Here is a 42944-nt window from a genome sequence, read left to right as displayed (position 1 = left end):
GTGGTGAGTCCTACCGGGTCAAAAATGCGTTGATGAAATAGGCCAAACGCCAACATGGCAGGAAACCGGGCTCACGTGGCCTGATTCTTAGCGCTTTAATGGCCGACTTAAAGTTGACGAAACACACCAGGCCGGGGTCCTTCTTGGTGAGGGTCATGCGGCCCGCCCCGGGCTTGCGGACGCCCGGGAGCGCGGGGCGGTTCCGGCCTCCAGTTCGTTGACGCCTCGCTGGATGCGGGACAGGGCCACGCCCGAGGCGCGGCCCACCGCGGTGATCCCTCCGTGGCCCAGTGCGCGGGCCTCATCGCCCAGCAGTAGGCGCGTGACCCGTTCGTCGAGGTGGGGCAGGACGGTGTCGCACTTGGCGCGCAGTGTTTCAACGGTTTCACTGGAGATGAGCCAGGTATCTTTATTTCGCGTGAAGACCTATTTTTGCACTTACTTTATAGGTGAGTCCTTAGTGGAGGGTCTCCGCACTGTTCCGCGCTTAGAAGTCTGGATCGTCCGCCAAGGCCTCATGGTCGTACCCATCACTGGCTTCCTGCTCTTGCGTACTGCTCCATGGGGGAGTCGCGGGTGGATGCGGCGGCCTCACGTTCTTTGCTGCCCGGTGCCTGCACCGCTTTGACGGCTTTGTTGCGTCTGGTGAAGGTGTCCGCTAGTACATCTAAGCTCGCTAGTCCCTTGTTTTCTTGTTCCTGTCAGCACCGCAATGCAGGAAAGCCTCACGCGCCTGAGTGACGGTCAATGACTCAGCGTTTGGTGAGTTCTTTTCATCGCGCAGGGCATGTCCGGATGGCATCGAATAAAACCAGCGCCTGTATTACGAAGTCACCCTACCTGCCGGCAGGGTTGACTCCCAGATTGAGAACAATTGCCCGCCAAAGCTGGCCAGGCCAGCTTGGGACGGCTCTTGTTCCGTTGACGTACTGCTGGCCGGGGACAATGGGAAAACGTAGGCATAACGCGATCATTGGCACAATCACTATCGATGCTGATGATCCGAACCGGGAAGAGATTAGTAACGTGAATCAGGATTCTTCCCTCAGCCCTCTTCACACTACCCGTTGAGGTGTCGTAAGGTGGTCCCAATGGAGCGGTCCCACGTTAATTGGGGAATTTACTCGGGCCGCACAGAAAACACTTTTGGGGAAGTGGCTGGGTAGCCAATTATGAGACACCGTGGGGAAAAAGTACGTTCAGCTGATATGCAGCAGCAGGTCCAACCTCCTGCTAGTACATCACGACGCAGGATCTTGGTGACACCGCTTATTGCGGCTTTTGTCGCGGCTGGTGCATCGCCCGGGGTAGGGAAAACCCTGGATCGATCCGTTTCTGTTACTTCGATCAACGTTAGTACTGGCGAGATTCTAGCCGGCACGTCCACAGACACCGACATAGCTGCTCTCATTGCGGACCCGAAATCTCTATCCCGGACCGCAATATCCGCCGCGATATGCAAGTGGACACCCGAAGTGTTCACGGCTGGGGCGGGTGACCAAACAGCCGAATTGCAAGCATTCCTAAACTCGCTACCAGCTGGCCGGGACGCAGAGATTAGGGGAACTGCTGATTTCACTACACTGACGATCAACACCCCAAACATCAGATTGCGCCTAGCGCCGGGTGCGGTGCTGAACAAGACCCATGCAACGTCAGACGGTGTTGTGGTCAACGCGTCCAACGTCACTATTGAGGGCGGCAAAATAAAGGGCCTCGCGACATGGGACGGTACTAACGTTTCATGGACATACGCAATGATTCACGTCAAGGAATCTACGGGGAATAACACCACCATCCGTGGCGTCACCCTCGAGAATGTGCATAAAGTCGGCATCGGGGTTCGTGCGGATGCTGTAAACATCACCGACTGTCGAATTGTGGGTAACTACCCCGCATCGCGGTGGACAGGGGTGGAGGTAGCGCACTTCGGAATTACGCTTGACCCCACCGGCGCTGGCATGGGTGGTGCTGGCATCATCTCAAACAATCATATCCGAGCGTGCGTGCAGGGAATATCCCTCGCAAACTTCGGCGGTGCTGTCCCCGGGTACGGCTACAACATCACAGGAAACAGCTTTGAGGGGTGTCACAACCACGGCGTTTATGCCCAGCACGGTATCGGCAACGTCATCGACGGAAACACTTTCAATCGATGCCAAATACCCGTGGTGGTAACTGGTAAGGCCCACGTTGTTTCCAACAACACCATGTTCACATCCGGCACCGGGGCTAGGACAGATATGACCGGGATCAGTGTCCGCGAGCCTGACGGATGCATTATCGAAGGAAACACCATTTTTGGTGATTCCACCGCAACCAACATCGGCATCAGCGTGGACTCCTTAACATCCCGAGTCGTGAGAGACACCATCGTACGAGGAAATGTTGTCAAGCTGACCGGCCACGGTAACCATGGCATCCGGGTGGGCCAAGGCGCTGAGGTATGTAGCGGCAACATTATTGAAGGGAACGTTCTTATAGGCGGCGGTCTAAACGCCACCGGAACCCTTCTCGTCACCGCAAAGACCGGCTTCACGGGCATGGGGAATATCGTGCGAGGAAATCGAATAACCCAAACAGGTATCGGGCATGGGATTTCTATTCAGCGACAAAAAAACGCTCTTGTCACCAATAACCATGTGTCATTGCAACGCAACGCCACGGCTCGCGAAACAATTACCCAGCTATACCTGGATACGGTTACGGACTCGGTAATCGCCGGCAATCTACTGAGCAACCCACCGACCTCGGGGGCCAACGTTTCGCTGCGGGGCATCCAAGAAGACGCCGCATCTAACCGCAACGCCATCATTCAAAACACTGTCAAACACGACACCACTCTGCTCGTTAGATCGACTGCGATTTTCCAGATCGGCGGCGCGGCATCCATTCACGCAGGGACTGTGGGCGATTATGCGTCAGCTACTAGGCTCGGGACGCTATCTGGAAAGGTACCCTACTACGACCGGGCTGGTGTGCAGCGTGGCTTCATCCCGGTCTACACCAGCATCGCCTAACTGCCGGGACTGTTCACTCCACGAGCTTCCAGGTTGTAGATTAATCGTAGAACATGACGGTCGTATTCAATCGGCCTTCGGGGATACTTACCAACTTTAAATTAGGCAGAAAGATATATATTGATTAGTCTTTATAAGGCAATTTCTGAGAACGTTTCAAAAAAACGTCTCAATGTTCGACATTTCTAGAGTGGATGAACATTTCCTATATGATTCTATATTTGATGCGTGGTCCCGGATGTAACTATTTAAGTATTCACATTGCTCTTTGATTTTGTGAATTCAAAGCGTCGAGTTACGCAGTCCAACTCTCCAACCCCCTATCGGTTCCTAGAGTCCCAGGTCGCGGCCCGCGCGTGGGAGCTCCTGCAGCAGGTCAACGGCGCTGACCATGCCTTCGTGTGCCGCCAGGGCCCCCGCATGCGCGTGGATCAGCGCACCGGCAGCGGCAAGGTCAGTCAGTCGGTGGCTTTGTTCAACGACGTCGCTCGCGGTGGGTGTGGCCGGGAAGTTCGCGGCGGCCAGTAGCGTGCCCAGAATGCCGGTGAGTACGTCCCCGCTGCCGGCCGTGGCCAGATCCGGGGTGGAGGCATGCACAATCAGCGTGTAGCCGTCCGGGGCGGTGCAAATGGTCGCGGGGCCCTTGAGCAGGACGACGCAGTCGTAGGCGACGGCAGCCCAGCGGGCCCAGCGGATGGGGTCGGTGGAAATGTCCCGGGCGCTGACCCGCACTCCGGCCTTGGCCAGCAGGGCGTGGAGCTCCCCGGCATGCGGGGTGAGGATGCGCAACTGGTGGTGCTCGCCCGGTTCCAGCATGGCCAGGGCCCCGGCATCAATGACGCAGGGGTTGTTCGCCGCCAGGATCAGTGACAGGTGCTTGCGGGTGTCATCGGTGTCTTCCAGCCCGGGGCCGATGGCCCAGGCGCCAATGCGTGTGGCACCCTCGCGCCCGTTGCGGCGGTTGCGTGCCAGCAGGGCGGTGAGTTCGGGCGTGGCCAGTGGAACAGACTCGGGGACTTGGGTCGTCAGGGCGGTTGCCACGACATCCGGGACCAGGGTGCGCAACAAGCCCAGCCCGCTGGCCACCGCGGCCCGTGCGGTGAGTACCGCGGCACCTGGGTACTTCGCGGAGCCGGCAAGCAGCCCCAGCACACCGCGCTGGTACTTGTGTCGACCGGCAGCGCTCCAGTCCGCCTCGCGGTCCAGCAGCAGCCCGAGGTCGTCTCCCTGCACCACCCAGGCCTCGGGTTCGGGCAATGTCCCGGCGAGCCCCAGGTCCGTGACGTGGATGCTGCCGGAGACCAAGTGCCCCGATCCAACCACGAGGCCCGTCTTCAGTGCGCCGAAGCTCACCGTGCGATCGGCAGGGATGACGCTGGATGCAGCAGCGCCGGTGTCTGCGTCAACGCCGCTGGGCAAGTCGCAGGCGAGCACGGGGATGTACCGGGGGATTGCAGGCAGCTGGACCCCGGGACGCACGCCGGTGCCGTATGCAGCGTCGATGAGCAGGTCGCAATCCCCAAGCAATTCTCCGAGGTCCGCGGCAGCGGCGGTGCGCCCGCCTGCACGCGACAGGACTGCCAGTCCCTCCTGGTGGGCGTGGGGGCCAAGCAGTACCGCGGTGGCGTGGACCCCGCGCTTGGCCAGTGCGGTCAGGGCGAAGAGCCCGTCCCCGCCGTTGCTCCCCGGTCCGACCAGCGCCACGGCACGGGAACCGTAAAGCCGTCCGGTACGTTCCTTGAGCATCAACACCGCCTGGTGGGCCAGCGCGTCGGCGGCCAGGCGCATCAAGGTCAGATCGTTGGCATCGCTCAGCAGCGCTGTTTCGGCATCTCGAACGTGGGAACCTGCATAGACGGGGATCATGACTTCAGAATACCCAACTGGCGGTGGTAATTCTCGCAGGGTTGGACGCACGGCTTCATTGCCAAGGCGCCCGCCCGCGCACGGCGGGGGACAGCCTCGGTGGGCCGAACTAGCGTTCGGCGACAACCATGGCCGTGGCCAGATCCCCATCATGGCTCATGGACAGGTGCCAGTGCACCACTCCCTTTCTTGCTGCCGCCTCGGCGACCGAGCCGTCAAGCACCACATAGGGGTCGCCTGCGCCGTCCTTCTGAATCCAGCAGTGCTGCCAGTTCATGCCGGACGGGGCGCCGAGGGCCTTTGCGATGGCTTCCTTCGCGGCAAAGCGTGCGGCCAGGGAACGGACGTGCAACACGCGTTCCTCGGGCACGAAGAGGCGCTCGAGCAGCGCAGGCGTCCGCTCCAGCTGGGCCTTGAAACGAGACACCTGGACAACGTCAACACCAATTCCCACGATCATGCCTTTGAGTTTATCGGGCGCAGCGCCCGCTCCCCACCACGCCGGTGCCGGTGGCCGAGGGACCAGCCTGGCGCACCGCACCGGGTTTTGCGGGCGCCCCGCACTGTTCCGTGCACGTTCGCAGGCCGTAGGCTTCTAGACACCATGACAGGTGCGGGTGGATTCCGGGCGTAGGCCGTGAACACGAGCCGTCACGGAAGCAACGCGGAACCTTCCAAAATAACACAGTTGCGGGACGGCTTTGGCCGGTTATTGGAAGGCCTCGAGTTGATCCTGGAAGCGGTAGGGCCGCGGATGGTGCGCTTTCGGGCAAGCATCCATTCGAACTCCACGCCATGGCGTACCTGGCACCTGACCTGGATCCAGGACGATCGCTTCATGCACCTGGCCAGGGCGTTGGATGAGGAATCATCGCTTAAGAAATGTTGCGTCGCCCGGGACTGGGTGACCCACTTAAATCTTCCCAACCACCGGCTGGATCCCGGCTACGGGCACAACAACGAACAAGTCGCGGACTTCGGGATGCATGACGGCGAATACCTGCTTCCTTACCACCGGGACGTGCACGAACTAGCCTGGGCATTCCGGCAACGCTGCGCGAGGGCGACCTGACAACGACTATTGACCGGTCTTGGAAACTTGCCGGTCACGGCCGGAGTCAGGCTCGTCAGCTTTCTCGCTGAAACCACCAAGCTGGGGCAGGCGGAATTTCTGCGGGGAATCTACGTCGACCAAGCTGGCCGAGGAAGGATACTTCCCTCAAAACCAACGGTGCCGGTACTTCCCATTTTCGGGAAAGTACCGGCACCGCTGTGGTGGAACGTATCGAGGTCCAGGACCTACTCGACGGTGACCGACTTGGCCAGGTTGCGTGGCTGGTCCACGTCAAGGCCCTTGGCCGAGGCCAATTCACAGGCGAAGAGCTGCAGCGGCACGGTGGACAGCAGCGGCATCAGTAGCACCGGGGTCTCCGGGACGTAGAAGATGAACTCGGCGTAGTCGCGGACCGCCTCGTCGCCTTCCTCTGCGATGACCAGGGTCTTGGCGCCGCGGGCGCGCACTTCCTGGATGTTGGAAACGACCTTGGAGTGCAGCGAATCGCGGCCGCGCGGTGAGGGGACCACCACGAAGACCGGCTTGCCCTCATCGATCAGCGCGATCGGACCGTGCTTGAGCTCGCCGGCGGCAAAGCCCTCGGCGTGGATGTAGGCGATTTCCTTGAGCTTCAAGGCGCCTTCCATGGCGACCGGGTAGCCCACGTGGCGGCCCAGGAAGAGCACCGACTCGGTGTCCTGCATGGAGCGTGCCAGCGACTTGATTTCCTCGGCACGGTCCAGGATGTCCTGGATCTTGGCCGGGATCTTGCCCAGGTCGGCGAGGATGTCCTTGATCTGGCCACTGAACAGGTTGCCGCGCAGCTGGGCCAGGTAGAGGCCGAGCAGGTAGGTAGCGGTGATCTGAGCCAGGAATGCCTTGGTGGAGGCCACGGCGATTTCCGGCCCGGCGTGCGTGTAGAGCACGGCATCGGATTCACGCGGGATGGTGGAGCCGTTGGTGTTGCAGATGGCCAGCGTCTTGGCGCCCTGCTCCTTGGCGTAGCGCACGGCCATGAGCGTATCCATGGTTTCGCCCGACTGGGAGATGGAGACCACCAGGGTGTTGGCGTCAACGATCGGGTCGCGGTAGCGGAACTCGTGGCTCAGCTCGACCTCGACCGGGATTCGGCACCAGTTCTCGATCGCGTACTTGGCAACGGAACCCGCATAGGCGGAGGTTCCGCAGGCGAGCACGATGATCTTGGTGACGGCCGCGAGTTCCTCGGGGGAAATGCGCAGCTCGTCAAGGGTCAGACGGCCAAAGGCGTCCGAGCGGCCAAGCAGGGTGTCTGCCACCGCCGCAGGCTGGTCAAAGATTTCTTTCTCCATGAAGGAACCAAAGCCACCCTTTTCGGCGCTGGCGGCATCCCAATCAACATGGAATTCCTTGCCCTCGGCGGGGTTGCCCGAAAAATCGGTGATGCTGTGGGAATCGGGGGTGATCGTGACTATCTGGTCCTGGCCCAGCTCCACCGCCCGGCGGGTGAAGTCAATGAAGCCCGAAACATCCGAGCCCAGGAAGTTCTCGCCGTCGCCCAGGCCCAGGACCAGGGGGGAGTTGCGGCGGGCAGCCACGACAACGCCCGGGTGCTCGGCGTGCACTGCCAGCAGGGTGAAGGCACCCTCGAGCTGGCGGGCGGTGAGCTCCATCGAACGGGTGAGGTTCCCTTCGCCGGCACCGCGGTAGATCGAGCCCAGGAGGGCTGCGGCAACTTCGGTGTCGGTTTCGGAAAGGAATTCGACGCCCTCGGCGCGCAACTTGGCCTTCAGCTCGGCAAAGTTCTCGATGATGCCGTTGTGGATCAACGCCAAGTTGCCGTTATCGGCCAGGTGCGGGTGGGCATTGCCGTCGGTGGGGCCGCCATGGGTCGCCCAGCGGGTGTGACCGATACCGGTCAGCGAGGCAGGCAACGGATCTGCGTCCAAGGCCTCGACGAGGTTAATGAGCTTTCCCGACTTCTTGCGCGAGTCAATCCCCGCGTCAGTGACCACGGCCAGTCCGGCCGAGTCATAGCCGCGATACTCCAGGCGTCGAAGGCCCTCAAGAATCACATCGAGCGCCCCGTGATCGGCTGCGCGTCCAGCATTACCTACGTATCCAACGATTCCACACATGCCCAAAAGATTACCGTGCCGCACAAGGTACTGGGTACATTTGCCCCGTCGGATGGCGTAAAAGTCATGTGGCAATTCCCACGCGTCCAAACTATGGCCAAAAGGTGAAGTTTAGGAATACGGGTGGATTGTTGGCACAATTCAAGGCGTGAATGGACAGCGTGCGGTCGACTACAGTGCTACACCCTTCGTCGAATTGGACCGCCAAACCTGGGCAAGACTGTCCAACGAAATCAAGCAGCCCCTGGATGAAGCGGACCTGCGCCGCCTCAGCGGCCTGGGCGAAACGCTGAACCTCGCCGAGGTGCGCGAGGTCTATCTGCCGCTCTCGCGCCTGCTCAACCTCTATGTCCAGGGTTCGGCCTCGCTACACCAGGCCACCAACACCTTCCTTGGGGAGAGCACCCGGCGCACGCCCTTTGTCATTGGCGTGGCAGGATCGGTGGCGGTGGGCAAGTCGACGACCGCCCGTGTGCTGCAGGAACTGTTGCGTCGCTGGCCCGACACCCCCGATGTGCAATTGATCACCACCGACGGCTTCCTGTACCCGAACGTGGATCTGGAAAAACGCGGCATCATGCACCGCAAGGGATTCCCCGAATCCTATGACCGTCGTCGCTTGTTGCGTTTTGTCTCGGAGGTGAAGTCAGGGGCACCTGAGGTGCGCGCCCCCTGGTATTCGCACCTGAGTTACGACATCGTTCCGGGCAAGGAGGTCGTCGTTCGCTCCCCGCAGGTGTTGATCGTGGAAGGCCTGAACGTGTTGCAGCCTGCCCGGGCACGACTGGACGGCACCGCGGGCCTGGCCTTGAGCGATTTCTTTGACTTCTCCGTCTATGTCGACGCTCGAACGGCGGACATCGAGGAGTGGTACATCCGCCGATTCATGAAGCTGCGCTCCGGCGCGTTCTCGGATCCCGCATCCTATTTCCACCGCTACGCATCGCTAAGTGATGAGGAAGCCAGGGAAACCGCACACGGAATTTGGAAGCGAATCAATGAGCCGAACCTTCGGGAAAATGTCATTCCCACGCGTGGCCGCGCACAGCTGGTGTTAAGCAAATCGGCGGACCATTCGATCCGACGGATGCTGCTTCGCAAGATTTGAAATGCAGATCCTCCGCGTTAACGGCTCGCAAATTTTCCAAGAATTGCCGCGTCACCACCTGTTGACCACTGCAAGTCTGTGTAAGGCTGGGCACATGTTAAAGGGATTCAAGGATTTCATTATGCAGGGCAACGTTGTTGACCTTGCCGTTGCCGTTGTCATTGGTGCTGCTTTTGGCGCCGTGGTTAAGTCATTGGTTGAGAACATCATCATGCCTTTGATTGCAGCATTGGTGGGTTCGCCGAACTTCGACAATTTCCTCATTGTCACGATCGGCGACGGTGTTGCCATCAAGTTCGGTGTGTTCCTGACCGTGCTGGTGAACTTCATCCTCATTGCTGCCGCCATCTACTTCTTCGTCATCGTGCCGATGAAGAAGCTCGACGAAATGCACAAGGCCCGCCTTGGCATCGAAGAGCCAGAGCCGGAAACCGACCCGCAGGTAGCCCTGCTGGCCGAAATCCGCGACGAATTGCGCAGCCGAGCGCTCTAATTCGCTGCGGTCCCTTCCAATCCGCCAATAATGAAGCCCCGGCGGCCAGATCCCATGATCAGGGCCACCGGGGCTTCGTCGTACCCGGCGCAGCCCCGGGCCATGATCGCGGCGCAGGTGGCGCGCCCATGAATAAAGCACCACGGCGATAGTGGGATGATGGATTGGTGAGTTCACAATCAACCCAACAGACCGAAAAATCAACCCACACCCAGGATGCGACAACGACGTCGATCTGGGAACGGCGCGCCGTCATCGATCTGGCCAACGTCCGCGAAAACGTCAAGCGCGTGGCCGAGCTCGTGGCCCCGGCCGCGGTCATGGCAGTGGTCAAGGCGGACGGCTATGGACACGGTGCGGTGGCCGTGGGACGTGCGGCGGTGCAGGCCGGAGCCACCTGGCTGGGCTGCGCCCACGTCACCGAGGCCCTGAAACTGCGCGAAGCGGGGCTGGATGTTCCGCTGCTGGCATGGCTGCACACCGAGGGGACCCCCTTCGAAGCGGCGATTGCCGCGAACATTGATTTGGCGGTCTCGGGCTGGGAACTCGAGCATGTCGCCCGCGCAGCGCAGGCCGCTGCGCAGCCCGCTCGCGTGCACCTGAAAATCGACACCGGCCTGGGCCGCAATGGCTGTACGGCAGACCAATGGGAGCCCCTGTTGGGGCGGGCAGCAAGCTACCAGGACGAGGGCCTGATGCGCGTGGTGGGTGTCTTCTCCCACTTGGCGGTGGCCGACGAGCCCGAACGCCCGGAAACCGACGACCAGCTGACCGCCTTCAACCAGGCGGTGGCCCTGGCGGAGGACGCGGGTTTTGACCTTGAGGTGCGGCACATCGCCAACACCCCCGCAATCCTCACCCGCCCCGATGCCCACTACGACATGGTCCGTCTTGGACTGGGCCTGTATGGGCTGAGCCCCTTTGCCGGGGAAGACCCGTCGCGCTATGGATTGCGTCCCGCAATGACATTGATGAGCCGGATCGCGAACGTGAAGAAGGTCCCAGCCGGGCAGGGCGTGGGCTACGGATTGCGCTACCACACGGACAAGGAAACGTACCTGGGACTGGTCCCCATGGGCTACGCCGACGGCGTGCCGCGCGCGGCCTCGAACGCACCGGTGAGCATCAACGGCAAGACCTACCTGGTGCGTGGCACCATTGCCATGGACCAGTTCGTGGTGGACTTGGGCCCGGATATCGATGTAGCGGAATTCCTAGGTTCCGAGGTCATTCTTTTCGGTGAGGGAGGTCCGAGCGTGACCGACTGGGCCGACGCAGCTGGGACCATCAACTACGAAATCGTCACCCGCATCTCACCTCGCGTTCCGCGCCGGTTGGTGGAGGGAACTTGGGGAGAATCCGGTGAGTGAGGCCTCGATTGCCGCCGAGCTTGCGGTGGGCGATATCGCCGAAACCCGCGACTTTGCCCATCGGCTCGGAGGGATCCTTTGCGCCGGTGACCTGGTGATCCTGACCGGTGAGCTCGGTGCGGGAAAAACGACCTTCACCCAGGGACTTGGCCTGGGGATGGGTGTGCGCGAGGGCATCATCTCGCCCACGTTCGTGATTTCCCGCATCCACCCCGCGCTGGGCAACGGACCGGACCTGGTGCATGTTGATGCCTACCGGCTGGCCAGCGCAGGGGAACTCGACGACCTGGACCTGGAGGCGAGCATGGGCCAATCGGTCACGGTGGTGGAGTGGGGTGCCGGGAAGGTCGAACAGCTCAGCGACTCCAGGCTTGAAATCGTGCTGCTGCGCCCCGGTTCGGCCGAAATCCACGAGGACCTGGTCTTCGACTTCAACGAGGGCGAAGACGACGAGCCGCGCACCATCCGGATCGCGGCCTTTGGCCCGCGCTGGGAAAATGACCCCGGCCTGGCCGCGCTGCTGACTGACTTTGAGAAACAAAGCTAAAAGGGAATCGCATACATGCTTTTATTGGCCATTGACACCTCCGCCAACGCCTCGGCGGCCTTGCTGGAATCCGACGGCACAAGCGTCAACGTGCTTGGCTCCTTCACCTCAAGCGTTGGCAACGACCACTCCGAGGTCTTGGCCCCCGCCATCGAATCCCTGCTCGCGCAAGCCGGTGGCCGGACCCCGGATGCCATTGCGGTGGGTGTGGGGCCCGGTCCCTTCACCGGGTTGCGCGTGGGGCTGGCAACCGCCCGGACCCTGGGCTTTGTCTGGGGAATCCCGGTCCACGGGGTGATGAGTCTGGACGCCATCGCCCTTGACGCCGTGGCGCAGGAGCCGGCGGGGGACTTCACCGTTGCCATCGATGCTCGGCGCAAGGAACTCTACTGGGCCCGCTACGACAAGACCGGAGTGCTGAGTGGAGGCCCGCACGTCACCGTCGCCGAGGAACTGCCGGCCGGACCCGTGTACGGGGCCGGTGGTGGTCTTTATGCCGAACGTCTGGCAGCCGTGGGGGCCGAAGTGGTCCCCGGTTTTGAGCACACACACCCCGGAGCGGTGTCGCTGGGTACCCGTGCGGCCCGCGCCCTGGCCGCCGGGGAAGCATTGCTGGGGACCGAACCGCTCTACCTGCGCGAATCCGATGCCAAGGTTCCCGCGGTCATGAAGGGAAAGCTGCTGTGAACCCGGCAAAGGCCAACCCCGCCCTGGCGGGTTTGGAGACCCGTCCAATGGTCCACGCGGACGTGGCCGCGGTCTGGGAAATGGAAAAGGCGCTCTTCCCCACGGATGCCTGGCCCCAGGACATGTTCGTTGGTGAGCTGGACCAGAAAGAAACCCGGAATTACTGGGTGGTGCAGGATGCCGGAAAGATCGTTGCCTATTGCGGGCTCATGTGCGTGCTGCCGTTGGCTGACGTGCAGACCATTGCGGTGAACCCGGACTACGAGGGCCGGGGGATCGGGACGCACCTGTTGCGCCTGATGATCGACACCGCGATCGGCCGCAACGCCACGGACCTGTTGCTGGAGGTCCGCGCGGACAACCCCCGCGCCAGGGCACTGTATGAACGCCACGGCTTCGATGCCATCCACCGTCGGGCCCGATACTACCGCGACGGAGTCGATGCCGTGATCATGCGCAAGGTGCTGATCTTGGGCAATTGAGCGGGCCCGCTTGCCGGGTTTTGCCCACCCCAGGGGGCCCGCTTCGCCCAAAACGGGGTCAGCCACCTAAAATTGGTTCCATGTCCCTATCTGCACCGCTCGTTCTTGGCATTGAATCCTCCTGTGATGAAACCGGGGTGGGTATCGTGCGTGGAACCGAGCTCCTGGTCAACGCCGTGGCCTCCTCCATGGAAGAGCATGTGCGCTTCGGCGGTGTCATTCCCGAGATTGCCTCCCGGGCCCACCTGGATGCCTTTGTCCCGACTCTCGAGTCCGCGCTCAAGGACGCGGGGGTGACCCTGGCCGAGATCGACGCAATCGCGGTGACCAGCGGCCCCGGGCTCTCCGGCGCATTGATGGTGGGGGTCTCGGCGGCCAAGGCCCTGGCCCTGGCCACGGGCAAGCCCCTCTACGCGATCAACCACTTGGTCGCCCACGTGGGCGTGGGCATCCTCGAGGGGGGAGAGCTCCCCGAAAACCTCGCGGCATTGCTGGTCTCCGGCGGCCACACCGAAATCCTTCAGGTCAACTCGCTTACCTCGGATGTGCGCCTGATTGGCGCCACGATCGATGACGCGGCCGGCGAAGCCTACGACAAGGTCGCCCGGCTGCTGGGACTGGGTTACCCCGGCGGACCTGTCATTGACAGGATCGCCAAGGAAGGCGACCCGAAGGCCATCCGCTTCCCGCGAGGGCTGACGCTGCCCAAGTTCATTGGAACAAAAGAAAACCCGGGCAAGCACCGCCACGATTTTTCCTTCTCGGGGCTTAAGACAGCCGTGGCGCGCTGCGTCGAGCAATACCAGAAGCGCGGCGAGGAGGTGCCGGTGGCCGATATCGCCGCCAGCTTCCAGGAAGCGGTGGTCGACGTGATTACCTCCAAGGCGGTGCGTGCCTGCCAGGAGCACGGCTTGACGAACCTTTTGCTCGGCGGCGGGGTGGCTGCCAATTCGCGACTGCGCGAGCTGCTGGCGGCGCGCTGCGCCTCGGCCGGGATCACCCTGCGCGTGCCCCCGCGCAACCTGTGCACCGACAACGGCGCCATGGTCGCGGCCCTGGGTGCCCAGCTGGTGGCGGACAAGGTGCTTCCGACCGGGTTGAAGTTTTCCACCGACTCCGGACAGCCGGTGAGCCTGATTTCATTGGCCGTCTAAAAACGCCCAAGAATGCGAAAGGGTGGATGGGGATAATCCCATCCACCCTTTCGCGTAGGTGCCTTAAAACCTCGCCTTAGGCCAAGTGCATCCGGCGCACATTGTCCTTCACTACTTCACGCAGGTTGCCGTTGTTGGCCGAGGCAATCTTGTGCTGCCACTGATAGCCGGCACCGCCCTTGATGATGCGTTCCACGTCGGCGAGCTCGGCACTGCAGCCAAGCTTTTCGGCAACGGGGGCCAGACGAACGAGCTCCTGGAGCAGGTGCTCGGTGACAAGCATTTCATCCCCGGCGGCGTTGAGGATGATGATGGCCTCCATGCCGTAACGGGCGGCACGCCACTTGTTTTCGACCCGGAACCACGGCGGCATGACCGGGATGGTGCCACCGTTGTCGATCGTGGTGGACATGTCATCCACCAGACATTGGGTGAGGGCGGCTATGGCCCCGATGTCCTGCAACGAGGAGAGACCGTCGGAAATGCGCATTTCTACGGTCCCGAAGCGGGGGACCGGGCGCACGTCCCAGCGGATTTCAGAGATGTCGTCAATGACGCCGGTGTGCAGCATGTCGGCAACGTAAGACTCGTATTGTTCCCAGGTCGGGAAGTGGTACGGGATCCCGGCGGTGGGAAGCTGCTGGAACATCAACGCCCGGTGCGAGGCGTAGCCGGTGTCTTCCCCGCCCCAGAAGGGGCTGGAAGCCGAGAGAGCCTGGAAGTGTGCTTGGTAGTTGATCAGTCCGTCGACGATCGGCAGGGCCTTGGCCCGGGAATCCAAGCCGACATGCACATGAACCCCGTAGATCACCATTTGCTGGCCCCACCACTGGGTGCGGTCGATCATCTTGGCGTAGCGGTCCTTGTCGGTGACCGGCTGCAACTTGGGAGGTGCGAACGGGTGGGAGCCGGCGCAGTACAGGTCGACGTCCATGGGGTCCGTGACCTCGCGGACCGCCACCAGGTTCTCGTGCAGTTGGGCCTTGGCCTGGGCAACCGTTTCGCAAACACCGGTAACGATCTCCACGGTGTTCAGCAGCAGCTCCTGCTTCACATGGGGATGTTCCTCGTCGATGGCCAGTGAGCCGTGGCGGACATTCAATTCCGCCAGCACTTCCTCGGCGACCGAACGCAGGTCGGAAGTATGGCGATCCACCAATGCAATTTCCCATTCCACACCAAGTGTGGACTGGCGTGATGATGCGAAATCTATTTGCACCGAGCCTCCATGTCTTATGCGGCGAATCACGCCAATATGTTGTTCCTCCCAGTCTATCGAGCGAATTGGCGCGCTTGACGCCACCGTCGAGGTTCGGCGGTGTTTTTGTCGTTCAACAGGGTGTTCGTGCGCTCACACCACCTACACGGGCTCGACCTCGATGGCGTAGCGCTGTTCGCCAACCCGGGTGAGGATCAGGGTGGCCTTGTTCTTGGCGTCGCGCCCGGTACCCGCCAGCAGGATCTTGCGCAGTTCCTCCGGGGTGACATCCATGCCGCGTTTCTTGATGTCCAGCACCCCGATTTTTTCGGCCTTGACCCAGGCACGGAGATTTTTCACGTGGTAGGGACGGACGGCCAAGACCTTGTAGGCCTTGGCCAGTGGGGTTTCAACGGGCTCCGCCGTGCTGAAGTAGGCGATGCGCGGGTCGATCAGGTGCCCGCCGGTGGTCTTGAGCAGTTCGTCAATGAGACCTGCGCGGATCACGGCGCCATCGGGTTCGTAGATGTAGGAATCGATTTCGCCCACCGGCACGTCCCCGCGCAGCGCCGCGTCGGGGTCGAAGTCCACGGAACTGGTCAGCTCGGTGGCGCCGTGTGCGGCAATGACCAGGGCAGCACGGCGGATCCCGGGGCGCGCGAGCGGCCCGAACCAGAGTGCGGCCTCCGTGACGTCCCCGTTGATCGAAACCCATTGGACCTCACATCTGGCGGGTACCGCTTCATGGGGAAGTCCCGGGCCCATTTTCACGCCCACGGCCAGTCCGCGGTCAGCCAGGGACTCGACGAAGGACAGGGGAGGGCTGAAGGCCTCCGGGTCGAAGATCCGCGAGGTGCCGGAGGTGTCCGTGGTGCGGCGGGCAGGGTCGAGCCACACCCCGTCGAAGCCGGTCAGGTCGAACTCTGTGGCGTCCGCGTTGACGACGGTGGCAGTTGGCCACGGCATGAGGTTCAGGGTGGCTGCGGCCGCGGTGGTCTCGTCCATCTCAACGGCGGTGACCTCGATGTCGGCGCTGGCCAACGCAAGAGAATCGGCTCCAATGCCACAACCCAAGTCGGCAACCTTCTTGATCCCGGCACGGGTGAATCGCCGTGCGTGGAGCCCTGCGAGCTTGAGTCGCGTCGCCTGTTCCAATCCGGCCTGGGTGAAGACCATGCGGTCGGCAAAAGGGCCGAATTTGGTCCGGGCCTTGGAACGGAGTTGGGCCTGCTGGACCACCGCCGTCACCAATTCCACCGGGTGGCCGGCCTTGCGCAAGGACAGGTTGAGGTTCAGGGCCGCTTCCTTGGTTCCGGCGGCGGACGGGTCCACCGAGTTCAGCAGTTCCCACCCCTGGGGTGTCAACAGGATTGCCAGCTGGGATGCTGCGGCTTCGGAGCTTTGATTTGCCATGGGTTCAAGACTAGCTGTCTGAAGGGGAGATGCTTCGTATCGGCCGTGTTACCCGAGAAGCTAGTCTTCCGGGGGAGAAGAGGAATGCTTAGCAGCCCCATTTTCCGACTCGTAATATTTATGGTGTCCATCACGCGCCGCTGGCTGGGAATATATATACTGACCGGAGCAAAGTTTCGCGAAATGACAGGCAAATTACCGACCGGTCTTCCTGAATGCTTCATATATGGCGGAGCGATTCATCGATAATTGACTGGTCACGGAAATCCCTAATGCTTGCGTAAGGAGGACAAGATTTCTAAATCGGTGCTCAACGTTGATACTCTCAGCCTGTTCGCGGGAATCATTCTCTCGCGGACAAGGCTGATTTTTGGGCCGAGCAACTTTTTTCTGGGGGAAATAGATGGATTCTGAGTCAGCGCGCGCGACAGCTACAACTGTTTCGGAAGCGCCGCGGTGGAATCCGCCAAAGGCCAAGGGACCTTGGATTCGAAACCGTCACGTCACTATTGATCTATCCGCGTGGATCGTTGCACTTTGCCTTGCCACAATCTTCCGCTTTGAACTTAGCCTGACGGAATTCAACCTCGTACCAGTCCTATTTGTCGGACTTGGCGCAGCGGTCCTGCACCTTTTCCTAGGTTGGATTCTTGCGCTGTATAGCGGGCGCTTCACCTACGGAACATTTGAAGAAATTCGCGTCCTCGTTTACGCGGTTGCGCTGGGCGGTGCTGTCGTGAGCATGGCGCTATTCGCGTTCGGAACAGACTGGGGTGTGCCGCGCAGCATTGGGCTAATTGGTGCACCGATCGCACTCCTGTTCATGTGTGGTGTCCGATACGTACAGCGCGTAGCCAGCGAACGGCACCTCCGTCCTGGCGATACGGCATCACCGACCATTATCTATGGGGCCGGTTACTTGGGTGAGACACTTGTGCGGCGCATGCTGACGGACTCCAACACCATCTATCGCCCCGTTGCTTTGATCGATGACGACCCCGCCAAATCAAACCTCCAGGTTCGCGGCGTTCAGGTCATGGGAAGGCTAGATTCCTTGGCCGAAGTGGCGGCTAAGACAGGTGCGGTCGAACTGGTCGTTGCCATCAACTATGTGGATGCTGCACTAGTTCGTTTGATCTCAGACACAGCTGCTGAGGCTGGCCTGAATGTTATGGTCCTGCCGCCACTCAATGACGTGCTCGCCGGTAAGACCAAGCTCTCGGACTTGAGAGACCTTTCCATCGAGGATCTCATTGGTCGGCACCCGGTCGATACCGAAGTTGAGTCCATTGCCGGTTACCTTGCCGGCAAGCGAGTCCTCGTCACCGGAGCCGGCGGCTCCATCGGGTCCGAACTGTGTCTGCAGATCAGCAAGTTTGCTCCTTCGGAACTGATCATGCTGGATCGAGACGAGACAGGCCTTCAAGGTGCCCAACTTAGAACTGCTGGACACGGGCTCCTACATACGCGAGACGTCGTTCTTGCAGATATTCGCGATACCGAAGCACTGCAGAAGATCTTCGAGGAACGACGCCCGGATGTCGTATTCCATGCTGCCGCGTTGAAGCACCTACCAATGTTGGAACAGTACCCAGATGAAGCATGGAAGACCAACGTTCTTGGCACCCTAAATGTATTACGCGCTTCACAATCTACCGGCGTAGCGACCTTCGTAAACATCTCTACTGACAAGGCCGCCAACGCAAGCAGTGTTCTGGGTCATTCCAAGCGAGTCGCGGAAAAACTTACAGCATGGATGGCGAGTGCAACCGGCAAACCTTATCTTTCGGTCCGATTCGGGAACGTTATCGGCAGCAGGGGTTCCATGTTGCCCACTTTCCGTTCGCTTATCGCAGCAGGCGGACCTCTCACCGTGACGCATCCGGAGATCACTCGTTACTTCATGACGATCCCAGAGGCATGTCAGTTGGTAGTCCAGGCAGGCGGTATCGGACGGGCAGGAGAAGTCCTCATACTGGACATGGGAGAGCCAGTGAAGATTCTCGATGTGGCCCAACGCATGATTGAAATGTCGGGTAAGGAAATTGAGATCGTGTTCACTGGGCTGCGCGAGGGAGAAAAACTCCACGAGGAGCTCATTGGATATGGGGAATCGGACAGTCGTCCCTTCCACCCACAGATCTCTCATGCCGATGTCAATCCGATGTCTCCGACTTTACTAACCAAAGCAGTTTGGGAGACCCGTCTTCGTACGGACCGTTCCACATACATGCGAGACAAGATTGATGTCACCCGAAATTCTCCCTCCAAAGCTGAAGCAAGCGAGTAACCGGTAGTTACCCGCCATGTGGTGCTGGCAAATATTCGTGGAAAAGAAGGCTTGCGCCAGATTTTTGCCGAACGAAGGCAGGAGGTGATGATTCATGCTGCCGCTCGCAAACATCTTCCAAAGCTTGAGCAATACCCTCTGACACGACGCCAAACATCATGACGTTTCCTCTGGCCTGCAAGCTAGTTAGGCGGGCTGGCGGTAGCAGTAGTTTGGGAGAAGTGTTGATCATCGAAGTAGGTGAGCCGTTTCAGATTCTGGATGTTGCGCGGCGTATGATCGAGAAGTTCGGTAAAGACATTGAGATTGTCTTCACCGGGCTTCTCGAAGGCGAGAAATTGCATGAGGAACTTGTAGGATTTAAAGAGAACCTTGAATGTCGTTTTCGCCCCCAGATTTCGCACACTAGGGCTGATGCGAATTCACCCGACCGACTGGATTAAGCCGGTTGGAAGGCACGAATGTTGAATACTCAAAGTACTGATGAATCCGCGTGTGGTACGCGGCCGACCACGGAGCGCGTCTAACTGTGAACGAACGTATTTACATGTCTTCTCCCGATGTGGGGGAGCTGGAAGAAGAAGCCGTCCTGGCGGCCATGCGTAGTGGATGGATTGCACCACTAGGTCCCGATGTTGATGCTTTTGAAGCTGAACTGGCTGAACGTGTTGGTGTATCCCATGGCGTAGCTTTGAGTTCGGGGACCGCAGCACTGCACCTTGGTCTGTTAACTCTCGGCGTAAAACCAGGTGATGTTGTGGTCACTTCGACTATGACTTTTGCTGCAACAACAAATGCGATTATGTACACGGGAGCTGAACCGTACTTCATTGACTGCTTGCTCGAGACTGGCAATATGGATCCAGAACTGCTGCGGCGAGGGCTGATTCGTCTGACAGAAGAAGGCCGGAGGGTGGCCGCGATTCTGCCTGTGGATCTGTTGGGCAAGGCCGTTGACTACACGAGCATATTGGCAATTGCTAGAGAATTCGAAGTGCCAGTTCTTTCGGATGCTGCCGAGTCTCTTGGCGCAACGCACCAAGGGAGAGCTGCGGGTAGTTTCGGAGCAGCATCGGTGTTTTCCTTCAACGGAAACAAAATTATGACCACCTCTGGAGGCGGCATGCTGATGACTAATGACGAGGATTTCGCTAATCACGTCCGATATTTGGCAACGCAGGCCAGGCAGCCAGTGGTTCACTACGAACACGCCGATGTTGGTTACAACTACCGTATGAGCAACTTGCTTGCTGCGCTGGGACGTGCACAGCTCAGCCGGCTGGATGAAATGATTGCGAAACGTCGGACAGTACGGAACTTGTACAAGGAGCTGTTCTCAAAGATCGAAGGGGTTGAGATTTTCGGTTCCGTAGCCGACGAAAACGACAATGTGTGGTTAACGGCAGTGACAATTAATGATTCGATCGCAGGATTCAGCCCAGCCGATCTCTCCGCAGCGTTGAGCCAGCACAATATCGAAAGCCGCCCGCTATGGAAACCTATGCACTTACAACCCGTATTCTCCAAGTATCGTGGCGAATTTACTGGAGCAGCGGAACAGCTATTTAGGACTCATCTGACGTTACCCAGTGGTTCTGCCCTCAGTAGGGCACAATGCGAATCGGTTCTTGACAAGATTGTGGACTTCGTCGGGGAGCGTGTATGAGTACGCAACATGGACAGTACGATGTGGCTAAGCGCTGTATTGATATCCTCGGAGCGGCAGTTGGACTTGTGGTCCTTTCACCGGTCATCGCTGCAACAGCTGTAGTCGTGCGTGTAAAGCTCGGTTCGCCTGTGATGTTTGTACAAGAACGCCCTGGACGAAACGGCAAAGTCTTCGAGCTCTATAAGTTTCGGAGCATGCTGGATATTGATATATCCAAGGGACTAATCGCTGATGAGGACCGACTTACCTCTTTCGGTAAGATATTACGCTCAACAAGTCTTGATGAGTTGCCATCCCTGGTAAATGTGTTGAAAGGGGATATGAGCTTAGTTGGTCCTCGCCCCTTATTGGTTGAATACCTGGATCGTTATAGCTCGGAGCAATCACGCCGTCACGAGGTGAAACCCGGCGTCACTGGTTTAGCTCAAGTTCGAGGCCGCAATGCCATTGAGTGGGATGAGAAACTCGCACTCGATGTTGAATACGTTGTCTCGCGTTGTCTCCTACTTGACATCAAAATCCTATGGGAGACCGCGCGTGCCGTAGCGATTCGTGAAGGTATCACTCATGACGGACATGTGACGATGAATAAATTCGAGGGTAACACCTGTGCCAATTGATGCAGTACTTATCGGCGCGGGAGGCTTCGGTCGTGAAGTACTGGATGTAATCGAAGCCCATAATCGCGTACACGGAATCGACTCAGAAGAGCGTATCCGAATTCTTGGCGTTGTGGACGATGCACCGAGTGAGCTGAATCTTAAGCGACTTGATGACCGTGGCTATTTACATTTGGGAGGTATTTCAGAGCTTCTTAGAGAATACCCTTCTGGTAGATACCTGCTGGGTGTCGGAGATCCCAATACCAAACGTAAAATTGCTGAAGCGTTAGAGAAGAGTGGGTGGTCTCCAGTCACCGTTATTCATCCAAATGCTGTCATTGGATCTGTCCAGGGGATAGGACAAGGATCAATCATTTGCGGTGGTGTTCAACTCTCCACGAATACACTTCTGGGCCGCCATGTACATCTGAACCCAAGTGTGACTATCGGTCACGATGCTGTCTTGAATGATTATGTTTCGGTCAACCCCGGGGCCATTGTATCCGGCGAGGTTACTGTGGGGACCGGCACACTTATAGGCGCTGGAGCAACTATCCTGCAAGGGCTAAGTATCGGAGACCGGGCATTGGTTGGGGCGTGCGCATGCGTAACTCGAAAAGTAGATAACGAAATACTGGTTGTCGGCGTCCCCGCGCGTCCGCACTTGGAAGTGAGTGGTTCGTGAAGATTCTGATCGTTTCCCAGTACTACCCGCCTGAGGCAGTGCCGATTCCAGATGATCTGGCGCGAGGACTTGCGGATCGTGGCCATTCTGTCAGCGTCCTCACAGGATATCCGAATTATCCGCAGGGGAAGGTGTTTCCTGGGTACCGTCAGCGTTGGCGAGGGCATGAGCGGCATGGTGAAATCGTACTCATTCGGGTTCCGCTCTATGCAGATCATTCTCACAGTGCAGCAAAGCGCATGCTTAATTACATGTCGTTTGCGCTGAGCGCAGCCACGTCGCGATGTGTCGCGAGAGAAGCAGATGTCATTTACGTGTATGCGACACAAATGACCGCCGCGTTCGGCCCGTGGCTCTGGAGGGTCACAGGCGGCCGGCCGTATGTTCTGCACGTGCAAGATCTGTGGCCCGATTCGATCGTTGGGTCGTCTATGGTGTCGGGCAGTGGGTTGGGGCGTCTCGTGTCTGGAGTGCTCAGACCGTGGCTTCGGACCGCTTATCGGCGTGCCGCGGCTGTAATCGGTATAGCACCGACGATGGTGTCGACTCTGATCTCGCGAGGGGTGCCCATTGATCGCGCCCACCTCATCTACAACTGGGCTGATGCCGGTGGTGCGATCAACGCGCTGCTACCACCTGTGGACGGAACGCCGCGTGCCGAAGTGGTCTATGCGGGAAACGTAGGGGAAATGCAGGATCTCGATACCGCAGTACGGGCGGTCCATGCAGCGGCTGACGCTGGAGTTTCGCTGACCATTGTCGGAGACGGTGTTGCTCGCGAGGAGCTACGCGAACTGGTCACGGAACTTGGTGCCGCAAATGTGCGATTCAAAGATCCAGTGCCGCGCGAAAGGATGCCTGAAATCTACGCGAAAGCCGACTACGCGCTCGTTTCGTTAAAGAACATGCCGGTGTTCCACGGAACGATTCCGTCGAAGTTTCAAGCGGTTCTCGCAGCGGGCGTGCCCGTGATCACAACCGTACAAGGCGACGTGCGGGAAATCGTCGACGAGATGGGTGTTGGCTTCACAGCTGATGCCGAAAGCGTAAGCTCATTGGCGGCTACTTTTCGAGCTGCCGCCGCGCTCACTGCTAGGGAGCGCGAGGAGATGTCGCATCGTGGGCGAGATCTCTATGACACAAAGTTCTCCCGAGAATCGGGAATCTCAAGGATCGAAGAAGTGCTTGCCGAGGCAACGAAGGGAAAGTGAAGTGCACGATGAGTGATTCATACGGAGGAGCGCGAGTACTCGTAACTGGCGGAACCGGTTCATTCGGACATACCGTGGTAAAAAAACTGCTCGACCGGGATGTTGCTGAGATCCGCATCTTTAGCCGTGACGAGGCGAAGCAGGATTTCATGCGCCACGAGATCAACGACGATCGGTTGAGATTCTACGTGGGCGATGTCCGCGACTTCGACAGTGTCGATCGGGCGTCGCGGGATGTCGACTACATATTCCATGCTGCCGCACTAAAGCAAGTCCCATCTTGCGAGTTTTTCCCGATGGAGGCAGTGCGCACGAATGTAACGGGTAGCGAAAACGTCGTCCGGGCAGCCGACCACCATGGGGTAAAGAGTGTCGTGTGTCTCAGTACCGACAAGGCGGTGTACCCAGTGAACGCAATGGGCATGTCGAAAGCGCTCATGGAGAAGGTTGCCCAGTCGTACGGCTTGAACAACCCCAACACTGATACGACCGTCTCATGCGTTCGGTACGGGAACGTGATGTATTCTCGTGGATCTGTCATACCGCTGTTCATCCGACAAATCAAAAGCGGAAAGAACATCACGGTGACCAACCCCGAGATGACGCGCTTCATGATGTCCTTGGCCCACTCGGTTGACTTGGTCGAGTTTGCGTTCCGCAATGCGCAGCAGGGGGACCTCTTTGTCCGCAAGGCCAAGGCGTGCTCAATTGGGGACCTTGCGCAGGCGGTGTTGAATCTGTTCCGCTCGGATGCGAAGGTTGAAGTGATCGGAACTCGCCATGCCGAGAAACTGTCCGAGGCGCTCGCAACACGTGAGGAGCTCTCACGTGCCCGTGACATGGGAGACTACTTCCGCGTTGTTGCTGACAACCGCGACCTAAACTACAGCGTCTACTTCGAAGAGGGCGATGTGACCCAAAGTCACTTCGAGGACTACGACTCTCACACAGTGGATCAAATGTCTATCGTTGAGGTTGAGGAACTCCTGCTCACACTGCCAGAGGTACGGAAAGAACTGCAGCTTGCTGGCCTTCCCGCGGAGGTGGCGTCACAATCATGAGCCGATTTGCGGTCACAGGTTCACGGGGCTTTCTCGGGTGGCACCTCCGTGCGGGAATCCGGGAATCAGGTACGTCAGTCGACGGGATACCTGTCGGAGAAGCCTTCGATCTTGAGCAGGCAACCGGTGCGATCGATGGCAGCAGCCGCGCCATTCACATCGCCGGTGTGAATCGAGCATCGGATGAGGCAGTCGCCGAGGGCAACATCGGCTTTGCCGATCAGTTCGCGACCGCACTTCGGGCGGCTGACAATCCCCCTCCGATCGTGGTTTATGCTAACTCGACACAGGCGACGAACGGATCGGTATACGGTGAGGCCAAAGCTCGTGCGGGTGACATTGTTGCCGCCGCAGCTTCTTACGTGGGTGCGGAGTTTGTAGACCTGCGCCTGCCAAATCTGTTCGGTGAGCACGGACGTCCCTTCTACAATTCGGTTACTGCGACCTTCAGCCATCTCATTGCGAAGGGGGAAAGCCCGACGGTGGAGAACGACAAGATGCTTACGCTCCTTCACGCGCAGAACGCGGTAGACCTCCTTGCGGGTTTTGTGCCGATCGATGCGCTTTCGGCGCTCGAACAGCAGGAAACAGTCTCTGGCCTAGTGAGTCGGATGCAGGGATACGCGGACCTTTACCGTAACGGTGAGATCCCAGACGTCGCTGATGAATTTGATCGAGATCTTTTCAATACCTACCGCTCCTTCACATTCCCGAGCCATGCGCCGATCAGGCTGACCCGCCACGCTGATCCGCGCGGTTCCTTCTTCGAGATCATCCGATCGCATGGCGGGCCCGGCCAGTCTTCGTTCTCGACGACTGTGCCTGGAGTGACACGTGGCGATCACTTCCATCGGCGTAAGATCGAGCGCTTCACCGTGTTGCACGGGCGAGCAAGAATTTCGCTACGGCGATTGTTCACCGATGAGGTGATCTCGTTTGACGTCTCCGGAGACGTCCCGAACGCTGTCGACATGCCAACGATGTGGTCACACAACATCACCAACATCGGCGATGACTTGCTTTATACGTCCTTTTGGACAAACGAAATTTTTAATCCAGAAAACCCCGACACGATTGCCGAGGTAGTTTAATATGGCCGAAAAACTCAAGGTGATGACTGTTGTCGGCACCAGGCCGGAGATTATCCGTCTGTCCGCAACGATCAAGTTGCTCGATGAGCACACCGATCAGATACTCGTCCACACGGGACAGAACTACGATTACGAGCTTAATGAGGTCTTCTTCGAAGATCTCGGGCTGCGCAAACCTGATTACTTTCTCAACGCTGACACGTCATCGCTGGGCGCTGCGTTAGGGTCGATCCTCACTAAGACCGAGGGGGTGCTTCGCGAGGAGGCTCCGGATGCCTTCCTTGTGCTGGGCGACACCAACAGTTGCATCTCAGCGGTGATCGCGAAGCGAATGAAAATTCCTGTGTTCCACATGGAGGCGGGCAACCGTTCGTTCGACGAAAATGTTCCGGAAGAGACGAATCGTCGCCTCGTGGATCATGTTGCTGACTACAACCTCGTCTACACCGAGCACGCTCGGCGCAACTTGCTCGCCGAGGGATTGCATCCCTCAAAGATCCTCCTCACGGGTTCGCCGATGCGAGAGGTGCTCGAGCAGAACAGGCAGCAGATTGACGCGAGCGATGCTGTCCAACGGATGGGCCTGACCAAAGGAAACTATTTCCTCGTGAGTTTGCACCGCGAAGAGAACGTTGACAACCCCGCACGTCTGCGCTCAGCCATTGCTTCCCTCCAGGTCTTGCGAGAAAAGTACAAGGTACCGGTGCTCGTATCGACTCACCCGAGGACTCGTAATCGGATTGAAGAGCTCGAAGATGTTGAAGCTGTAAGGGGGATCACTTTCCATCCTCCGTTCGGCTTTCACGACTACAACAAGCTGCAACAGGACGCGAAACTGGTGCTCTCAGACAGTGGGACTATCAGTGAAGAATCAAGTCTCCTCGACTTCCCCGCCGTGACGGTGCGGGACTTCATCGAACGTCCCGAAGCCTTGGACGCTGGCGCGATCATTACTACTGGACTGACCCCGCAGGCCGTGCTTCAAGCCGTGGAAGTGCGATTGAGCGTATCGAATCTCGCCTCTTCACTTCCATCCGGTTACGAGATCGATGACACTGCCTGGCGTACTACGGCATTCCTTTTGTCGACGGCCCATTCACACCGAGCACGATTGGGACTCCATGACTGAAGAATTGAAGGTGGAGGACGCTGGATCCGACAGCCGTTCCGATGCACGAACAATTATGACGAGTGCATGGCGATTGTCAGTGCCAGACACCGTTTCTGAAGATTCGCCGTTGCTCGTGATTCCAACAGTGCACCCTCGCGGTGACCGGCGGATTGTTCGATGCGCGCAGGTCGCGCTGGACGCGGGCTTCCGCGTGCATTTCTTATGGCTCGGTAGAGGCGAATCGAGTCTCGATCCACTTGCCGGTGAAACCCTCTTTCCAGAGCCCCAGAACGCGACTGAGCGTATCCGCATGGTTCCTCGTATTGCGAGGCGTGCGGCCCAGCTCGGCGGACATATGTGGCATATCCACGACTTTTACTTTTTGGGTGAAGCGAAGCGATGGCGACGCAAGAGCGGTCGTGCAGTCTTGTACGATGTCCACGAGTACTACGGGCGGTACTACGCGGGTAAGGTGCCTGCGCCGACAATCGTCCAAAGGCTGATCGCAGGGGCAATCGAACGATATCAGGTTCGTTCGGCTAAGAAGCTCGGTGCTGCAAATGTAGTTACTGAAGAGATGGCGGTGTCTTTCCGAGCGTGGGGTGTGCCGGTTTCCGTATCTCCGAACTATCCGATGTTGTCACAGTTCGGTGATCTCCCATCGGTTACGTTCAGCGAGCGTCGGTGGCGAGTACTGCACATCGGGACGCTGAGTCGAGAGTATGGAACTGAGCTCTTGGTCCAGCTCGCGGCCCGATCACTGCAACGCGAACTCCCCTTTGACTTCACGGTGTTGGCGCGATTCCCTTCGCCTGGCCACGCGCAGGCTTTCGAGGAGCTCCTCGCCAGGGTAGGGGCACCTGTTAACCTGAAGCTTGTCCCCACTCGTCCTACCCATGAAATGCCTGGACTTCTGGCCAGCGCGGGTTTTGGTCTGTCTTTGTTAGCGCTCGACGGACAGAACGAGTCCGCAGTACCTAGCAAGAATTACGAGCACGTCATGGCCGGTATGGTGGATGTGGTGACTGACCGTGCTGCCCAGCGCCAGTTCGCCGAATCTTTTGCGGTGCATGTGAGTGGGCACGCTGACGATGCCGACGCGATGCTGGATCAAATGATCCGTCTAGCTGAGGACGCCAGCGGAACTGAAACCGAACTTACCGAGAAGGCGGGGAGCGCTCGTAATCACTTCACGTGGGAACGCGCCGTCGAGCCCGGTCTTCGAGCGATGCTGCTCCAGCTGTCTAGTAAAGGACCGGAATGATTTGGGGGAGCGCGAATGCTTCGTAACGACTCAAATGCGCGCTCTAAAGCTGGGTGCGGTCGATCATCGCTCCTGTTATCCGGCTCGACTCAATCAAACTTGAGAGATACTGCGCGGCTACCTGAGGGGCCGTCGAGTTCCGTCTTGTTACGGCAGCTCGTACGCGTGGCGCTGATTGTGTTTTCCTTGTTCGCGTATGTCTCGGTGCTTGAGTATTCCTATCGTGACATCGTCGCACCTCGGTTCGGATATCTAGGTTACATTTACCGCGAGCCTGATGGCTTTTGGCTCTCGTTGGGCTTTGGAATGATGGTGCTCACTGCTCTGCTCCTCCCTCGCCTACTCTCGCGTGGGTCACACGTCGTGGTGTGGATGCTGTTTGTAGTTGTGCTGGTTCCAATCGCGCAAATCCCATACTTTGGGAGCTCCCTGGCACCGGCCCATGTTTTCGGGTACTCAACGTTCGCGGCCATCCTGCTACTCGTCACTAGCCGTCTGAGTGGGACCGCCATGTTTCGCTCGATCGTGCCGTTGGCTTCGGGACGCAGCACAGCGTTCTGGCTCGTGTTGCTAGTGATTTCGGTGACCACTTACAGCTTCTCATTCGCGGTATTTGGATTTCGACTCGAAATTATGTCTGTATTCGATGTTGCGAGCACCAGACTCGAGTATCGAGATGAGGTGGCGCCCAATGTGCCGCTTCTCGGCTATCTTGTTTCCAACCAAGGAAACATTATTAACCCGCTGCTGATCAGTATTGGGGTAGCGCGTCGGCGCTGGTTGTTAGTCGCCGCAGGTACGTTCGGTCAGCTGTTGCTTTATTCGGTAACTGGGTATCGAACCGCGCTACTGTCTATCGTGGTCTGCCTGATGGTCAGTCTGATTCTTCGGAAGCGGAAGTCGATCTGGGGCGGTGCACTGCTCATGGGAACGATGATCCTCGCGTGGGGATCGGTTGTTATCGATCGATTCTTCGCGCTTGGGGCTGTCGACCTCATAGTGAACCGGATGCTCATCACTGCGGGGCACCTGACCCCCCACTATCTTGAAGTATATGCAGACAAACAGTGGCACTACTGGGCGTACTCCTTCCTAGGTTGGATAGTTGAGGATCCCCACGAACTTTCGCCAGGTTTCTACGTGAGTGTCATCGCGTTCGGTCGCCCGGACATCCAGTCGAACGCAAACTTGTTCGCCGACGGTTACGCGAACCTCGGATATGTTGGGGTAGCGATCGAAGCATCGTTCCTCGTGTTCGTCCTGCTCTTGATTAACAGCGCCTCGCGGGGACTGCCGATGCAGATCGTATTGCCGACGCTGATCCTACCTGCCTTTGCGTTGTCCAATGGCAGCCCCTTCACAGCGTTCCTGAGCTTTGGCTTCGCACTGGCGGTCGTCATGTTTGCTCTCATGCCAAGGGACGTAGCACTCGCTCCTAGAGGAGCGAGAAAGTCAGATGGTCGAGTCCGCATCGCCGATGAATCTGGCTTAGTGGAATCGACTGCGTTGAGCCAGCAGAAGGGGAAGTCGCGGTGATTTTCGCCTCGCGGCTCCATGCCTTCTTCGCCGGCAGGGAAGTGAGAGGTGCTTCGGCGCTCGCACTCAGTTCAATCGTCGCACAGGGAATAGCGCTCATGGTGACGCCGTTGTTGTCGAGGATTTACGCGCCCGAGGCATTCGGATACCTGACGCTTATCGTGTCGGTTACAGGAACGTTAACTCCAGCCGTTGCGCTTCGGTTGGAGTCGGCGCTCATGCTGCCTCGTAGAGACTCAATCGCGACGGCACTGCTTGTTCTCGGTCTCATCGCGGCGGCGCTGATTAGCGTGTTTGCCATAGTCGTGCTGGAAATCTGTTTCGCGATTGGATGGCTTACTCCGATGGCCAACCTGCCAGGGTTTGCCTTGTGGGTTGGCGGGATCACGTTTCTTTCGGGGGTGTTCATTCTCCTGGGTCAGTTCGCCCTCCGCGGTCGTCAATACGGCGCAGTTGCGGCACGTAACGTGACGCAGGGTACGACGACAGTGCTGGCGCAGCTTGGCTTTGCCTATACGTCGACTTCAGCGAGCGGGCTGGTCATCGGTTACTTCATCGGCCGAGTCGTAGGCGTAATACCACTGTTGAAATCCGTTCGTTCGCGGCTTCGTCGGTTCGATGGCTCGGATATTCGAAACGGGATTCGCCGTTACCGCTTGTTTCCCCTGTTGTTTGCACCTGCAGCATTGCTCAACGCCGGCGCGCTGGCTGCTCCGATCATAATTGCGGGACTTTGGTTTGAAGTCTCGGATGCCGGCCAATTTGGTATGGCTGAGCGGATCCTTGCTGTTCCATTAGTGATTGTGGCGGCGGGGCTCGGTCAAGTTGTTGAGGCCCGTCTCGCTCTTCACTATCGGGAAAGGCGCGCTGGAAGCGTTCGATACTACATGCGAGTTTCAGTATTTCTCGCAGGTTTTAGCGTGGTGGTGGGAATCGCTGTTTGGATTGGAGCTCCTGTATTGGTGCCGTTCGTGCTAGGTGTGGAGTGGCGCGAAACTGCGACGATCATGCAATTGCTCATCCCCATGTTGGTGACCCGTTTGATAGCGAGCCCGATGAGTAAGGCGATTGTCGTTATCGGGTGGGCGCGGAGAAATTTCGCACTCGACATTGTGCGAGCTCTGCTGATCGCCACGGTTCTGCTGGGGTGTTGGTGGTTCCGTGCGCCGCTCGAAACGATGGTCCTTTGGACATCTCTGGCATTTGCGTTAGTTTACACAGTCACGTGGTTCGTTGGGTTAGTAGGCGTGCGTCAGCTGGATGCGCGGACAGATGTGCCGTCTGGATAGGCGATGTTTATTCTGGCTTACCAACGAAATTCTTGACGAACTGAGCCGTGGAAGGAGGGTAAGCTACCTACCATGAAGATCCTCAGTGTCGTCGGTGCGCGCCCACAATTCGTCAAACTTGCCCCTATCCATAGTGCGACATTGGCTGCGGGCGTCGAGCACGTGATCGTGCACACGGGTCAGCACTATGATCCGATGCTGTCCGACATCTTTTTTGAAGATCTTGGAATCGGTGTCCCAGACGTTCACCTTGGTGTTGGGAGTGGTTCGCATGGTGTGCAGACTGGTGCCATGCTGGCAGCATTGGATGCCGTGTTTGATGAGCACCGCCCCGACTGGGTGCTTGTCTACGGTGACACGAATTCGACCGTTGCGGCAGCGCTCAGCGCAGTGAAGATGCATATTCCGGTCGCGCATCTTGAGGCTGGATTGCGTAGCTTCAACCGTCGGATGCCTGAAGAGCACAACCGGGTGATAACCGATCACGCCGCAGACCTCTTGCTCGCTCCGACCCAGGTTGCTGTTGAACACCTCGCGCATGAGGGGCTGGCCGAGCGCACGGTTCTCGTTGGTGACGTAATGACGGACGTGCTATACGTGACCCGTGACAAGGTTGCTGCGGCGCCGTCTCGGCTACTTGCCGAACTAGGACTCACTGCTGGTAGCTACTACTTGTCGACGATACACCGGGCAGAGAATACTGATGACCCTGCACGTCTCTTAGAGATTGTTAAGGGTCTGGCAGAACTCGACAAGCCAGTTGTTTTGCTGGCGCATCCGCGGGTCGTAGCGAAGGCCGCAACACATGGCATTGAACTAACGCAGGGTTCACTTATCGCTCACCCGCCGCTGGCGTACCCGGATCTCATCGCCGCTGCACTTGCGAGTGCGGGAATTGTAACCGACTCTGGGGGGCTTCAAAAGGAAGCCTTCCTGCTGAGGGTTCCATGCACCACTGTGCGAACTGAAACTGAGTGGGTTGAAACCGTCGAGCTGAAATGGAACGTGTTGGCGAACTCCGCGGAAGAGATCGCGACCGCTGTCACCCGCCCTCGTCCGCCGGAAACGCATGCCGCACCATACGGGGACGGTGACGCTGCGACGCGAGCCGTTCAAACACTGCTGAGCAAACGCGTCACTGGCTAACTCACTTTGGTAACACTTGAAATCTAAAGTTCCTGGCCAGCATTGATCTTGATAGAGTTCAAGTCATGCGTATTGCCGTCATTGCCTTGGGTAAAATCGGGCTTCCACTTGCTGTCCAGTTCGCCGACTCCGGTCATGACGTCGTCGGTGTGGATGTGAATCCCCAGACGGTCAATTTGGTGAATGAGGCCACGGAGCCGTTCCCGGGCGAGGCGTTGTTACAGGAAAAGCTATCTGCGCTAGTGCCCGCTGGGCGGCTGCGTGCGACGACGGACTATGCCGAAGCGATCCCCGATGCCGATGTGGTTGTTTTGGTGGTTCCACTATTTGTGAACGACACTACTTGGGAGCCAGATTTTGCGTGGATGGACGCGGCAACGGAATCGTTGGCCGCGCATCTGACGCCAGGGACACTTGTTTCATACGAGACGACGTTGCCGGTCGGGACCACGAGGGGTCGGTGGAAGCCGATGCTCGAAGCGGGTTCTGGATTAGAAGAAGGTAAAGACTTCCACCTAGTGTTCTCACCCGAGAGGGTACTCACCGGTCGGGTTTTCGAGGATCTGCGTAAGTACCCAAAGTTGATTGGTGCGCTTTCTGATGAGGGAGCTCGGCTGGCCCGCGACTTCTACGAAGCAGTGCTCCAGTTTGACGAGCGCCCTGATCTCGTCCGTCCTAACGGTGTTTGGGATCTTGGTTCAGCAGAGGCATCCGAGATGGCGAAACTTGCCGAGACGACTTACCGTGACGTGAATATCGGACTGGCGAATCAATTTGGGATCTTCGCAGCCGAGAACGGGATCGACGTGTATCAGGTGATTGAGGCGTGCAACTCGCAGCCGTTCAGCCATATTCACCGGCCAGGGATTGCTGTTGGCGGACACTGTATCCCTGTCTACCCGCGCTTGTATCTGTCGACCGACCCGGATGCTGACATTGTGCGCACCGCACGGTTGTTGAACGCCTCGATGCCGGAGCGACTGGTGAAGCAGGCCGAAGGGGTGCTCGGATCTTTGGAGGGGCAGCGGGCCGTCGTGCTGGGGGCCTCCTACCGCGGTGGAGTCAAGGAGACCGCCTTTTCCGGTGTCTTCCCGACGGTCGAGGCATTGCGCGAGCGCGGTGCGATAGTCAGCGTCCATGACCCGCTCTACAGTGATGACGAACTGCGTGGCCTTGGGTTCGAACCATACGTGCTTGGCGGCGAAGCTGATCTTGCGATTTTGCAGACCGACCACGAGCACTACCGAGACCTCACTCCAGCGCAGTTGCCAGGTGTGAAGCTCCTGGTCGACGGACGTAACGCCACGGATGCCTCCCAGTGGGCCGGCACACCTAGAATCGTCGTTGGAATGGCATCCGTTCGCGTCAGCACAGACGCTTAATCAAATGTAGCCAGACCTTTTCTTGATCGGAGTCAACCATCGTGACTAACCCTTCTTCTGTACGAATCGTTGATTCCGCTGATGTTTCTGCAGATGCGGTGATTGGTGCCGGCACGTCGGTGTGGCATCTGGCGCAAGTGCGTGAAGGCGCGAGGCTTGGCGCCAACTGTATCGTCGGGCGTGGCGCATATGTGGGCACAGGCGTTGTCATGGGTGATAACTGCAAGGTTCAGAATTATGCGCTCGTCTATGAGCCCGCGCGACTCGCTGACGGGGTGTTTATTGGTCCTGCGGTGGTGCTGACCAACGACACGTATCCGCGCGCAATCAATCCCGATGGCACGATTAAAAGTGCGCATGATTGGGAGCCGGTTGGGGTGACCATCGAGCGTGGTGCGTCGATTGGTGCACGCGCGACGTGTGTGGCCCCGGTGACCATTGGTGCGTGGGCGACGGTCGCCGCAGGTGCGGTCGTCGTGAAGGATGTACCCGCATATGCGCTGGTGGCCGGGGTTCCGGCACGGCGGTTGGGGTGGGTCGGCGAAGCCGGGCATCCCCTTGTCGCGGGCGAAACACCAGGGGACTGGGTATGCCCGGTTACTGGTAAGCGTTATACAGAGTCTGATGGAACTTTATTCAAGGAGAACGTGTGAGCGAGTTCATTCCCCCTGCGAAGCCAATTATTGGTGATGATGAACGGGCTGCGGTTGATCGGGTGATGCGATCTGGCATGGTCGCTCAGGGGCCAGAAGTAGCGGCTTTCGAGACCGAGTTCTCGGCCCACTTCGTCCCGGGCCGCCCATCGGTTGCGGTCAACTCGGGTACAGCCGGGTTGCACCTAGGCTTGCTTGCGGTCGGTCTCGGGCCAGGGGATGAGGTGATTGTGCCATCATTCACGTTCGCAGCGACGGGGAACTCGGTGGCGCTGACCGGTGCAACACCGGTTTTCGTGGATATTGAGCCAGACACATTCAGCCTTGACCCTGTAGCTGTTGAAGCGGCGATCACCTCGAAAACCCGTGGAATCATGCCGGTGCACCTATATGGGCACCCGGCACGAATGCATGAGCTTCAGGCAATTGCAACGAAGCACGGAGTCGCACTCTACGAAGATGCTGCCCAGGCGCACGGTGCGATGTTGGATGGTCGCCCGGTGGGATCGTTTGGTGCGTTCGCGATGTTCAGTCTGTATCCGACGAAGAACATGACCAGCGGCGAGGGCGGCATGGTCACCGCAGCCTCCGAGGAGATCGCTCGAAAAGTCCGGTTGTTGCGCAATCAGGGGATGGAACGGCAGTACGAGAACGAGATCATTGGTTTCAACGCCCGGATGACCGACATCCATGCGGCGATCGGCCGGGTTCAGCTGACCAAGGTTGATGCCTGGACGAAGACGCGGCAGGCCAATGCGGCGTTCCTGAATGCGAACCTGCAAGGCGTGACCGTGCCCCCGGTGGTTGATGGTGCGGTACATGTGTATCATCAGTACACGATCCGGGTTCCGGAGGGCCGGGACGGGTTCGTTGCTGCACTCAAGGCCGAACACAACGTGGGCGCGGGAGTATATTACCCGATCCCAAACCACCGCCTGCCGTCCCTTGCCCCGTACGCCCCCGGCTTGGACCTGCCGGAGACAGAGAAAGCGGCCCGCGAGGTCGTCTCCCTCCCAGTTCACCCGTCGCTCACCCAGGATGACCTGGAACGTATCGTAACCGCCGTAAACACTGTGGTAAAGGCAGGAGTCTGATGTCAGTGCTTCGCGCGGGTCTGCTCGGAATTGGCATGATGGGCCGCCACCATGCCCGGGTATTGCGGGAGATCGACGGAGTCGAACTAGTTGCGATTGCCGACCCAGGTGGCGACCCCCACGGGGTCGCCGGGGACCTGGACATCCTGCCCAATATTGACTCACTGATTGCAGCAGGCATTGATATCGCCGTGGTGGCGGTGCCGACCGCGTTCCACGAGGAAGCCGCGTTGAAGCTTGCCGCGGCTGGTGTGCATACGCTGGTTGAGAAGCCGATCGCGCATTCGCTGGAAGCGGGGCAACGCATGGTTGATGCGTTCCGTGATGCGGGCTTGGTTGGTGCGGTGGGGCATATTGAACGGTTTAACCCCGCGTTGCAGGAGTTGCGTCGGCGAATCGAATCGGGCGAGTTGGGTGCCCTGTATCAGGTGCAAACTCGCAGGCAAGGCCCGTTTCCAGCCAGAATTTCGGATGTTGGGGTTGCCAAAGACCTCGCGTCCCATGACGTTGACCTTACCGCCTGGGTGGTGCAATCCGAGTACGAATTCGTGTTCGCGCAGACCGCGTTCAAGAGCGGCCGTGAGCATGAAGACATGATCGCGATCACCGGCCGAACCCGCTCAGGTGTGATCGTGAACAACCTCGTGAACTGGCTCAGCCCGATGAAGGAACGCCTCACGGTCGTTACCGGTGAGAAGGGCGCCTTTGTCGCTGACACCGCCACCGGTGATCTCACGTTCTATGCCAACGGCACTATCCCGTTGGAATGGGATTCCGTGTCATCCTTCCGTGGTGTTTCCGAAGGCAACATCACCCGGTACGCGTTCGCTAAGCGCGAGCCACTGCGCGTCGAACACGAGAACTTCCGAGACGCCGTCCTTGGCTTGCCCTCCGACATCGTGACCATGGAACAAGGCCAACGCACCCTTCTCGTCGTCGAAACTGCACTCCAAGCGGCGCGCGAAAGTATTGTCACGAAACTCTAAGGATTCGCTGATTATTTAGCTGGTGTGTCGCCGGTTCGGGGGACTGATTCCAGTGCCCAATGACTGAGCATCAAGCGCATGCCAATGATGTAAAGCTGATCAGTGTTTGTCGTCCAGAAGGCGTTGGTGCGACCAGTCTCGAGTGGGCAATACTGCGACGACTTATCCGATCACTACTCGGCCGCGTGAAAGGACTCGAAGCTAACGATTAACCTGAGAGCGGGTAGCAGTTCCTCAACCATCCGCTCGTACACTGGATCGCTTTGACGATACGGATCAATGACATCAAGGTTTCCTTCCGACTTCGCTCGCGCCACGTGGCGCACCAGCTGGGCCTTGTTCAGCAATGCCGCCCAACGTGTATCCACGGTTGTCGAGTCCTTTCCCTTGGGCAGTGTGCTGTCTGGCAAGGCTGCCAACTCGCCCAGCACGGTAGCAAATTCTCGAACAGTGTATGTTCGCTTGAGCAGTCTTGGGCTCATTGCCACGATGTTGCTTCGGTGCTCATCGGTCAAGGCAAGTATTAGGTCGTTGCCGTTTGCAATGTCCTCATTTAGTTGCCTTGCGACGAATTCATCGCTTGCGACGCCGACTTCACGTAGCTTCATCGAGGAACGCTCATCCATTTGATGTCCGACCAACGCGTGAGCTCCGGCGCTTCGAATCGTGAATGACCCGGGAGAGACGCGATTTAGCTCGCTCTGAAGAAATAGCTCGGCATAAGGTGAACGGCAAATGTTGCCGGTGCAGACTGTGAGGATCCTGATCATGATTTGATCATAGTCAATCGGGCGAGTCTTTCCTCGAATGCAATGAGTGAGCCGTCCCAGCTATGCCATGCGGGTGTTCGGCTGCCGACCCTGAATGGATGAATTCACGGGTGCCTGACGCGATGATAATCTCGCGCCGTCAGGTGCCGAATGTCCAGAGTTTGCATCAATTCCAGCTAAGATTGAAATAAACTCATCAAAGTCTTTTCGACTGCGCACAACTTACTGGGAGCAATATCAGTGGAACAGCTTGAAGAAAATGTAGCGGACGGCCCGGACTTAAGGCAATATCTGCGAGTACTGCGCACATTTTGGCGGAGCATCTGCAGCATTGTCCTAGTTGCCGTCATCTGCGCATTTAGCTGGTCGCTTACGCAGCAACCGCTTTACGCGGCGTCAGCCTCCGGGTTAGTTGTCGCTAGCGGTGCAGACACCGCGGCACTGGCCCTCTCCGGCGACAGCTTGGCGAAGTCACGTGCCATCAGCTACCAGAGCATCGCGGCGACCCGCACAGTTGCCGAGCGAGTCCGAGATGAGTTGAAACTCGATGCAACTGCCGAGCAACTTCTCGGACAGCTCAGCGTTGAACTGCCTACCGGCACCGCCGAGGTGCGGTTGAGCATCACCAATGGCGACCCAGTTCTGGCGCAAAAGACCGCAAATGCATGGGTTGACTCTCTGGCCGAGCAAGTCAAGGAAATTGAGTCCGGCTTTGTCAACGGATCATCAAAAGCTGATTCCATCGTTCAATTCGTTCCACTCGTGGATGCCGAAGTTCCGACGTCGCCGGTATCTCCCAACACCAAGCTCGCCCTAGTTCTCGGAGCAATGCTTGGCCTCGCCATAGGAATTGGATGCGCAATGCTGCGGAATCACTTGGATCGCCGGGTTCGCTCCGTGGAGGATCTGGAGAAACTGGGCTCCTCGGTGATCGGCACAATTCCATTGGATCCGCGATTGGTGAACAACCGCGCGACCGTCGAAACCGGCGCCTTGGACCATGACGATCGTGCCTCGCACCCGTATGCCGAGGCTTTGCGTGAGCTTCGTACGAACCTTACCTACGTTGATGTGGACAAGCCCGCACGGGTCATCCTCGTAACGTCATCGGTCCCAGGCGAAGGAAAGTCTTCGGTTGCTGCAAACCTGGCGATCGCCATTGCCTCCACGGGGCGTCCTACGATACTTATTGATGCAGATTTGCGTCGTCCCGTAGTCACCGACGTCTTTGGTCTTCCTGGAGGCGCCGGACTCACTGATGTGCTCAGCCACCACGCAACGCTGGATGACGTCCTGCAGCCCTACGGACCCATTCCAACGTTGTCGATCCTTGCGGCCGGCCGGATCCCACCGAACCCGTCAGAGCTTCTGGGGTCCCAAGCCATGCTTTCCTTGCTTGAAGACATGAGCCGCGATGCATTGGTCCTTATCGATGCACCCCCGCTCCTACCTGTTACGGATGCCGCAGTATTGAGCAACTTTGTCGACGGCGTCCTGGTCGCAGTAAAGGCGGACTCGACATCCACGGATGAGGTCGCAAAATCGTTGAGCAACCTGCACAAGGTTGGTGCAAGGGTTCTGGGGTTCGTCCTGAACCAGGTCCCGACCAAGGGAGCGTCAGCTGCCAACTACGGCTACTACGGCCAGTACTACTACGCCGCCGAGGAACCCCAGACGGGTAAAGCGAAGAAGGCCAAGCCGAGTCGCCGACTGAAGAATGCGGTTCCGGTACAGGCGCCTATGCGCAGCCTAGAGCCCCAGACCGCGGCTTATAGCGACGCTGATGGCTATGCCTCAGAGGCTACGCTCATACCCATCGATGCGGAATTCGATGACGTGCTCACCACGCGATCTGGAATGCGCCACCTGAGGCGCTAATCCGCTCAACAAGAAACCACCCCTATCAGGTCCCAGTGGCCGGATAGGGGTGGTTTCTTGTTGTGTCAAAGGATATTTGCTTGATTCAGATGGTGAGCTGTTCCGAGCCCAATTTGACCGCGATCCCCAAGAGGGGAGTCGTGGACCCAAATCGTACGGCGGGTGGATCCGTGTCTCAGAGCTGGCGTACCACCGCCGGATAGTAACCGAAGAGGTACCCGCTGGTGGTGGGGTGGAGATTGAAGGGATCCACCAGATCTGCTTGGTTGAAGTAGATCCATGGCGTATCCGCGCCGAGGCCGTGGCTGTTAAAGGGCGACGTGACAGAGACGAACTTGGCATCGGTAAGCTGCGTGGCATCCTTGATGGACTGGTTGAGTGCGTCTCCCAGTTGATTCAGTTGCGTAGCGCGCGAAGCTGTGATGAGCGGCTGGTCGCCGTTGGTGGTGGTGAAGAGACGCGGGTAGCCCAGGACCAGGATCTTGCCGGGAGTGGCGGCGTCAAGCATGCTCAGGGTCTGGTGCGCTGAAGCCCCGACGTAGGGAACGGCCAGTGCCCCCTGCTGCAAGGCGAAATCGCAGGCCGCATCAGTTCCCAGCGTGCTGCAGGCCATGACGAGCCCCTTGATATCAAGGTCGTTGGCGCCCAGGGTGAGCGTCACCAATTCGGCCCCGGCCAGGTAGGGTGCCAGCAGCGGCAACGATGCGGCGATATCGGCTGTGGTGGCGCCGGCACAGGCGGCATTGATGGTGAGGTCGACCCGAGGCCGCGCATCCAACTTCGTGACGTGTGTTGGGCCGCTGCCCTGCAGGCACCCGGCCATCGGGCCGCTGGTCACGGTTCCGGAACCGAAGCCGGCGGAATAGGAGTCGCCCAGATTCACGTAGTCAATGACCTTCACGTGGGTCTTGGTCGTGGGGACAGTTGCGCTGGCCGGGGTGATGCCGGTGAATGTGAGGGCAAGCGCCGCAGCGCCTATGCCCAGGGTGGCGAGGAACCGAAATTGTCGTTTTCGAGCCATGAGGATTAAACCTGTCTCAAGATGGCGGTGCACCGTGGGACGCACCGGTCCAAGCCCGAATGCACGGGCGGCAAGTGGCGCACACTTAAATCCCCGTGCACGTCGGTGGCCTAACCCCAAGGTCCTGCCCCCCATCCGATACTCGCAAAGCGAGGAGCGGTTCAGCTGCCGGCGGGCCACATCAGCCTGGCTCGGGCGTACTGCCCATCCTAAGGCGCGCATTGGCCATAAGACAGCCTTGCGGGAAGGGAATTGGTGCATGGAGGGACGAGATGTTGGCATGTCCAATTGCCAGGTGCTGGCGGCGGCAGAGAGTGCAGGCCGCCCACACGCCAAACCAACGCCACGGGGGAGTGGGTCGGTCGGCGTGGGTGTTTAGCGCGGCAGCACCGAACGGATGGGCCAGTCCTGGCCCTCGAGGATGACCTGTGCGCAACTACCCGTGTCCGCATTGAACACCAGCGGGGCGAGCAGGTTGACGCTTGCTTGGTGGTCCGAGGTATTCACAATTACCAGGACTCCTCGGGAACCCGGCTGCGGGTCTCCGACCAGTGCCATTTGTTCGTTGGTGAAGACCGGCTTGTAGTCGGCAAGGTGCAGGGCGGCGTCCAGCACAAAAAGGCGCAACCCGGCAGCCTGCGGGGAGGCCACTGAGTACAACCCCAGCGCCCCCTCCACGGGTTCCAGGGACAACGTGGTGGCTCCGGGGAATCCGGGCAGGGCTGCTGCCGGTACCAATACCCGGCTCATCGCAGGAAGTCCATCAGCGAGGGCTGCAGGGTGCGGGAGGCAGCGGACAGGGCGGCCTGGTAGGCAACTTCCTGGGTCTTGAGTTCCAGGATGACCGAACCCAAATCGATGTCTTCGATGCCGCTACGCCGTGCCTCCAGGGAAACGGAGTCCGAGAGCAATGCGTCGTCGGCGGCCAACACGGACGCGTGGTTGGCGCCAATGGTTGCCTGGGCACCTAATACCGCCTGCAGCCGCTTGTCGACCTCGACGATCTGCGAGGCAACGTTGGTGCCGGCGCGAAGTTCCATGGCAATATCCCTCACGAGTTTAAAAACGCTGTCGTCGGCTGGTCCGAATACCTCGGCGCCGTTGGCGTCGACCCGAACGGTCGAATTCGGACCAATGCGGCGGTCCACGCCGCTGGTCCCGGAAAACTCATAGGCGCCACCCACTGCCTTCACCGCCTGGGAATCATTCGAGGTTCCGGCAAAAACCAGGCGTCCCATGAATTGGGTGTTCGCTGCGTTCAGCAGTGCGTCGTGCAGCTGGTCGAGTTCCAGCGCGATGGCTTCCTTGCCGTCCGGGCTCAGGGCTCCGTCGTTGGCTCCCTTGACGGTGAGGTCGCGAACCTGCTGGAGGAGATCCGTGGCCGTGGTCATGGCCGTATCCGTGGTGGAGAGCCAACCGTTGGCATCCTGGACATTGCGGCTGAACTGTTCGTTTTGGCGCTGCTGCGCGCGCAGGGCCATGACGTTGGCGGTCCCTGCCGGGTCGTCGCTGGGTCGGCCAATTTCCTTTTGCGTGCCGGCCTTGTTCTGAATGGTGGCTAGCCGAGTCATGGCCGCCTGCAAGTTGCGCTCGGTGTTGGTGGTCAACGATGAGGTGGTGATTCGAGTCATGAGCCTATTCCTTCCTAGCGTCCAACAAGCCCGGTGCGGTTGATGAGGGTATCGAGCATTTCATCGATTGCCGTCATGACCCGTGCAGCGCCCTGGAATGCATGCTGGTTGGCAATCAGGGCAACGTTTTCCTCATCCAGGGATACCGCGGAGACGGATTGCTGGGCGTTGACCGCGCCGGCCGCGGCCACCGCGGCCGAGACCGCCTGCTGGGCCTCCGACTTGGTGGCGGTTCCGATCCTAATGACCATGTTGGCCCACAATGCGTCCGGACCATCCGATTCGTTGCCGAGTGCCGACATCCGGGAGGCATTCGACCCGTCAAGTGGGTCACCACCCGCAATGGCGGTAGCCAGGTCCCTGGCTCCGGTGGCCTTCACCGTCAGTGAGCGCGCCGGATCGTTTGGATCGGTGATTTCAAAGAACTCAGGAACGGGATTTCCATCCACGTTTTGGCCGCCCGCCTGAACGGCATTGACGCGAGTGGCCAGTTCCACGGCAATGTCATCCAGCGACTTCGCGGCTTCGGCCAGAGGGCCCCCGTCAGCAGCTGACGCGAGCAGGGAAACCGCTCCGGCGAGGCGGCCCGCCTGAATTGCGACGGGCTGCCCTTGGCGGTGGACCCACTGCAATGTCGGTGCGGTGCCGCCGTCGAACGTTGACGATCCGGTGACCTCCAACGGGCGGACCGTTGAGCCGGTGACCAAGGCGTTGCCATCAATCAAGACATCCACGGTGCCGTCGGGCAACTCGCGGACACTTGCCCCGGAGAGCTCGGCAATGTTTTGGGTGAGCACTGCACGCTGGTCCACCAAGGCATTGGGTGCGCCACCGGAAGCGATCGAGGAACGGATCTGGGCGTTGAGTCCGGCAACGGCGCTTGCCGCGGCATTGACGTCGTTGACCATGGTGTCCAGGGACTGGCGCTGGGCTGCCCACTGGTCGGTGATTTCGGTACGGGACAGGCCGATGCGGTTCACCACGGCCTTGGCCCGTTCCAGCAGGACGGCTGCGGGAGCAGGCTCGCCTGGCTGGTTGGCAACATCCTCCCAGCCTGCCCAGAAGTCGTTGAACAATGCGGAGAGGCCGTTCTCGCCCGGTTCCCGCAGGATTCCTTCAAGGTTTGACAGGCCCTCGGCGCGGGTGTCTGATTGCGCCGCCAGGGCCACCGTGCCGCGCACGCGGGCATCCAGGTGCGCGTCGGCGAGCCGGGCAATGCCGGTGAGTACCACTCCCTGGCCAACGCCGGGGCGGGATGCGAGCAGGCCCGTTGAAGCGACGGATCCGGCCGAGACAAAGTCGGCGCGCTGCCGCGTGTAACCGGCGGTTCCCACATTGGCCAGGTTGTTGCCGGCCGTCTCCATGGCGATGCGCGCCGCAGTCAGGCCAGACATGGCGGTATTCAGGCCACTGAACGTACTCACGTCCGCTCCTTAAAGATTGGTGTCGATGATGTGTGCACCGGTGCTAAACGCCGCCGATGCTCCGGACGGGCCATAGAGCGAGGTGTCCTCGCCCAAGTTCGCCAGTGTTTCCTGGGTTGAGCGATAGGCTGCCCGCAAATACTGTTCGTTGGCATCCCGGAGCCGGGTGATCTCGGCGGTGGTGTCCCGCAGTGCTGCCAGGTGCGCGGTGAGGATCTCATTCCACGGGCCCGGAGGTGCGGCCTCAATGATCCGGGTCAAGGGTGAAGCCGCGTCGATTCCCCAATTGGACGCCAGTTGCGAGGCTTCCAAGGCGCGCGACAGACCGGCGGCGTGGACCTTCTCGAGGATGTTCTCGATCTCCCGCGTCGCCAGCGGAATCCACTGTGACTTCCCGGAGACCAGCAACAAGTGCTCTTCCTCCAACTTGAAATGAAGCAGCTCGAGTAGTTCCCGTTCTTTCCACAACAGGGCCGAAAGCTCATTGGTTCCCATGATCTACATCTCTCCAGACTGTTGTGCCCCCAATAAATCCCCAGTTGTTGAAGTCTATCGGCCGGTACAAAGTGAACGTTAGTTGTACAAGTTCGAATTGGGGTGCTTTAAAGTCCGCTTTTTGGGGATATTCGAGCTAACATCTC

39 protein-coding genes are annotated in these 42944 nt (G+C 59.1%); 28 read left to right on the top strand and 11 right to left on the bottom strand.

The genetic code is table 11. The features are described 5' to 3' along the window. Positions 1 to 1259 precede the first annotated feature (1259 nt). Complete coding sequence (locus ACLQ7E_RS00885) at positions 1260 to 3020, top strand: right-handed parallel beta-helix repeat-containing protein (RefSeq protein ID WP_411730638.1); 1761 nt, start codon at positions 1260 to 1262, stop codon at positions 3018 to 3020. Between the two features lie 330 nt (positions 3021 to 3350). Here ACLQ7E_RS00885 and ACLQ7E_RS00880 read toward each other — a convergent pair whose 3' ends face one another. Both ACLQ7E_RS00880 and ACLQ7E_RS00875 read right to left on the bottom strand, forming a co-directional pair. Then, entirely contained in the window at positions 3351 to 4886 is a 1536-nt protein-coding gene (locus ACLQ7E_RS00880) for an NAD(P)H-hydrate dehydratase (RefSeq protein ID WP_411730637.1), read from the bottom strand. Between the two features lie 109 nt (positions 4887 to 4995). Continuing rightward, the gene (locus ACLQ7E_RS00875; RefSeq protein WP_411730636.1) at positions 4996 to 5346 is read right to left on the bottom strand and encodes a holo-ACP synthase; all 351 of its coding nucleotides are present in this window, start codon (positions 5344 to 5346) and stop codon (positions 4996 to 4998) included. A gap of 177 nt (positions 5347 to 5523) precedes the next feature. On the opposite strand from ACLQ7E_RS00875, the gene ACLQ7E_RS00870 reads away from it, so the two are divergent. Next, positions 5524 to 5958: a hypothetical protein gene (locus ACLQ7E_RS00870; RefSeq protein WP_411730635.1), complete on the top strand. Its 435-nt coding sequence runs from the start codon at positions 5524 to 5526 to the stop codon at positions 5956 to 5958. Between the two features lie 227 nt (positions 5959 to 6185). On the opposite strand, the gene glmS is transcribed toward ACLQ7E_RS00870, so the two are convergent. Continuing rightward, the gene (gene glmS / locus ACLQ7E_RS00865; protein WP_411730634.1) at positions 6186 to 8057 is read right to left on the bottom strand and encodes a glutamine--fructose-6-phosphate transaminase (isomerizing); all 1872 of its coding nucleotides are present in this window, start codon (positions 8055 to 8057) and stop codon (positions 6186 to 6188) included. Positions 8058 to 8205: 148 nt separating this feature from the next. Here glmS and coaA point away from each other — a divergent pair, with 148 nt between their 5' ends. The 7 genes from coaA (at position 8206) to tsaD (ending at position 13898) form a co-directional block, all read left to right on the top strand. Continuing rightward, the gene (gene coaA, locus ACLQ7E_RS00860; RefSeq protein WP_411730633.1) at positions 8206 to 9165 is read left to right on the top strand and encodes a type I pantothenate kinase; all 960 of its coding nucleotides are present in this window, start codon (positions 8206 to 8208) and stop codon (positions 9163 to 9165) included. Between the two features lie 94 nt (positions 9166 to 9259). Beyond that, a complete protein-coding gene (gene mscL / locus ACLQ7E_RS00855; protein ID WP_411730632.1) occupies positions 9260 to 9658 on the top strand; it encodes a large conductance mechanosensitive channel protein MscL in 399 nt (132 codons plus the stop codon). A 167-nt stretch (positions 9659 to 9825) separates the two neighbouring features. Continuing rightward, positions 9826 to 11028 carry an alanine racemase gene (gene alr, locus ACLQ7E_RS00850; RefSeq protein WP_411730631.1) on the top strand — a complete coding sequence of 401 codons (1203 nt, stop codon included), beginning with the start codon at positions 9826 to 9828 and terminating at the stop codon, positions 11026 to 11028. Further along, entirely contained in the window at positions 11021 to 11575 is a 555-nt protein-coding gene (gene tsaE / locus ACLQ7E_RS00845) for a tRNA (adenosine(37)-N6)-threonylcarbamoyltransferase complex ATPase subunit type 1 TsaE (protein WP_411730630.1), read from the top strand. Before alr ends, tsaE begins: the two co-directional genes overlap by 8 nt. Before the next feature lie 15 nt (positions 11576 to 11590). Next, positions 11591 to 12262: a tRNA (adenosine(37)-N6)-threonylcarbamoyltransferase complex dimerization subunit type 1 TsaB gene (tsaB, locus tag ACLQ7E_RS00840; RefSeq protein WP_411730629.1), complete on the top strand. Its 672-nt coding sequence runs from the start codon at positions 11591 to 11593 to the stop codon at positions 12260 to 12262. 47 nt (positions 12263 to 12309) lie between these two features. Further along, on the top strand, positions 12310 to 12744 hold the full coding sequence (gene rimI / locus ACLQ7E_RS00835) for a ribosomal protein S18-alanine N-acetyltransferase (protein WP_411730639.1): 435 nt from the start codon (positions 12310 to 12312) through the stop codon (positions 12742 to 12744). Between the two features lie 80 nt (positions 12745 to 12824). After that, entirely contained in the window at positions 12825 to 13898 is a 1074-nt protein-coding gene (gene tsaD / locus ACLQ7E_RS00830; protein ID WP_411730628.1) for a tRNA (adenosine(37)-N6)-threonylcarbamoyltransferase complex transferase subunit TsaD, read from the top strand. Positions 13899 to 13974: 76 nt separating this feature from the next. On the opposite strand, the gene ACLQ7E_RS00825 is transcribed toward tsaD, so the two are convergent. Together ACLQ7E_RS00825 and ACLQ7E_RS00820 are read right to left on the bottom strand one after the other, a co-directional pair. Continuing rightward, positions 13975 to 15117, bottom strand: a complete 1143-nt coding sequence (locus tag ACLQ7E_RS00825) for a glutamate--cysteine ligase (RefSeq protein WP_411730627.1) — start codon at positions 15115 to 15117, stop codon at positions 13975 to 13977. Between the two features lie 141 nt (positions 15118 to 15258). Further along, complete coding sequence (locus ACLQ7E_RS00820) at positions 15259 to 16509, bottom strand: THUMP-like domain-containing protein (protein ID WP_411730626.1); 1251 nt, start codon at positions 16507 to 16509, stop codon at positions 15259 to 15261. A gap of 403 nt (positions 16510 to 16912) precedes the next feature. Between ACLQ7E_RS00820 and ACLQ7E_RS00815 the strand changes: the two genes are divergently transcribed. The 18 genes from ACLQ7E_RS00815 (at position 16913) to ACLQ7E_RS00730 (ending at position 35579) form a co-directional block, all read left to right on the top strand. After that, positions 16913 to 18799, top strand: coding sequence for a polysaccharide biosynthesis protein (locus ACLQ7E_RS00815; RefSeq protein ID WP_411730625.1), 1887 nt, complete (start codon positions 16913 to 16915; stop codon positions 18797 to 18799). An 18-nt stretch (positions 18800 to 18817) separates the two neighbouring features. Continuing rightward, positions 18818 to 18961 carry a polysaccharide biosynthesis protein gene (locus ACLQ7E_RS00810; RefSeq protein WP_411730624.1) on the top strand — a complete coding sequence of 48 codons (144 nt, stop codon included), beginning with the start codon at positions 18818 to 18820 and terminating at the stop codon, positions 18959 to 18961. After that, on the top strand, positions 18958 to 19242 hold the full coding sequence (locus tag ACLQ7E_RS00805) for a polysaccharide biosynthesis protein (protein WP_411730623.1): 285 nt from the start codon (positions 18958 to 18960) through the stop codon (positions 19240 to 19242). The genes ACLQ7E_RS00810 and ACLQ7E_RS00805 overlap by 4 nt, the downstream gene beginning before the upstream one ends. Before the next feature lie 86 nt (positions 19243 to 19328). Continuing rightward, entirely contained in the window at positions 19329 to 20465 is a 1137-nt protein-coding gene (locus ACLQ7E_RS00800) for a DegT/DnrJ/EryC1/StrS family aminotransferase (protein WP_411730622.1), read from the top strand. Further along, entirely contained in the window at positions 20462 to 21088 is a 627-nt protein-coding gene (locus ACLQ7E_RS00795; RefSeq protein WP_411730621.1) for a sugar transferase, read from the top strand. The genes ACLQ7E_RS00800 and ACLQ7E_RS00795 overlap by 4 nt, the downstream gene beginning before the upstream one ends. Next, complete coding sequence (locus tag ACLQ7E_RS00790; protein WP_411730620.1) at positions 21078 to 21755, top strand: acetyltransferase; 678 nt, start codon at positions 21078 to 21080, stop codon at positions 21753 to 21755. The genes ACLQ7E_RS00795 and ACLQ7E_RS00790 overlap by 11 nt, the downstream gene beginning before the upstream one ends. Beyond that, complete coding sequence (locus ACLQ7E_RS00785) at positions 21752 to 22966, top strand: glycosyltransferase family 4 protein (protein ID WP_411730619.1); 1215 nt, start codon at positions 21752 to 21754, stop codon at positions 22964 to 22966. Before ACLQ7E_RS00790 ends, ACLQ7E_RS00785 begins: the two co-directional genes overlap by 4 nt. 8 nt (positions 22967 to 22974) lie before the next feature. Next, positions 22975 to 24027: a polysaccharide biosynthesis protein gene (locus tag ACLQ7E_RS00780; RefSeq protein ID WP_411730618.1), complete on the top strand. Its 1053-nt coding sequence runs from the start codon at positions 22975 to 22977 to the stop codon at positions 24025 to 24027. After that, positions 24024 to 25118: an NAD-dependent epimerase/dehydratase family protein gene (locus ACLQ7E_RS00775; protein WP_411730617.1), complete on the top strand. Its 1095-nt coding sequence runs from the start codon at positions 24024 to 24026 to the stop codon at positions 25116 to 25118. The genes ACLQ7E_RS00780 and ACLQ7E_RS00775 overlap by 4 nt, the downstream gene beginning before the upstream one ends. 1 nt (position 25119) lies before the next feature. Continuing rightward, complete coding sequence (gene wecB, locus ACLQ7E_RS00770; RefSeq protein ID WP_411730616.1) at positions 25120 to 26247, top strand: non-hydrolyzing UDP-N-acetylglucosamine 2-epimerase; 1128 nt, start codon at positions 25120 to 25122, stop codon at positions 26245 to 26247. Next, positions 26240 to 27493: a hypothetical protein gene (locus ACLQ7E_RS00765; RefSeq protein ID WP_411730615.1), complete on the top strand. Its 1254-nt coding sequence runs from the start codon at positions 26240 to 26242 to the stop codon at positions 27491 to 27493. The genes wecB (ACLQ7E_RS00770) and ACLQ7E_RS00765 overlap by 8 nt, the downstream gene beginning before the upstream one ends. Positions 27494 to 27658: 165 nt before the next feature. Beyond that, the gene (locus ACLQ7E_RS00760; RefSeq protein WP_411730614.1) at positions 27659 to 29029 is read left to right on the top strand and encodes a hypothetical protein; all 1371 of its coding nucleotides are present in this window, start codon (positions 27659 to 27661) and stop codon (positions 29027 to 29029) included. Continuing rightward, positions 29026 to 30318, top strand: a complete 1293-nt coding sequence (locus tag ACLQ7E_RS00755; protein WP_411730613.1) for a lipopolysaccharide biosynthesis protein — start codon at positions 29026 to 29028, stop codon at positions 30316 to 30318. The genes ACLQ7E_RS00760 and ACLQ7E_RS00755 overlap by 4 nt, the downstream gene beginning before the upstream one ends. Before the next feature lie 72 nt (positions 30319 to 30390). Then, positions 30391 to 31464, top strand: coding sequence for a non-hydrolyzing UDP-N-acetylglucosamine 2-epimerase (gene wecB, locus ACLQ7E_RS00750; RefSeq protein WP_411730612.1), 1074 nt, complete (start codon positions 30391 to 30393; stop codon positions 31462 to 31464). 65 nt (positions 31465 to 31529) lie between these two features. Continuing rightward, positions 31530 to 32846 carry a nucleotide sugar dehydrogenase gene (locus tag ACLQ7E_RS00745; RefSeq protein WP_411730611.1) on the top strand — a complete coding sequence of 439 codons (1317 nt, stop codon included), beginning with the start codon at positions 31530 to 31532 and terminating at the stop codon, positions 32844 to 32846. A gap of 41 nt (positions 32847 to 32887) precedes the next feature. After that, on the top strand, positions 32888 to 33499 hold the full coding sequence (locus tag ACLQ7E_RS00740) for a DapH/DapD/GlmU-related protein (RefSeq protein ID WP_411730610.1): 612 nt from the start codon (positions 32888 to 32890) through the stop codon (positions 33497 to 33499). After that, positions 33496 to 34593 (top strand): DegT/DnrJ/EryC1/StrS family aminotransferase, encoded by a 1098-nt coding sequence (locus ACLQ7E_RS00735; protein WP_411730609.1) that lies wholly within the window; start codon positions 33496 to 33498, stop codon positions 34591 to 34593. The genes ACLQ7E_RS00740 and ACLQ7E_RS00735 overlap by 4 nt, the downstream gene beginning before the upstream one ends. Continuing rightward, positions 34593 to 35579 (top strand): Gfo/Idh/MocA family oxidoreductase, encoded by a 987-nt coding sequence (locus ACLQ7E_RS00730; protein WP_411730608.1) that lies wholly within the window; start codon positions 34593 to 34595, stop codon positions 35577 to 35579. Before ACLQ7E_RS00735 ends, ACLQ7E_RS00730 begins: the two co-directional genes overlap by 1 nt. Before the next feature lie 173 nt (positions 35580 to 35752). Here ACLQ7E_RS00730 and ACLQ7E_RS00725 read toward each other — a convergent pair whose 3' ends face one another. Then, complete coding sequence (locus tag ACLQ7E_RS00725) at positions 35753 to 36349, bottom strand: low molecular weight phosphatase family protein (RefSeq protein ID WP_411730607.1); 597 nt, start codon at positions 36347 to 36349, stop codon at positions 35753 to 35755. A 240-nt stretch (positions 36350 to 36589) separates the two neighbouring features. Here ACLQ7E_RS00725 and ACLQ7E_RS00720 point away from each other — a divergent pair, with 240 nt between their 5' ends. Next, entirely contained in the window at positions 36590 to 38227 is a 1638-nt protein-coding gene (locus ACLQ7E_RS00720) for a polysaccharide biosynthesis tyrosine autokinase (protein ID WP_411730606.1), read from the top strand. Positions 38228 to 38402: 175 nt separating this feature from the next. On the opposite strand, the gene ACLQ7E_RS00715 is transcribed toward ACLQ7E_RS00720, so the two are convergent. The 5 genes from ACLQ7E_RS00715 to ACLQ7E_RS00695 form a co-directional block, all read right to left on the bottom strand. Further along, positions 38403 to 39248 (bottom strand): GDSL-type esterase/lipase family protein, encoded by an 846-nt coding sequence (locus ACLQ7E_RS00715; protein WP_411730604.1) that lies wholly within the window; start codon positions 39246 to 39248, stop codon positions 38403 to 38405. 375 nt (positions 39249 to 39623) lie between these two features. Then, on the bottom strand, positions 39624 to 39998 hold the full coding sequence (locus ACLQ7E_RS00710; RefSeq protein ID WP_411730603.1) for a flagellar assembly protein FliW: 375 nt from the start codon (positions 39996 to 39998) through the stop codon (positions 39624 to 39626). Then, entirely contained in the window at positions 39995 to 40879 is an 885-nt protein-coding gene (gene flgL, locus ACLQ7E_RS00705; RefSeq protein WP_411730602.1) for a flagellar hook-associated protein FlgL, read from the bottom strand. Before flgL ends, ACLQ7E_RS00710 begins: the two co-directional genes overlap by 4 nt. A gap of 14 nt (positions 40880 to 40893) precedes the next feature. Next, the gene (gene flgK, locus ACLQ7E_RS00700; RefSeq protein WP_411730601.1) at positions 40894 to 42303 is read right to left on the bottom strand and encodes a flagellar hook-associated protein FlgK; all 1410 of its coding nucleotides are present in this window, start codon (positions 42301 to 42303) and stop codon (positions 40894 to 40896) included. Positions 42304 to 42312: 9 nt separating this feature from the next. Then, positions 42313 to 42798, bottom strand: coding sequence for a flagellar protein FlgN (locus ACLQ7E_RS00695; RefSeq protein WP_411730600.1), 486 nt, complete (start codon positions 42796 to 42798; stop codon positions 42313 to 42315). Positions 42799 to 42944: the final 146 nt, after the last annotated feature.

The organism is Paeniglutamicibacter sp., from assembly GCF_046714615.1.
Classification (GTDB): domain Bacteria; phylum Actinomycetota; class Actinomycetes; order Actinomycetales; family Micrococcaceae; genus Paeniglutamicibacter.
The sequence above is the reverse complement of the archived record's forward strand: the minus strand, read 5'-3'. Positions and strand labels throughout refer to the sequence as shown.

Coding starts and splice junctions, on each gene's coding strand:
- ACLQ7E_RS00880 (WP_411730637.1), bottom strand. CDS start 4,886: ATGATCCCCGTCTATGCAGGTTCCCACGTTCGAGATGCCGAAACAGCG.
- ACLQ7E_RS00695 (WP_411730600.1), bottom strand. CDS start 42,798: ATGGGAACCAATGAGCTTTCGGCCCTGTTGTGGAAAGAACGGGAACTA.
- ACLQ7E_RS00765 (WP_411730615.1), top strand. CDS start 26,240: ATGACTGAAGAATTGAAGGTGGAGGACGCTGGATCCGACAGCCGTTCC.
- ACLQ7E_RS00795 (WP_411730621.1), top strand. CDS start 20,462: ATGAGTACGCAACATGGACAGTACGATGTGGCTAAGCGCTGTATTGAT.
- mscL (WP_411730632.1), top strand. CDS start 9,260: ATGTTAAAGGGATTCAAGGATTTCATTATGCAGGGCAACGTTGTTGAC.
- ACLQ7E_RS00725 (WP_411730607.1), bottom strand. CDS start 36,349: ATGATCAGGATCCTCACAGTCTGCACCGGCAACATTTGCCGTTCACCT.
- flgL (WP_411730602.1), bottom strand. CDS start 40,879: ATGACTCGAATCACCACCTCATCGTTGACCACCAACACCGAGCGCAAC.
- wecB (WP_411730616.1), top strand. CDS start 25,120: ATGGCCGAAAAACTCAAGGTGATGACTGTTGTCGGCACCAGGCCGGAG.
- ACLQ7E_RS00875 (WP_411730636.1), bottom strand. CDS start 5,346: ATGATCGTGGGAATTGGTGTTGACGTTGTCCAGGTGTCTCGTTTCAAG.
- ACLQ7E_RS00745 (WP_411730611.1), top strand. CDS start 31,530: ATGCGTATTGCCGTCATTGCCTTGGGTAAAATCGGGCTTCCACTTGCT.
- ACLQ7E_RS00805 (WP_411730623.1), top strand. CDS start 18,958: ATGACGTTTCCTCTGGCCTGCAAGCTAGTTAGGCGGGCTGGCGGTAGC.
- glmS (WP_411730634.1), bottom strand. CDS start 8,057: ATGTGTGGAATCGTTGGATACGTAGGTAATGCTGGACGCGCAGCCGAT.
- wecB (WP_411730612.1), top strand. CDS start 30,391: ATGAAGATCCTCAGTGTCGTCGGTGCGCGCCCACAATTCGTCAAACTT.
- ACLQ7E_RS00775 (WP_411730617.1), top strand. CDS start 24,024: ATGAGCCGATTTGCGGTCACAGGTTCACGGGGCTTTCTCGGGTGGCAC.
- ACLQ7E_RS00730 (WP_411730608.1), top strand. CDS start 34,593: ATGTCAGTGCTTCGCGCGGGTCTGCTCGGAATTGGCATGATGGGCCGC.
- ACLQ7E_RS00715 (WP_411730604.1), bottom strand. CDS start 39,248: ATGGCTCGAAAACGACAATTTCGGTTCCTCGCCACCCTGGGCATAGGC.
- tsaD (WP_411730628.1), top strand. CDS start 12,825: ATGTCCCTATCTGCACCGCTCGTTCTTGGCATTGAATCCTCCTGTGAT.
- tsaB (WP_411730629.1), top strand. CDS start 11,591: ATGCTTTTATTGGCCATTGACACCTCCGCCAACGCCTCGGCGGCCTTG.
- rimI (WP_411730639.1), top strand. CDS start 12,310: ATGGTCCACGCGGACGTGGCCGCGGTCTGGGAAATGGAAAAGGCGCTC.
- ACLQ7E_RS00820 (WP_411730626.1), bottom strand. CDS start 16,509: ATGGCAAATCAAAGCTCCGAAGCCGCAGCATCCCAGCTGGCAATCCTG.
- ACLQ7E_RS00710 (WP_411730603.1), bottom strand. CDS start 39,998: ATGAGCCGGGTATTGGTACCGGCAGCAGCCCTGCCCGGATTCCCCGGA.
- ACLQ7E_RS00780 (WP_411730618.1), top strand. CDS start 22,975: ATGAGTGATTCATACGGAGGAGCGCGAGTACTCGTAACTGGCGGAACC.
- ACLQ7E_RS00815 (WP_411730625.1), top strand. CDS start 16,913: ATGGATTCTGAGTCAGCGCGCGCGACAGCTACAACTGTTTCGGAAGCG.